This window comes from Streptococcus suis (assembly GCF_902702775.1).
Taxonomy (GTDB): Bacteria; Bacillota; Bacilli; order Lactobacillales; family Streptococcaceae; genus Streptococcus; species Streptococcus hashimotonensis.
The window spans coordinates 403700-461370 of record NZ_LR738724.1 but is presented as its reverse complement, the minus strand read 5'-3'; the positions used below and the strand labels follow the sequence as shown (position 1 = coordinate 461370).

The window sequence follows — 57671 nt, the reverse complement described above, 5'->3', positions numbered from 1 at the left end:
TGTAGTAGTATTGGCAACACGCATTTTAGGACGATCATTAGGCATTGAATAGGCATCTGCCTGTTCTTCAACTTCATTGACTTCGTCAACTTCAAAGTAATTAAATAAGTTCTTAAATGTATCTTTTAATGCCATATTTTCCTCCTCTCCATTATTCAAAGAATGCTGAGCCAATTCTCACATATGTAGCTCCGTGAGCAATGGCGCGTTCAAAGTCCCCACTCATTCCCATACTTAACTCTGTAAAGGGCATACGTGGCAAGTTCCTTGTAGCTAGTTCTTCTTGGATTTCCTGCATTTTAGAAAAAATCTCGTCTAATTCATCATCTGTAGCATCAATCGGTGCCATCGTCATCAATCCAACAAGTTCAATGTTCTCCAATAAACTAATTTCAGCAAGTGCCGCATCAATCTCAGATACTGCAAAGCCATGCTTACTCTCCTCACCGGAAACGTTGACTTGGAGGAAACACTTGACTATTTTAGTCGCACGTTTATCTATTTCCTGAGCTAGTTTGACAGAGTCTAGGGCGTGGAAATAATCAACAAATGGAATAATGTCCTTGACCTTTCTTCTCTGTAAAGTCCCTATCAAATGCCATGTCAATTGTTTGTCTGCTAGGGCATTATACTTTTCTAAGAACTGATTGACTCGATTTTCTCCAATATGAGTAATTCCAGTATTCACTAGCTGATTAGCAATAGAGCTGTCAACATATTTGGTGACAGCTATTACCTTTACTGATTCACTCGGACGACCTGCCTTCTCAGCAGCTTTTGCAACTGCTGAAAAGATAGCATCCTTATTCTTTTGAAAATTCATTTTAGTTTAGCGATTACGGAAGAATGGTGGTGTATCCAATTCATCCTCATCTTGATCCATTGTAAATTTTTCGACGGAAACAGTAGATGTTGGTTCTGCGTCAGTTGGACGAATCAAGTTTTCACGACGCAAATCCCACTCTCCGAAGGCAGAAGCTTTCGGCGCTTCAGTTTGTTGTACAGCTCCACGAGTTGGTGCTGACGCTACTGAATGATCAAAGCGTTGAGAAGGGCGTGGTGAAACAGCTTCCGTGCGATGGCGGACTGGTTTATCAGCAGTATCTTGACGAACACCTGTAGCCACAACAGTCACACGAATCTCATCTTTCATTGTTTCATCAATAGATGTCCCCAACCAAATGTTAACACCTTGACCCGCAGCCTGATTAACGATTTCTGAAGCATCTTCTGCTTCTGTCAGAGTCATGTCATAACCACCTGTAACATTGACAATGACATCCTCTGCACCATCAATTGTTGTTTCAAGAAGAGGAGAATAAATCGCTTTACGAGCCGCCTCAATCACTCGGTCCTCACCAGTACCGATACCGATACCCATCAAGGCGTTTCCTTTGTTCTCCATAACTGTCTTCACATCTGCAAAGTCCAAGTTAATCAAACCAGGATTTGTAATCAAGTCTGTAATTCCTTGAACACCTTGACGAAGAACATTATCAGCTTCGCTTAGTGCTTCTAAAAGCGGTGTTTTCTTATCAACAATTTCAAGAAGGTTGTTGTTTGAAATAATTAAAAGTGTATCTACTTGTTCGCGAAGACCTTCAATTCCCTCAATCGCAAAGTTTCCACGTTTATTTCCTTCAAAACCAAACGGACGAGTCACAACTGCGACAGTCAACGCACCCAAGTTTTTTGCAATACGTGCAATAACAGGAGCCGCACCAGTCCCTGAACCACCGCCCATACCAGCAGTGATGAAGACCATATCTGCACCAGTTAATACATTAGTCAATGCTTCTTCGCTTTCCTCAGCAGCTTTACGACCAACCTCAGGTTGACCTCCAGCACCCAAACCACGAGTCAATTTAGGACCTAGTTGGATAACTGTTTCAGCTTTAGAGCTACTTAGCGCTTGTACATCTGTGTTTGCTGCAATGAACTCAACCCCAGCAACACCTTCTTCAATCATACGGTTAATCGCGTTTCCGCCACCACCGCCGACACCGATTACTTTAATGACAGCACCATGACTAGCTGCTGCTTCAAATGAAAATGCCATAGTTTAAATCACCTTTTCTTTTCTCTTATTCAAACATGCTGCCAAACAAACCACGAATGCGATCTGTGATGTTTCCCTTAGCAGCTGGACGAACTTCTTCTTCTTCATCATGGTAAGTAGGAGCAACTTGTTCCTCTACCTGATCGACTGTGTTCAATTCGTTCACGATTTCTCTTTGAATTGGCTGACTAATTCGAGGACGAGCAACAGGAATTTCAACTGGCTTATGTCTCAAGGTAGTCTCGCCATTTACTGCATGTTGGGCAATATTTTCAACATCTTCTAACTCACCAACATACTCAACAAAGCTAATCACACTTGCAAATGCTGGATTGCGGATACCAATTTGATTTGGAACAAAAAGTTTAGTGTTAACACCAAACACTTCTTGGGCCAATTCTGTAATTCCTGGTAAGATAGCACCACCACCTACAAGAACAATGCCTCCTGGTAAATCTAGAGCACGTGTACGCTCCAAATCTTGTTTCACACGGTCAAAAATCTGACGCAAACGTGCCGCAATCACTTCTGAAAGGTAGCGCTCGGTCACTTCAACTGGAGCGTTTTCTCCAATCACTTCGACAGTGAACTTTTCCTTATCACTTGCATCTTGCGGATAGGCAATGCCGTAGTTGTATTTCAAGTTTTCAGCAATACTCTTTGATGTTGTCAATACTTTTGAAATATCGTTTGTGATATAATCTCCACCTTCTTGGTAGATGTTTGTGTATTGCAACTCTTGGCCACGCATAACAGCCACAGTCGTTTGACCACCACCAAGATCAATGACAGTCGCACCAAACTCACGTTCACCTTCATTCAATACAGAGCGAGTTAGTGCCAACGGAGAAATTACAATATTTTCAACTTGGACACCTGCACGCTCCACCGTTTTACGAAGATTGTGAAGAATGGTACGTGGTCCTGTGTACAGCATACCACGCATTTCCAAGCGAATTCCCATCATTCCACGAGGGTCCTTAATGCCTTGGAATCCATCGACAGTGAACTCTTCTGGAATAAATGAAATCACTTCGCGTTCCGGAGTCATACTCTTTGTCAATGCTGATTTTACAACATTCTCAACATCCAAGTCTGTAATTTCTTGTGAGTCTGTTGTAACAGGAATCATCCCTTGAGTCGGTTCAATCTGAAGAAGGTTGGCAGGTAATCCAACATTTACCTTTTCAATGCGGATACCTGACTTTTCTTCTGCCTGCTCGATTGCTTTTTTAATCGCTCCAGCAGCCACCTCAATATTTACAATAATTCCATCTTTGACGCCAGCACTTTTTACATTGCTGACCCCAATCACATTCATTTCGTTATCAATATATTCTGCAACCAAGACTTTAACGGAGCTTGTACCAATATCTAATCCCGTAAAAAAGCCGTTTCTAGCCATTCTATCAGTCCTCTCTTACTTCCAACTTTAACAAATCATCTTCCATTTTGAAAAATAGTATAATTAGTCATCATTCATTATACCATATTATATCGAATTATGGTGTTTTTAAAGGATTTTTTTATTACTTTTTCTTTACAAAATTATCTATTTTAGCTTGCATATCTATAAATACCAACTTCCATATCAATTGTCGTTGGAACTGTCACTTCTGCCGCTATTTTTGTATAGTAAGGCAACTTCTGACTAATCTCACTCAATGGAACTAAAACCGTGTTCCCATCTGCCATATTGAGTGTCAGCAAATCCGCGGTCACTTTACTTGGCGTTAAATTTATTGTCTGAATAGCAGAACGAATCCCTGTATCTATTTTCCCCAATTCAATGGCCAGTTCCTTGATTAATTCCTTGTCGGATAAATTAATCGTTGGGTAGCCTTCTGGCAAGGAATCCTGTGAAATCGACTCTCCACCAACCTCTCCACTAGACAATACTGGATACCACTGACTTTGTTGCTGAATGTAGCCTATTATAGCGTATTCTTTAATTTGAATCGTAAAGGTAGCTGGAAACTGGAACTTGATTGTTGCAGTCTCTACAGACGAACTATTCTTCTTAATATTCTTTGCGTAAGCATCTGCATGCAAAGCTATGGTTACAATGTAATCATCTGGAGAGATAAGGCTATAATTTTCTACTTGCTCAGCAGTTAGTCGCTCATTTCCAACGACCTCTATCTGTTTTTTCTTGCTGGTTGGAGAAATAAAATACAGAGCCAAGGCTGCCAATAACAAGCTCGCCACAAGAACTGGAACGGCTTTCCACACTACTTTGGAAGGAATATCAACTTTTAAAGTTTGAACCTCTTTCTCTGTTTCCTTTTTGGATTCCCGACTCTCTTGTCTTCTGTTTATTCCCTGAAAAAGGACTCTTTTACTCTTTCTAGCTTTTGGGCTCTTCTGTTCTGTCTGCCCTTCGTCAACTGCCTGAACATCTGCCTCATCTTTATGAGCAAGGTAGGCTTGGTGGCGTGCTTTCCATTGTTCGAAAAAGGCACTTTTTTCATCATCCGGAGCAGTCATCTCAGGTATGTCTACATCCGTAGAAAGTCCTTTTTCTTCGGCTAATACAGATTCTTTCTCCGCTGGTGAAATTTGTTCTGAATCCAATTCTACTTGGGATGCCTGCTCCACTTCTAGCACTGATTCTTCTACATTTGAATCTTTTTCCGTCATAGAACCTACCTTCCCATATCTTCTCTAAGCAAATTGTAAAAACTATCTACTGACTGAATTTCATTAGAATTTGCCATGTTTTGGATATAAAATTCCTTATTTTTCAATAGCTCATCAACTTCTACTAACAGACTGGCAAATGTCAATTGACTTTCATCAATCTGCTTAGAATATCCCTTTTTCTCTGCATAGAGAGCATTTTCAATCTGATCCCCTCGACTGGCCTGCCGTCCTAGTGGCACAATCAAATGGAGTTGTTGCATGGCAATCAACTCAAACAGAGTATTGGAACCACCACGGGTAATAACGACATCCGCTAAATCCATCAACGGTTGATAAAGTTCTGTCACATAGTCAACTCTATATAGGTTTTTATCTAATTGGTTGAGACTACTGTCCCCTGTCAAGTTGATAATATTGAATCGTTCGGTCAGAGCAGCACTATTCTGACTGATTAAATCATTAAAGACCTTAGCACCGCCCGAACCACCTACAAACAGTAAGGTCGGTAGACTTTTATCGAAGTGACTGAGAATTTCTGGCAACTGAATTGGTGTAACTTTGTCATTCGTTTGCCCCACTTTTGTAACCGCACCAACATGTTTTACTTTAGTCAAGCTGGCAGGTTGCTCAAAAGTACTATACATGGTTGTCGCAAATTTATAGGCTATTTTATTGGCCAGTCCCATTGTTAAGTCTGATTCATGGATAAAGACCGGAACCCGCAGCAAATTAGCCGCAATAACTGGCGGAACCGATACAAACCCACCTTTTGAAAAAAGAGCTTGCGGACGAATTTTTGCAATAATGGCCAAGGATTGAAGAACACCAAAACCAACTTTAAACACGTCCAACATATTTTGGAAAGAGAAATAGCGGCGCAATTTTCCAGTCGAAATAGAATGAAAATGGACATCTAAACCTGATTTCACAACCTGCTCATGTTCAATACCGTTCCCATCACCAATATAGTGGACTTCCCAGCCTTCTTCCAAAAATCGCGGAATCAAAAGGAGATTGAGCGTCACGTGCCCAACAGTCCCTCCGCCTGTAAAAACAATTTTTTTCATGATTATTTCAACTCCTCAAAGGTCTGTAAGAAGACGTCGCCACGCACTTCAAAATTGGCATACATATCCCAGCTTGCATTGGCTGGACTTAACAGGACAATATCTCCTTTTTCTGCAATGGCAAAGGCTTTTCTAGTCGCATCCGCAATTTCAAGAGCTTCTATCGTTTCCACTTCTGCCTTATCTGCTGCACGTTGAACACGGGGAGCTGATTGACCAAGGATCACCATTTTCTTTAGTCCGACCAAATCAGGGACTAATTCATCAAATTCATTGCCACGGTCCAAGCCTCCTGCAATTAAAATGACCTTGCTATTGTCAAACCCTGAAAGAGCTTTTTGAGTCGCCAAGATATTGGTAGACTTACTATCATTGTAGAAGGAAACGCCCTTGATCTCACCTACAAATTGCAGGCGGTGTTTGACTCCTCCAAAGGCAGACAAACTTTCCTGAATGGCTTGATTATCTACTCCCAACAATTTTGCAACCACAATTGTTGCCAAGGCATTTTCAACATTGTGTGAACCTGGAACACCAATTTGGTCCGCATCCATGATGTATTCACCCTTGAAATAGAGTTTTCCATCTGCCAAATAAGCTCCATCAACCACTTCCTGTGTTGAAAAGGGAACTACAGTTGCTTTGGTCTGTCCAGCCAATTCCTTGGCTTCTTTCTGGTTGAAATTGAGCACCACAAAATCCTCAGCCGTCATCTGACGCTGAATCATCCATTTTGCTGCTACATAGTCTTCAAAAGTCCCATGATAATCAATATGACTGGCAATAAGATTAGTCACAACAGCGATATGCGGGCGGAAAGATTCTGTCCCCATTAACTGGAAAGACGATAATTCCATGACCAAGGTATCCTCTGCAGTTGCAGTTTGAGCGACTGAAGATGCTGGGTAACCAATATTTCCACATAATTTTGCAGGTTTATTTCCTGCATTCAAGACTTCTGCAATCATGGTCGTTGTGGTTGTCTTGCCGTTCGAACCTGTAATCCCCACGATTGGAGCATCTGATACCAAGTAGGCCAATTCAACCTCTGTCCATACTGGAATTCCTTTTCCAATTGCTTTTTCAACCATCGGATTATCATAGCGAATTCCTGGATTTTTTACCATCAAAGCGAAATCTTCATCCAATAATTCCAAGGGATGGCTCCCGCAAATAACACGGATACCATCTTCCAACAAAGATTGAGCAGTCGGATTTTCTTCAAAAGGCTTTCCATCGTTAACAGTGACGATAGCACCCAATTTATCCAGGAGACGGGCTGCGGATTCCCCTGATTTAGCTAAACCTAGCACTAACACTTTCTTATTTTTTACAATATCAATCATCTTCATCTCAATTACCTTTACTTTCTAACACCTTATTTTACCCTTTACGAAGACCTTTTTCAAGCCAGAGGACAGAAAAACCGACGCAAAGCGTCGGTTAATTTCATCTATATCTATAAGGACCAGGTCGCTCTGTTCTCCTCTGCCTGTCTTTAGGTTCTTTATCGAGATAATAAATATCCCGCATCGCCCAAAAACCAATCAGAATCATTAGTAGACCAACCCAAATTTCCTTTGAAAATTGCATGATTCTTAAAAATCCAAGTACCAAGGCAATTGCTAATGCTACCAGTAAAAATACTGCCGCAATCAAATTCATAGTCCCCTTAATATTGCGAGGTGCAATAAAAATATAAAAAAGTACTAACATGATGGCGAGGATTAAATAAAACATGCTTCTTCTCCTAGAAATTATTCCTCAGTCGCTAATTTTTTCTTCTTCGCAGCCTTATCACGCTCTGCCTTGTTCAAGATTTGCTTACGAAGACGGATAGATTCTGGCGTTACTTCCATGTATTCATCATCATTCAAGAATTCTAGTGATTCTTCAAGAGTCAAGATACGTGGTGTCTTAATTACAGACGTTTGGTCTTTGGTAGCTGAACGAACGTTGGTCATTTGTTTTGCAGTTGTGATGTTAACTGTCAAGTCATTTTCACGCGAGTTTTCACCGATAATCATTCCTTCGTACACTTCCGTACCTGGGTTAACAAAGATGGTACCACGCTCTTCGATACGCATGATCGAGTATGTCGTTGCCTTACCTTGGTCGATAGAGACAAGGGCACCACGGTGACGACCACCGATCTCACCTTGAACAACAGGCAAGTATTGGTCGAAAGTATGGTTCATGATACCGTAACCACGAGTCATTGAAAGGAATTCTGTTGAATAACCAATCAGACCACGCGCAGGCACTAGGAAAACAAGACGAGTTTGACCATTACCTGTCGCAACCATATCCAACATATCACCCTTACGCTCAGATAGGGATTGGATAACAGAACCTTGGTATTCTTCTGGAGTATCGATTTGCACGCGCTCGAATGGCTCCATTTTCACGCCGTCGATTTCCTTGATGATAACTTCTGGACGTGATACTTGAAGCTCATAGCCTTCACGACGCATGGTTTCAATCAAGATAGACAAGTGCAATTCACCACGACCTGAAACAGTCCATTTATCTGGAGAGTCAGTAGGGTCAACACGGAGAGAAACGTCCGTTTGCAACTCAGCCAAAAGGCGCTCTTCAATCTTACGAGATGTCACCCATTTACCTTCACGACCTGCAAATGGTGAGTTGTTCACCAAGAAAGTCATTTGAAGAGTTGGCTCATCGATACGAAGAACTGGAAGTGCCTCAACTGCATCTGTCGGAGTCACAGTTTCACCAACGAAGATGTCTTCCATACCAGAAACGGCAATCAAGTCACCAGCTTTTGCTTCTTGGATTTCTTTACGCTCAAGACCGAAGAAACCAAAGAGTTTTGTAACGCGGAAGTTTTTCGTTGTGCCATCTAGTTTAGAAAGGGTAACTTGGTCACCAACTTTAACAGTACCACGGAAGACACGACCGATACCGATACGACCTACGAAGTCGTTGTAGTCCAAAAGGGATACTTGGAACTGCAAAGGCTCATCTGAGTTATCCACTGGTGCAGGGATATGCTCGATGATGGTGTCGAAAATTGGTGCCATTGTTTCTTCTTGGTCTGCTGGATTGTCAGACAAAGATGAAGTACCGTTGATAGCTGATGCGTAAACCACTGGGAATTCCAACTGGTCATCATCTGCACCCAATTCGATGAAGAGTTCAAGCACTTCATCTACAACTTCTTCTGGACGAGCAGATGGTTTGTCAATCTTGTTAACAACCACGATTGGAGTCAAGTTTTGCTCAAGGGCTTTTTTCAATACAAAACGAGTCTGTGGCATAGTCCCTTCGTAAGCATCCACGACAAGCACAACACCGTCAACCATTTTCATAATACGCTCAACCTCACCACCGAAGTCTGCGTGTCCTGGTGTGTCCATGATGTTGATACGAGTACCGTTATAAGCTACGGCAGTATTTTTTGCAAGGATGGTGATACCACGCTCTTTTTCGATGTCATTTGAGTCCATGGCACGCTCATCCAATTGCGTACGCTCATCAAGTGTTTGGGATTGTTTCAATAATTCATCAACGAGGGTTGTTTTTCCGTGGTCAACGTGGGCAATAATGGCTACGTTACGGATGTCTTCTCTAAGTTTTGTCATAATATCCTCTGTATATTTTAATTTAACTAAAAAAGTATATCATAGATTGGCGTAAAAATCACAGATAATCTTGTTGTAAATGTTTTCAGATAGCAGATTGAAAGCAGAAGAAAAGAGATTGAAGCCAATCTCTTATAAAATGTTCTCAAAATTATCGCGTACATCTTGCGGCCAAACACTGGACTGCACTTCACCGATATGTTTCTTACGAAGCAAGAACATGGCCAAACGGGATTGACCAATACCACCACCGATAGACAGCGGGAAGAGTCCATTCAAAAGGGCACGATGCCAATCAAATTCCAAACGGTCCTCGTCGCCTGTAATAGCAACCTGGCGCTTCAGCGCTTCTTCATCCACACGAATCCCCATTGAGGACAACTCAAATGCTGAACCAAGTGCTTCGTTCCAAACCAAGATGTCTCCATTGAGTCCTTTATAGCCTGCTTCTGATGGGCTTGTCCAGTCATCATAGTCTGGGGCGCGTCCATCATGTGGTTTACCGTCTGCCAGTTCACCACCAATACCGATTAGGAAAACTGCGCCGTATTCTTTGGCAACCACATTCTCACGCTCTTTTGGTGTAAAGTCTGGGAAATTTTTCACCAAGTCTTCTGTGTGAATAAAGGTAATCTTCTTCGGTAAGACAGATTCGATATCGTAGCGTGCTTCAACTGCAAGCTCAGTCAATCGAATGGCCTTATAGATTTGTTCAACCGTTTCCTTCAAATAAGCCAAGTTGCGACGACCATCAGGGATGACCTTCTCCCAGTCCCATTGATCCACGTATACTGAGTGAATGGGATCCAAGGAATCCTCGTCAGGACGAAGAGCCTTCATGTGAACAAAGAGCCCTTCTCCCTCATTAAAACCGAAACGAGCCAAGGTATGGCGCTTCCACTTAGCAAGTGAGTGAACCACTTCATAGGTCGCATCTGGAATCAACTTCACATTAACAGTAACCGCATTCTCCACACCGGACAAATTATCCTGCATACCATCCCCGACACGACTCAAAATCGGTCCTTGCACTTCTACGATTTCTAGCTTGTCTTTCAAATACTGTGTAAATGTATTTTTGACGAAAGAAATCTCCTCTTGCTGATGAATGAAGCTTTTCTTCATACCTTACCTCCTTAAATTTATACACCTTATTATACTCTTTTTTACCTACTTGTAAAGTCTTTTTATTAAATATTCTGATAATTTAATGGAGGTTTTTCACTTCGGATGTCAGTACTTCTATCACACCCTCTGTCAAGCGTCTCGGACCACGCACCGCCCTGACTCCCAAATCCATCATGCGCGCTCTCGGCAAAACATCATCGGAAAACTGAGCGAGCAATTCCACCTGCATCAGTTTCTTTTCTGTAGGAATGTCTGATTCACCCTGATTTTCTAAATTTGCTCCTAAGACACGGCAGACATAGCGAATAGCCTGTACAGGCGCCGTCACGTAGATGGCTACGATGTCCCCAGCTTGAATGGTTGATTTTTGCGGCCAATAGACTACCTTATTTTTCGCAAACTCGGTATCAATATCATAGACCTTTGGATTGGCTGGAATAACCCAGTAATCAGGCCCTTGCTCCGCCTTGTAGGATTTGGGACCTACCTGATAGCGACTTTTCTCAAGGAGGGCCAAAATCGCCTGGTCCTCCACAGTCTCATCCAGCAAGACCGACACCCAGGCCTTCTTTGACATATGGTAGGCAGGGTAGATGCCCGACTGACTCAGCAGCTCTGCTATTTCCCGACCGTCAACCTTGAGATTGACAATCTCCACCAGCTCCTGCGACCCACTCCCATCCAACTTATCTCTCGGAATCTGACTGACCAAGGCGTACCACTTGTTATTGGCGGGGTGGCGAAAGGCCCCATAGGTCGGCGACTTGGCAAAGGGATAATCAGGAAGGTCTCCCCACTTCTCCTTGATGAGCTGGGCTAGGCGGTTGCTTTGGACCTTGGAAAATGGCAGAGCAATACAACAAGCCTCCTCTACTCGATCCAAAATGGACTGATAAGTCTCACGCACCTGCCCCACAAAAGCCCCAGCTGGCGCAGTCACCAGATGGGCGGTATATACCTCCTCCATCTCACAATCCCAGACAAAGGACGCCAGCTGACCAGCCTCGTCAACCTCCACCACCGCCTCAAACTGCCCCTCCATGAACACCTCACGGTAGGTGTACCGATTGTCGGCAAAGATGAAACCGAAAGGGATGAGGGAGGGGAGGTTGGGTTGATAAAAATTGGTTTTGTTCATAGATGCCTTTCACTAAATAATTAATCCCACTCACCTAGTAATACCTCTTTCAAAAATTTTTTAGGAATCCAAAATGAGTGTTTTGTAATTCTTCTACCATCGGGTAATTTGTCAGTATCTGATAATTTACCCTTACCAACAAATTCATTAGGTCTAATTTCGTAGTAGGTATTTTGTGCATGAATTTTTGTAAATAAAATTGTATTGACTTTACTTTGAGGAAAGTTTGTCGAGACTTTATTACCATTTAGCTTCAATTCAACTCCATCTCGAATGATATTTCGTGTTTCATTCCAAACTCGTTGAACCTCAGGAACTAACCTGTCTGGAAATCCCCAAAATTTGATACTATCCAATACAAATAATTTATCCGATACTTCTTTAAAAATGACAAATAAAAACCGTTTATTGCAAATTTCCAAAAATGGATGCGATTCCTCCCAGACATCATTCCTAGCCAATTCTTCAAATTGATAAGTCTTAAACGGAGAGTCCTCTTTTGGTAGCCCATTTTTATCTACACGAATAACGCGTAAATTCATATTGGCTTTTTGAAATTCTTGTGTCTTTTCAAGGTCTCCAGTCAGCCCCAATATATTTCTAACCAGAGTGCTATTTTTACCTTTTGCTCTAGGATTCACGTCAAATCGACTATATAATTCTTCCTCAGAAAATCCTTTATAGGCTAAAATTTTGTCTGCAATAACCTGTGTAAATGATTTTTTCTCGCCTCTGGCAGTTGCTAATATACTTTCTTGATCAACTTGATTAAATATCTTGTGATTAATCAAGTAGGTCATGTAGCTTGATTTCAGCTCCCAAGCCCTTTGTTTTGCAAGAGTATCACTAAAAGGCTGGCTTCTAAAATCTTTTCCTTTCCCTGCACCTTTAGTACAGGTAGATAAATAGTTCCCATCTGATTCGGACAGTTCATGTGCTTTACCTTGCTTAATCTTTTCTACAATACGATTATAATCCTCAAGAATGACCTCCATGTCCTCTTCAAACCATTCATACAAAAAGACTTTTTCAATGATATAGTCTGACATGGTTTGACCTGGAATGAGGCCATTGTAGAACAGCAGGAGTATTTTAGAGCATTTTTGCCATAGATGAGTGGAGTAAAAGTCATCTAGATTTTCTTCCATATAGTTTAATATCGTTAAAACTAATCGCTCTTTTGCACTAATTGTTCCATTCTTGTTCACTTTAAAAGGCGTTACTTTTAATTCAACCCCGACTTTGTCAAAATCAGCAGCTGAGTCACTATTAGGTTGATAGCCATAAAAGTATTTTTCTATATAATTGCCATATTGCCCTTTTGACTTCATACTGATTTCTTTATCAACAATTTCTGAGATTGTACCATCTTGAAAATCTCGATAAGTTTTATAAGGCGAAACTTGGTATTCAGCAATAATTTCGCCAAGCGACCTATCTAGTAAATGTTGAGAATAATCAAGAATACTTTGAATATCTGTTTCATCATAATTGAATAAGTGTTTTTCCATATAAAATTTCCTACTAAATTCCTATAGCTCTATTATATCAAATAAAAATCCTTGATCGAAATTGTTTTTTACGATATAATAGAGAGTATTAAATAAACTTGAGGAGAAAAAATGAATATTCTCGAACTCTTTGCCGGTGTAGGCGGTTTTCGTATTGGTCTTGAAAATGCTGACAAAGATTACTTCCAAACAAAATGGGCAAATCAATGGGAGCCTGCTCGAAAATCACAGGATGCTTTTGAAGTTTATGATTTGCATTTCCCAGACAGTGAAAACATCAATATTAGTATCTCAGATATTTCTGACGAAAAGTTTGCTGAAATGAATCCCGAAATGATTGTTGGTGGTTTTCCTTGCCAAGACTATTCTGTTGCACGAAGCAAGAAGAACGAACAAGGGATTGAAGGAAAAAAAGGAGTTCTCTTTTGGGAAATTATCCGTGCTACTCGTATCACCAAACCTAAATATCTTATTTTAGAAAACGTTGACCGTCTTCTAAAAGCACCTTCTAAACAAAGAGGACGTGACTTTGCAATCATGTTGACAGCGTTTAACAATCTCGGCTACTCAGTTGAGTGGAGGGTTATCAATGCTGCTGAATACGGACGTAGTCAACGTCGCCGTCGTGTCTTCTTCTTTGTTTATCGAAATGACACGACTTTTGCAAAAAGACTTGACAAACAATTTGAAAATACTGAATCTGTATTTAACGAAAATCGCTACGATGACTATCTGTTCCATTCAGGATTATTTGCCACTCAGTTCCCAATCAAATCAACACCAATAAAAAATCGCCAAGTCTACTACGAACTGGCGAATGATATTGTTGAAGTGTCAGATAACTTCACAGGAACAGTTTGGAATACTGGCGTGATGAGACACGGAAAATACTATTCCGTCGATACTCAATGCGACTATAAAGGTCAACCAATCACTCTTGGAGAAATCCTACAGGATGAAAAAGATGTGCCTGAAAAATACTTTTTGAACGACCCAGCTAAGTTAGAAAAATTCCAATATCTACGAGGCCCTAAAAAAATCGAAAGAACTTCGGCAGATGGTCACACCTATACCTATTCCGAAGGTGGAATGTCGCCGACTGACGACCTAAACCTGCCTGGACGAACGATGTTGACTTCCGAAGGAACTGTCAATCGCTCTACTCACTTTATCAATGTGAACAATCGATACCGTTTGATTACACCTGTAGAGGCGGAACGATTACAGGACTTTCCTGACGATTGGACTAAGCAGAAAAAATTAGCAGATGGATCCATTGTAGATGTATCTGATAAAATGCGTATGTTCTTTATGGGCAATGCCCTCGTCACTGAAATCGTACGAAAAATTGGGGAATATATAAAAACACTCGACTAATATTAGTTGAGTGTTTTTTACAATACTAATTTTGTCTCATCATAAGTCAATCTTCAAAATAATATCTTTCAAAAATATCCCTCTTATCCTGTTTATCCTTCATTATTTTTGTATCAAACTTTATCTGATTCTCATCTATATTCAATACATAAGGTTTCATCCATTCAATTTCTTCAAAAGTAAAACCATATTTAAGTAACCAAATCTCTTTATCATCAATAGTACCATACTGAATTAGATTAATCATACTAATAGCTCTCTCATCTTCAGTTTTCTGAAAATACTTGTCGAATACCGCAGTAATGATATCAATTAATCTGAAACTGATTATTTTATCAAGGTAGTCATAAGTATCAAAAACAATTAAGTCATAACTTACTCCAACTGCCTTAGTTCCTTGAGGAAATAATGAGAATGCTTCTAAATTCTTATTTGGTATATCATTAAATGGCATCGTGAACTTAGTTTCTAATTTTTCCAGACTTTGAATTGCAGATTTTGTTCCTAGTTTACTTAACCAATCTCGCTCTTGTTTCTGACTAATATAAGCATACCTATAAAAACAAATTTCTTTAAAGGTCTTCCCATAAATTTTCCAAATCATAATTTGTATTGCTGAATTTATTACTGCCGATTCTCCTTTAGATAATTCTCGTCGTAAGAAAATACTATAAATCATTTGGAAACATTCCGAAATCACCCTACTATCAAATTCTTTCAACGGCTTAAGATTTCCATTAACAAAAATTATATCTAAAATTGCTTTAGCTAAGTTAAAACTGTCAATATTTTGCAAATTCTCCAACTGATTTAGAGTCAAATTATACTCATCAGAGTAGGTTCCTTCCAGCATCGAATTTTTAAAGTCTTCCAAATCACTAAGTTTTTCTGGCAATTCTTTTTCTAACAAGGAAACCGTCTGTAAGCTTACTTCTCCTTTCATGATAGTTCTAAATTTTGACATATCTCGCTTCTTAATGACTATTTCTCCATAATCAAATTTCTTTTCTACTGAGCTCCTTCCTGCTCTACCAATTAAATTTTTAATGGATAAAGTTTTCGAAGCTGGAAAAGTATTTAAAAATACCAAGTCAAATGGCATGTTTATACCTTGTTCCAAGGTAGAGGTCGCAAAACATATTTTACAAAAACCTAATCTAGTAAACTTCTCTATCAGCAACCTAACATCAAGCGGTAGGGAGCCATGGTGCATAACAATTCCACGCTTTAGAAAATGGATCAGTTCCGAATACCTATCATCTCCATTTATATCATTACCTCCCATCAAAAAAGAAATTTCATTTATTAGTTCCAAAGGAGCTGGGTCAGAAATTTCATGACAGAGTTCCGTATACTTTGAAAATTCATCTAATACGCTTTGACCAACAATACTTGTTTTCGTTGAATATATTAAAACACTCCCACCATTTATTAAAACTTTCTCTATCGGATCATAATCGCATTCGACTTTAGTCTTTCCCATTACAGATTTCTCTATGCCAAAATGAGAATAACTTCCATCTTCGTTTTGTGCATAATAAATCTGTCCAACATTTTTTAGTTTAAAGTTTTCAAATTTTGATGTCCTTTTTTCAAAATGATTTTTTTGAATTTGAGCTTCAGGATTACTAATAAATGGATGTGCAAAAATATACTTAACCGAAGGAAATGCTTTTTGACTCCTTCTGATGATACTATCAAAATATAGTCCGCGAGCACTTTCTTCATCACCTAACTGAGCTTCGTCAAAAAGAATAAATTCAATATCAAATAAGTTATGGATTTTGAATAAATCTTTACATCTTTCGGGAGTGAGAATAAAGATATTCCGTTCTGCATGTAGAACATTAATACGCTCCACAAAGGTGAGTAAGTTTATTGTTTTTTCTTTTAGAGTATTTTTCAAATTCATATAGTACTCGTTAATTAAGGCTCTTGACGGCACAACTATTACTATATCTTTACTTGACTGTTCAATTATCCTCCGAAATACATATGATTTCCCTGTGCTAGTTGGTGCAGAAAAACTGAAACATTTACTGCTTTCGATTCCCTCGATTATCTTAGCTTGGACAGGAGTGAAAAGTTCACCAAACCTTTCTTGAATATATTTCTGATACATTCCAAAAATAATTTCTGGTAATGACTCTGTTTCTAATTCTTTATAATGCAAGCCCATATACTTAATAACCATATGTTCTATCTCTTCAAACATTTCGGGTTGATATATTTTAAAATAACATAATATTTCTAAATCAGTCGTATTTATAGGTCCGTTTATATAGAGTGATTGCATCGTACTTTCAAGGATATTTTGAAGCTTTTCGCCTCTCTTTATATTTCTAATCACATTTTCCATACCTAACCTCTAAAATGTATTAATTGCAATATAGATTACTTCAATATGCTGAGAAAGTGTTTGAAAATATTTATTTTTAGTAATATTCGAAATCAAAGTATCATCATCAATTTTTGTACTAGAAAATCCACAAGCAAAAGCTCTACTACCTAATGCGGCATTATTTAAACTCTCTCTCGTAACAAAATCTCTAATATCTAATAAATCAGACCTATCTCTCTCTTCGGTGATAAATTTATCAACTTGTTTCATTGCTTTACCATAGGCATTCGTATCTTTTACATACTTAGCTTCTCCAAAAATAATATATTTTCCATTCATTTCAGAGAAGAAGTCAAATCCTGGATTTCCAGCAATCTTCTGCTTAATAAATTCTGCTAAAGGGATGTCAGAGTGTCCAAGTTCACTTATTATCGCCGAACGAGATAATTCAGATACAACTGTTTCTCCTATTTCAGTTGTGATTGTATCCTGTGAACCACTTTCAAGTCTGGTCTTTAAGTTTTCAACAGTACGAGTAGTTCTAGCCGAAAAACTCAACTTTATGTAATCTTCATCAAATCTATTAATCCACGATATATCTTGAAAATGCTCTATGATATCTCTTATTGTAATACTTATATCTTCCGGATCTATGCGCAAAAAGGTAATATGAGGATATCCGAGTGATGTTAGCCGTGTATTTGAGATAACCTTAACCATAAAACTCCTTAAGCTATTATAATATCCCCATTATACCACAAAACCCAGCCCTTTTAGGCTGGGAATCTGTTTATATTAGCTTATTTAACCAACTTCTTCATCTCTTCAATCCGCGCTACTGTCGCATCATATTTTGCTTGGTAGTCGGCTTGTTTTTCTTTTTCTTTTTCAACGACTTCTGGTTTGGCGTTGGCGACGAAGCGTTCGTTGCTGAGTTTTTTGCCGACCATGTCTAGTTCTTTTTGCCATTTGGCTAGTTCTTTGTCTAGTCGAGCCAACTCTTCTTCGACGTTGAGGAGGTCGGCTAGTGGCAAGAAGATTTCAGCACCGGTGATAACGGCTGACATGGCTAATTCTAGTGCAGCAATGCTTGAGCTGATTTCCAGATGTTCTGGATTTGTGAAGCGTCGAATGTAGTTTTCATTTGCCTTGAAGAAGGTTTCAAGCTCAGCATCCGCTGTCTTAATCAAGATGGTAATCGGCTTAGATGGCGCAACATTCACTTCTGCTCTACTATTTCGCACCGAACGAATCAAGTCCTTAAGGCTTTCCACTCCCTTGTGGGCTTCCGCATTTTCAAAGGCTGGGTTGACAACAGGGTAAGCTGCCACCACGATAGAGCCCTCTGCGTACTGAGCGTAGATTTCTTCCGTCACAAACGGCATGATTGGGTGGAGGAGGCGAAGGATTTGGTCCAGCGTGTAGAGAAGGACAGAGCGGGTCATGACTTTCTCAGCCTCGTTGTCGCTGTAGAGCACCTCCTTGGTCAGCTCGATATACCAGTTGGCGAACTCTTCCCAGATGAAGTTGTAGAGGATGTGACCAGCCACACCAAACTCGAATTTGTCGAAGTTTTCAGTGACCTTGGCAATGGTTTCGTTGAGGTTGTGGAGAATCCAGCGATCCGTCACATTACCAGCCTCACCAGCTGCGACTTTGGCGACATTCTCACGCGCCGCATCCAAGGTCAAACCTTCATTGTTCATGAGGATATAGCGGGAAATGTTCCAAATCTTGTTGATGAAGTTCCAAGACGCGTCCATCTTCTCATAAGAGAAGCGAACATCTTGACCAGGGGCAGAGCCGTTTGACAAGAACCAACGCAAAGCATCCGCACCGTATTTCTCAATAACATCCATTGGGTCAATCCCGTTTCCAAGCGACTTGGACATCTTGCGACCTTCTTCGTCACGGATCAAACCGTGGATCAGCACGTTCTTGAATGGCTGACGGCCTGTGAACTCAAGCGATTGGAAAATCATACGAGACACCCAGAAGAAGATGATGTCGTAGCCCGTTACCAAGGTTGAAGTTGGGAAGTAACGCTGGAAGTCCGCCGCATTTTCGTCAGGCCAGCCCATGGTTGAGAATGGCCAAAGGGCAGAGCTGAACCAGGTATCTAGGACATCCTCATCCTGTACCCAACCGTCACCTGCTGGAGCCTCTTCTCCGACGTACATTTCGCCAGATTCGTTATACCATGCTGGAATCTGATGGCCCCACCAAAGCTGACGCGAGATAACCCAGTCGTGTACATTTTCCATCCATTGTAGGAAGGTATCGTTGAAACGTGGTGGGTAAAATTCTACCTTATCAGCTGTGTCTTGGTTGGCAATGGCATTCTTAGCCAATTGGTCCATTTTGACAAACCATTGAGTTGACAAGCGTGGCTCGACTACCACACCTGTACGCTCAGAGTGACCAACTGAATGCACACGGTTTTCGATTTCCACAAGGGCACCCAGTTCTTGCAACTTCGCAACCGTTGCTTTACGGGCTTCAAAGCGGTCCATACCTGCAAATTCACCCGCCAACTCGTTCATGGTACCGTCGTCGTTCATAACGTTGACTTGTGGTAGATTGTGGCGTTGACCTACGAGGAAGTCATTTGGATCGTGGGCAGGTGTAATTTTCACAACCCCTGTACCAAATTCTGGGTCTGCGTGTTCATCCGCAACGATTGGAATTAACTTGTTAACGATTGGCAGGATAACGTTTTTGCCAATCAAGTCCTTGTAACGTGGGTCTTCTGGGTTAACCGCCACCGCAACGTCACCGAACATGGTTTCAGGACGAGTTGTCGCAACTTGAAGGGCACGAGAGCCGTCTTCCAACATGTAATTCATGTGGTAGAAGGCACCTTCTACGTCCTTGTGAATCACTTCAATATCTGAAAGGGCTGTGCGAGCCGCTGGGTCCCAGTTGATGATAAATTCGCCACGGTAGATCCAGCCTTTTTTGTAGAGTTCTACAAAGACCTTACGAACAGCTTTTGACAAGCCTTCATCAAGTGTGAAACGTTCACGTGAATAATCCACAGATAAACCTAGTTTACCCCATTGCTCCTTGATGGTTGTAGCATATTCATCTTTCCATTCCCAGACTTTATCGAGGAATTTTTCACGACCCAAGTCATAACGGGTCACACCTTGCTCACGCAAGCGTTCCTCAACCTTAGCCTGAGTGGCAATCCCCGCGTGGTCCATACCTGGAAGCCAGAGGGTGTCAAAGCCCTGCATCCGCTTCTGACGGATGATGATGTCTTGAAGGGTAGTATCCCAAGCGTGCCCCAGGTGCAACTTACCTGTTACGTTTGGAGGCGGAATGACGATCGAATAAGGCTTGGCCTCCGCATCGCCTGACGGCTTAAAGACATCTTGGTCCAACCAAGTCTGGTAACGACCAGCCTCAACCTCGGCTGGATTGTATTTTGGTGATAATTCTTTTGACATTATTTTTCTCCTTTAGTATTCTTTAAGAAAATTGGTTTATACTATCCTCAAGCTAGAAATAGCCCAATTCTTTTTCATATAATTTCCTAGAAATAGTCAGTCCTTTGGGCTGGCTATTTCGTTTGTTCTTGCTCAAGCTCTTCCATTTTTTGGATAATCAGTTGAGCTACGTCATTAGCAGAAAGATGGGTATTATTAATTTTGAGATAATGCTGAATGCCCTCTGGAATGCCTAATGAGGTATATTGACATGTATCAGCTGTAGAAAGAATCTCAGCCTCTGAAACTTCAATGTTTCGTTTCAAAGGTTTATGGGTCAGTCGATTTTCTGTCCGATTACGCCGCAGACGTTCATCTAAAGTAGTTTCCAATTCAACAAATAAAATTTCCTGACCACGATGATGAAAAATCGTCTGAACTGTTGTAAGAAATTGAACATCTATGGGATTTTTAAAATTAATCAGGGCAGTTCCAATCAGTGGGCGGCCTGAACTAGCAAACACATCATAAACAGCAAATGTAATACGTGTATTGAGATCGAACATATCCTCAGAAAATTCTGGGATAAATCGTAGGCTAAAATCAATCGAATCATGATTATGAAAGAGTGTCATCCCTGTCAATTTCGCAACTTCCTGCCCAACGGTCATCTTGCCAGAAGCTTGTGCTCCAATAATAATTAGATTCATACTGCCTCCCCCACCAACTCTATCTTTATCCCATCTGGGTCTTCTAGATAGAGGGCATAGTGGTTTGGTCCTCCTGCATGGGGATAGCGGTCGTCGTAGAGCAATTTGACTCGTCTGGTCAAAAATTCCTTCCGCCATTGGTCAATCTCATCAGGTGTGCCCGCATGAAAGGCTAGATGATTGAGACCTGTTCGGCACCGGTGATAACCTGCCTCTAGGAAGTCCTTTGGCGTTTGGACAAAGACCAGGTACTGCTCTGCTTTTTTATAAGACAGCCCGTCCTCCCACTCCTGATAGAGCGAGTAGCCCAGCTTGGTCAGAAGAAAATCGTAAAATGCACGTGAGGTTTCCAAGTCTGAAACATATATTTCAACATGATGTAGCATATCTTCTCCTTTCCAAATGAAAATCCCCGCCTAGACTTGCTAGACAGGGACGAAGTTATTCCGCGGTACCACCCTTGTTCAGATAAGTTATCTGCACTTTGCTTATTCGATTCACACCATCAGCAACCAGTTTTGACATTTGTGCGGATTTCTCAGTACCACCGCTTCCTGTGACAAATGGGGCTCAAAACACCTCTGAATGGCTTTATTGTAACAAATTGCACCTTGAAAAGCAAGGGATTTAAGCTTTCAACTCAATCCCTTTTTCTTTCAACTGCTTGATGGTTGCAGGACCGATGCCTTTAAGAGCCAAGAGCTCTTTTTCTGTATGGTTTGCAAAATCCGCCACAGATTGAATACCTGCTTCGTAGAAGGTTTCCAAACGTGCTGCCGCAATGCCTTCCAACTCAGGAAGTGCCAAAAAGTCTTCCAATGAAGTCGCTGAAGAAGTCACCTCTGCTACAACTTCTTTCACTTGTTCCACAGCATGCTCTACTACAGCCTCAGTCTTGTGAGCAACTGTCTCTACTACCTCTGCAGCTCTTTCAAGACCTACACGACCTGCACGTTTCAAGTCTGCTAATTGTTTTTTCAATTGTTTTTTTCGATTTACTTTTTTCTTTGCCATGTTAACTCCTTTCTCCTTAGAACCTGTACTCACAAGTAAAGTACCTATATAAGAAATAGTTTTTCACTAATCAAGGCCGTTTTTTGAGGAAATACTGACTGTATTTTGAAAAAACAACGATGAATAGCTGAAGAACTATCCTTAGATAGAAATGCTGAACTGTGAATATAGTTTCTTAATAATGCCTTTGACCAAACAACTCATCTGGTAAATCATGAAAACCTTTGCCAGCATGGTAGTTGGCAAATTTCCCTTGAATGAATCGATAGGCATCCAGCTTGCTCTCATAACGAATATAAGCATCCGCTGCACGCTCATCTTTGTCTTCTTCCAAGACACGACGACTTTCTTCAACCGCCATCTCGTTTACCATGACCTGAGTGTTGACCCAAGCTTCAAATTCTTTTAAAAATTCTTGTTCTTTTGTCATTATTTTCCTCTTTCGCCTGCTTCAATTGAAACACACCGGTTTATTATACCATATTTTCTAGAAAACACAAGAAAACCCTAACTGTAACACAGTTAGAGTCCCCATTTTTTTACCAAGTAAAACGATAGGTCGTTTTAGACAGAAATTCTTCTCCTTGTTCTAACAAAATCGAACCAAATCCATCGACATTGCACGCATTCGGCAAGGCCTGACACTCTAAACTAAAGACACCGTGGTAACAGGCCAAAGCTTCAACAGGAAAATTATATGTATAAATAACGACCGCAGGCTGGTTGGTTTTGACACTGAGTCCAATTTTCCCATCTGGACTCAAAACTTCTACCGGAATATCCACCTCTTCCAATACCCATGGGTGGTCATAGCCTTTTACCAACACATTTTGAGGATATTGGCTATCAAATCCCTGAGTAAAAGGCGCAAAATCTCTAAAATCAAACGGCGTCCCTGTCACATCTTCTAAGACACCCGTTGGCAGGTTATCCTCCCCAAGCGGAGCATAGTGATTGGCAGCAATTTTAATACGGTGCTCGGCAACTGACCGTTGAAAATCACCAGTCAAGTTGAAATAGATATGGTTGGTCGGATTAAAAATCGTATCCTTATCCGATACAGCCTGGTAGTCAACTGTCAATTCATTTTTATCCGTCAAACAATAAATAGCCTTGACCCTCACATCACCAGGAAAGCCATTAAAACCATCTTTTAGGACCATACCAAAGGTCACTTGATTTCTCTCATGGTCTAGCTCAACGTCCCAGTACTGCTCATTTGCCGTGTCAACCCCACCGTGTAGAGTCCTACCAGGTTCATTTTCTGTAAAATGATAGCTTGTTCCCTTTATCTCAGCTTGGGCACCTGAAATACGCCCCGCTACTGGGATAATTGTTGAACCAGGATACAAATCTGTCTTGCGGTAATCTTCATCCGACTTAGCCGCCAAACTGACATTTCGTAAACCGCCATTTTCTTCTACTGGCAGAAGCACTTCTACCACTCTAGCTCCAAAATCCGTCAAGGTTACCTGCATGCCATTCTTGTTTTCCAAGCAATACAGTTTTGCTTTTTCACCAAATGTTTTTACTTCAATCATTTCTTTTCCTCACAAGCCAAATGAGGGAGTCACTATTGTAACTCCCTCAGGATACTTAAAGCCTATCAACTATAGAACATTTTATAATTAACGAAAATCAAATCCGTCTGTAACAATCGGCTGAGTTAGCCTCACTCTCTTATTTCTAGGCTCAGGCTGAAACAGTCACTTCCCTGACTGTTTCACTCATCGTCATCTTCATCACTTGTTAATAGGCTATTGACATGAACTAGGTTGCTTGTACCAAATTCGACATAGTCTACAGCTTCGCCAAGCAAGACGCCGTTCAAGAAGCCGATAACCATTGGCATATTCATACCTGCATAGAGGTCAAACTGCCCACCTTCAATCAATTTTCGTGATACGACGTTGGCTGGTGTACCGCCCAACAAGTCTGCGAAGACAACAAAGTCATCTAGATTAGCAATTGTTTCTTCAAATTTTTTCTGGAAGTCTTCTGGACCTTCTTCTGGTAATAAAGCTACTGTATATATGTCCTCTTGAGGCCCCATAATCATTTCAGTAGATTTTTTCAACTCCTCGCAGAAGATACCATGACTTACTAATACTAAACTTCTAGTCATTATGCCATACCAAATGCGAAGTGACCGATTGCTGACAAGCAAAGAGCAAGCGCAATGATGATCAAGATAGCCTTGGTAGAGGTCATACCTTTACGACCGAGCAACCAGAATACAAAACCTGTAAAGACAGCTGGAACAAGGCGAGGGAAGATTGTGTTGAGCAAGTCTTGAATGTCAATCACTTTCTCACCTACAGTTGGAGCCCAAGTCACTTCAAAGTTAATCATAGTTGCAATCAAGGCACCCATCATGAAGACACCCATGACTGAAGCAGCATCAACAAGAGCTGTCAAGCGATCACGCATGGTTGTAATCAACTTAGTACCTTCTTTGTAGGCAACTTCCAACTGTTTCCAACGGAAGATGTCATAAACCACTGCTACTGCTACCCAAAGGAAGATACCCCAAGGCTGACCTTGAGCCGCCATAGTCGCTGCAACAGTACCCATGATAGCTGGTACCAATGAACCAAAGATTGAGTCACCAATTGGGGCAAATGGTCCCATCAAACCAGTTTTAATACCGTTAACTGCATCTTTAGAAGCCACACCGTCACTTTCTTCAAGTGCCAAGTCAATACCTGTGATGATGGTATGGAAAAATGGTGAAGTATTGAAGAACTGAGTATGCAATTTCATCATTTCCTTCAACTCAGGAGTACCATCTCCATACATTTTACGCAATTGTGGCAAAATCATGTAGAGGTAGCCAGATGCCTGCATCCGCTCATAGTTCCAACCAAGTTGGAAAGTGAACAAGCTACGTTTGTTGATTTGATTAAAATCTTCTTTTGTTAATTTGTAATTAGATTTCGTCATCTTCAATTTCCCCACTTTCTGAATTTGATGGAGCAACCACAGTTACTTTTTGGCTATTTTTGAAGTGAATCACTGAAAGGAATGCACCCACAATAGCGATACCAATCATTGACAAACCTTTGAAGTTATTGACAAAGCTTACGCCTGCATCTTCAGGAAGAGTGCCAACGATACCAGCAACTGCACCACCCAAAGCTGATACGTTACCGTAAAGAACAGTCAACATAGCTGTAAGAGCGAAACCTACCGCCAAGTAGTGAAGGTTACGTTTAAGTGGAAGATAGTGAAGCAAGATTGCAAAACCAAGACCTGGAAGCATACGAGCTGCAAGCGTCAAACCGTTGGCAATCCATTGGTATTGTTCAATAGTTTTAACCATTGCATCTACAAACTCACCACCAAAAGCAAGGGCAAGGAAAACTGGAAGTGCACGAGAAAGTGCCCAAGGAATTGCACCAAGCAGATAGTTGCGTTCGATACCAGCGTAGTCAAAGCGTTCAATCGCCGCATCTACACGGTGTGCAAAGAAAGTAGTTGAGAAACGACCAGCAATATCTGTATAAACAAGAAGTGCTGCTACTGGAACTGCGATAGTAGCTACTGCAAGTTCAGGGTCAATACCTTGTGATACAGAGAAGGCTGTCGCCAATACCGCACCAGATGTTGCATCAATACGTGACGCACCACCAAATGTACCTACACCAAGCACCATCAACTGCAAGCTGGCACCAATTGCCAAACCTGTTGTCATATCGCCCATGATTAAACCAGTGATAAACCCTGCAAAGACTGGTGAACCTGCTGACGATACAATTGTCAGCTCGTCACAAATCTGGTAAGCAGAGTAGAGCGTTAGAAGTAATATTTGCCACCATTGCATAATAGTGATCCTCCTTTAAATTTTTCAAAAATATCCGAATGTTATCTAACCTTATCCAATAATGGCATAAAGTCTTTTGGTGAATCGCCAGGTACCATTTGTGCAAATAATTTTACACCCTTAGCCGCCAAGGCATCAAAATCTGCAATATCCTTATCTACAACGTTAATAGAACGAGTTACAGAACGAGTTTCCGGAGTTTGAGACATATTCCCTACGTTCAACTCAGGGAGCTCAACCCCGTACTCTACCAAGCGAAGGAAGTTTTCTGGACGACGAGCAACAATCAAGAGACGTTGACTATCATACTTGCCCTCCTTAATATTATTAGCAGCCTTTTCAATCGGTAAAATCGATAATTTTACGCCTGGAGGACATGCTAATTTCAGTCCTTGTTTTTCAATGTCATTTTGAGCAACAGCATCATCGATAACCATGATACGACCGATGTTCAATTTCGTCGTCCATAAGTTAGCAACCTGACCGTGGATCAAACGACCATCAATACGCGTAGCAATAATTGCCATACAGTGTTCTCCTTTTCTTCATAAATCTTTTAGGCAGAAACCGATTAAAATTTCTACAAATCTTTTATAACGGGTCTTTGTGAAAAATGAATCTTCTCTCTATATTTTCCTTCTGTCTCGAAGACAATTATTTCATTCGCTCCTTTCTTTAAGTATCCTTTTGGAATATAGAGATAGAGGATTGGCCCTTTTTCCCAAAAACGTCCAATATTTACATTATTAACGAAAACAACTCCCTTACCAAAACCTGTCATGTCTAAGTAAGTATCCGCAAGTTCATCCAGTTCAAACTGATAACGATAGAAAGCAGCTTGACCTTCCTCCCAGCCCTTACTAAAATCCAAGTCCTCAACTGACTCAAGATGCAAAGGATAGGTTTCCCAATGACCAATAAAATGTAAATCAGCCATCGCACCTCGACCAAGCCCTTTAGACTGGGTAGGAGCCGTTAGTTTATGCCCATAATTGACACGTCCCATATTTTCTACCAAAATATCTAATTTTAGCTTGTCATCTTTAAAATCCAATTCAACATCGTCACCAATCTCAGTCTGATACTGAGTTGCAACGAATTTTCCATCTGCATAAATTTGGATACGGTCACGCGCATCAACTACTCGGAAACGTTCCGCTTCTGTCTTATCCCGCTCCAACTCTGTTCTATATAAAATATAACCTGTTGACTGATCAAGCTCTTCCATATTCTTAGGATAAAACCCTTTTACGCAATCGCTTACATTTTCTAGAGTAGCAAATAAACTCACCTTATCATGAAGCGACACATCTGAAAAAGCTTTTGCCTCTTTTACAAGCGGTTCTGCATACTCTAATTCAGGATAGACTTCTTTCAAACGTTGTTGCAAAAGATAAAACTTCTTAGTAGGATTTCCAGCTTCATCCAATATAGCATCATAATCATAAGAAGTTACCTGAGGCAAATCAATTTGACCACGAGCAGAGCAACCATTCATGAAACCAAAATTTGTTCCACCATGGAACATGTACAGATTCAAGGAGCCCAATTCGATACATTCCATAACCGAATCAACCATTTCCTCCGGCTCTCTACGAATAATTTCATCGCCCCAACGATTGAACCAACCATCCCAAAATTCCATACACATGAGTGGCCAATTCTTCTGATGTTCATTAAAGAATGCCGTCATATTTGCAAAATTCTCTCTAGCTTTAGAGCCAAAGTTTCCTGTTACAAATACATCGTCCTCTATCAGTGTTCCTGCACGTAATGTTGCTCGCCAAGAACCGTCCGAGGTAAACAAGGGAGCAGTTAGACCATGTTTACGCATCAAGCCAGCCACCGATCTTAGATACTCCTTCTCCTCACCATAAGAGCCATACTCATTTTCCACTTGGAACATAAGTACATTTCCACCCTGTGCGAGTTGGAGCTTGGCCAATTTAGGAATAAGAGAAGCGTAATATTCATCTAAGTGCTGCAAGTACACCGAATCACTCGAACGTACTCTAAGCTCTTCCTTCATCAACCAAGCAGGGAGGCCACCCCATTCCCACTCCGCACAAATATAAGGTGAAGGACGTACAATTGCATAAAGCCCTAATTCTTGAGCCAATTTCAAAAATCGCTCAATATTCAATATACCCTCGTAACAAAACTCACCCTTTCGAGGTTCATGCATATTCCAAGGGACATAGGTTTCAACCGTATTAAAACCAAGAGCCTTTAAGTTATACAAAGAATGGTACCAATCATCAGGATGGACACGAAAATAATGAATCGCGCCTGATAAAATCTTAAAGGGTTCACCGTCCAAATAAAATTGGTCTCCAATATAAAATTCTTTCATTTCTTCCTCCGATGCAACCGCTTACCTTTCTATTAATATACTAACACTTATTTGTGGTTATGTCCAGTACTTTTTTTAAAATTTTTTACTTTTTTTACAAACACCTCTATTTCCTTACTCCGAAAGGGATTACATCTATTTTTTTTATGGATTCCAGCTATATTTTTTGATTTTCATCAATTAATTTAGTATAATGAGCCATGGAAAGGAAGGAAATAAGTATGAAAGTACCTAAGTACCAGCTTATACAAAACGACTTACGCCAGCAAATTATCTCTGGCAAATTTGAAAATGGCGACAAATTTTACACAGAATCTGAATTAACAAAACTATTTAACGTTAGCTCTATCACCGTTATTCGTGCAGTAAACGAACTAGTTAAGGACGGCTACCTCGTTCGTCAACAAGGTAAAGGAACCTTTGTATCCCGTTCACGCAAAGGACGTCTTGTAGAATTTTCTGATATTGAGATTTTTCCGATGGATAAGGATAAGGTTACTGTTCTCTCGTGCGAAAAAGGCAATAAACCCGATATCCTTGAAAAACTAAATCTTGACAAGAATGAGTTTTACTATAAAATTGTACGCGTCCGCGCAGCAGAAGACACTCCATACATCTTCCACAATTCATATATCCCTCAACGATATATCCAGAATCCCGATGCTCCACTCGAGCACTATCAATCAATCTATCAACGCTTCAAACTGGACTACAATATCCACATGTCCGAGGAACCATTTGTAGAAACGAATGAAATTGTCAGCCCATGTCCAAAAGAGGTTGCCACTCATTTGAAGTTAAAAGCGACTGAACCAGCTGTACTACAAAACAAAACAACTACCAACAGTACTAGCGGTGAAGTGATGGAATATACTGAAACTTACAAACACTGGAAGTATTACAAATTTGAAATTACAGCCAACCATCGCTAAAAAAACGCAGACTAACGTCCGCGTTTTTTTCATACCCAATAACAATCAAAAGTAGCCTAAGAAACGAAACCGAAGATAGAACTGGATTTCATCAAGGCTCTTGACAACGAATAATTTTGATTTTCGAAGAGTATTAATTCTAATATCCCCGTTGATGGGTAATCTTGTAACGAAACTGGTCCGCTCTAGCAATACTAAACGTAAATTCGATAATTCTATTCTTATCATTATAGGTTTTTCTTACCAAATGAAGCACTGGACTATTGCTTGGAATTCCAAGTATCTTAGCTTCATTATCCAAAGCAATACTTGCATAGAACTCTTCTTCTGCCAAACGAATCACCTGATGATAATCCTCTGAAAAAATTTCATACAAGGGAGTTGACTTCATTTGCTGAGCAGCTAATCCAGGAAATAGCGAGGCAGGAACATATGTCCTTTCCAACATCATCGGAACCTCATCTGCAAGTCTCAAACGTTCAACTTCAAACACTTCCTCACCCTGACTAAGTTGTAGATGCTGCGCAATATAGTCCGACGCCTTAACCAATTCAAAGGATAAAATCGATGTCCTCGGTACTTTCCCAATTTTTTTCATTTGCTCAGTAAAACTATAGGCCTGAGACAAATCAACTGCAGTATCTGAAATCTCAGATACATAGGTTCCCTTACCATGCTTCTTATAGACTAAGCCACGTTTTTCCAATTCTTGCAAAGCCAAACGAACTGTAATACGACTGACACCATAAACCTGTGTCAACTCACGCTCTGAAAATAACTTGTCATTCGGAGCCATCCTCTCACGAATTGCAACTTCCAATTCATCAACCAACTGCAAATAGAGAGGTTTTTCAACAGTTTGACTAACCATAGACTCCTCCTTTCTAACCCACATAAGCTTACAAACCTATTTTACACCAAATTTCATATATTAACAATATCTCGGGTGATAAAATACCAGCTCTTCAAGCTAAAGCAAGGTCACCTCATCTGGCAAAGTAATGGTCTCTTTTCCCTGCTTGTCCATTACCAAGATTGTTGAGGGATAAAAAGGATCAAAACGACTACTTAGATCTACAGCCAGTACATTTTTATAACCTTCCTGCGAAAAGACCAGCGTAATCTTACCACGACGATTTTTGATAGAAAAACGGATTACACTTTTTAACGGAATAACCCCTTTTAAGTAGTGATCAATAACATACCAGAAACTATCAATCACTTCCCCAGGAAGCGAGGTCACAACTCCAAAACTTGCATAGCGCCCATTTGTTTGTTCAAAGGCCATAAGCCCCTCCTTTACAATAAGAAAAAAGCCTGTAAAACAGGATTTTCTTTTCTAACTTTATCTACTTCTCAGTTCTAAATAGCGTTTGTACCAGATATTAACGTAGGCTGGAGAGAATGGTCCGCGCTGGTTATTAATCCAATCAACCAGTATCTTGACATTTTCCTTCAAAATAAAATCAATATCATCCGAATACTTCATCGCCTTACGATGACGCTCATATTCATCCACATCCAGCAGTCTCTTTTCACCATCAGCAAAGACCTTAACATCGAGGTCATAATCAATGTATTTGAGTGCCTCATTATCGAGAACATATGGACTAGCAAGGTTACAATAATAGGAAACTCCGTTTTCACGAATCATTGCAATGATATTGAACCAGTATTTTTTATGAAAATAAACGATTGCTGGTTCTCTTGTTACCCAACGCCTACCATCATTTTCAGTCACTAAGGTATGATTATTGACTCCAATAATAGCATTTTCCGTTGTTTTTAATACCATGGTGTCACGCCAAGTGCGATGAATTTCACCGTCATGCTTATAACTTTGAATTGTAATAAAGTCGCCTTCCTTTGGTAATTTCACTTTGTTACCAACTTTCTACAATTACAATTTATCTTGACTATTATATCATATTTTTCTAACCTAGGCTAAATTTTTTCACAGATAATCACGAAGGACAGCCTGAATCCGATCAAAGTCATAACCCTTTCGAGCCAAAGCCTGTATCAACCTTTGCTTCAATTCGTAGCCTTCATATTTACGACTATATTTTCTATACTGCTTATCCAATTCCTTGGCGATTAAATCATCTTCATTTTCCTCATCAGCCACAAGTTCCAACTGACCCAGGCTTTGTTTGGCCGTCTCATAAGAAAACCCCTTCCCCATCAATCCCTGCACAACTTTATCTTGCAAAGCTCGAAGAGGTAATTTTCTTTGGTATCTACCCTCCAATTTCTCCCCAATCTTCCTAGCAAGCTCTGAAAAATCTTCCTCAGCCAGTCTTTTATCAATCAGCGGTTTAGGAATTCCTTTCTGCATCAACTTCTGCCGAATCATAGCTGGTCCCTTATCTCCATTTAGAGCATTCTGACGGACATAGCTATCAACATAATTCCCATCGTCCAGCCATTTTTCCTCTTCTAATACCGTCACTATCTTGACAATATTGTTTTCTTCAATTTCATATTTTTTTAGATAATCACTAACTTCTTTTTTGGTACGTTGCTTGAAGGAAAGGTAATAAAGTGCTAGATTTTTCCCATAAGAAAACTGAGCAAAATCGCGAAGCTCACGAAACTCCTGCTCCGTGATTTCCTTTCCCTTACTAAGCATGAAGCGAACAATTGTGTCTTCCGTAATATATAAACTATCCTGACCATCCACTTCAAGTAAATAAAGACGTTTCTTCTTTTCAATTTTTGTAATTCTCATTCTTTCATTATACAGGATTTTTCGGTAAAATAATAATATGAATCTACAAGTAAACCAACGAATCCCCTTAAAAATCAAACGAATGGGCATCAACGGAGAAGGCATCGGATTTTATCAAAAAACGCTAGTCTTTGTCCCTGGTGCCCTTAAGGGAGAAGAAATTTTTTGTCAAATTACCTCAGTCAAACGAAATTTCGTTGAAGCAAAATTGTTAAAAATCAACAAGGAATCAAAATTCCGTGTCAAGCCGGCCTGTGACATCTATCAAGCCTGTGGTGGTTGCCAAATCATGCACCTCCGCTATGATAAACAATTAGACTTCAAACAAGATCTCTTGCAGCAGGCCCTAAAAAAGTTCAAACCAGCTGGCTACGAAAACTACACTATTTATCCAACAATCGGTATGGATAAGCCTATCCACTATCGTGCCAAATTACAGTTCCAGACTCGATCTTTCAAAGATCAAGTCAAGGCCGGTCTCTATGCGGAAAATTCCCATCGCTTGATTGGAATTACGAATTGTTACGTCCAAGATGCCGAAACACAAGAGATTATCAACGGAATCGCAAAGCTACTCACCAAGCACCGTATTCCTATTTATAATGAGCGCAAGCAACATGGAATCCGCACGGTTATGGTCCGCAAGGCTCGAAAAACAGGTCAAGTTCAAGTGATTTTTATCACCTCTTGTCAGGTTAATCTTATTAAATTAATTGATGAACTCACCAGTCAATTTCCAAGTATAATCACTATTGCTCTAAACTGGAATAGACAGAAAACGAGTGATATTTATGGTGAAAAAACAGAAATTTTATGGGGCGAACAAGCTATCGATGAAGCTGTTTTAGATTACGAATTCTCGCTATCTCCACGGGCATTTTACCAACTAAATCCCCAACAAACAGAAATTCTATATGGCGAGGCCGTCAAGGCTTTGGATATTTCAGGAGATGAAGACTTGATTGATGCCTACTGTGGCGTGGGCACAATCGGCTTCGCCTTTGCTAAAAAGGTCAAATCTGTTCGAGGTATGGACATTATTCCAGAAGCCATCGAGGATGCTAAAGCAAACGCTAAGCGAATGGGACTATCCAATACCCACTATGAGGCAGGTAAAGCAGAAGAAATCATTCCAAAGTGGTACCAAGAAGGCTACAGGGCCGATGCCTTGGTAGTTGATCCTCCACGAACTGGACTCGATGAAAAGCTCCTCAAAACCATTTTGGATTACAAACCAGCTAAAATGGTTTACGTATCCTGCAACGTCTCCACCCTTGCAAGGGACCTTGTTGAACTAAGCAAAGCCTACAAGGTAGAATACATTCAATCTGTCGACATGTTTCCCCACACAGCACGGACCGAGGCGGTTGTTAAATTGTCCAAACGAGATATCAACCATCATATTGATCTTGAAATTAATGAAGACGACCTCAAAGATATTTCTGTCAAGAAGGAAGCCACTTATTCAGAAATCAAAGATTATGTCTTTAGAAAATTCGAATTAAAAGTATCTACTCTTAACATTGCTCAAGTTAAAAGGAAACTTGGGATAATTGAGCGAGAGAACTATAATCACTCTAAGAAAGAAAATCAAAGAGTTCCAAATTGTCCACCCAAAAAAGAACAAGCTATCATCGATGCGTTAAGTTGGTTTGGAATGATTGAGTAATTAAATAAATTAAAAAGTGCAGAATTGATCTGCACTTTTTAACGTTCATAATCATTTGTATTGCGATTTTTACTTATTTGTTTTTGGTGTAATTTTTTGTGTTTTTCGATGCGTTCAAATACTTTTTTCTTATCATTTTCAGTGAGATAGTTTTGAAAATCTTCGTATAGGTTCATTGCAGGCTGCACTTCCTTCAATAGCGAATCCATTTTTTTCTCCGCTTCTTTTTGTTCAGCAATGCGTACTGACCTCTCATGTTGAAGTTGTACTCTAGCTCTTTTCAATTCACCAGTCAATTGGCTAATTTTCTTTTTTAATCCTTTGACAATACTATTGTTAAAGACTTTATCAATAAAATCGTCTAAAATTTGTTTCATAGGTTTGGTATTTACTTGGTATAACATTTTTTCAAAAATTTTTAAAGGTACAACTGCAAATTTTTCTTTTTTTCCAATTAGTCCACGTTCCTCTACTTTAAAGTCCTTGGTAAATAGGTAATTCTTATCCTCTTTAATTCCAATATCCTTTAATAATTGTTCGTTGATAGCATTTATAGCTTTTTCTTGAGCTAATAGTAATTCTAGTTTATCAGCTTTAGCTTCAAACTTTTCATCTAACTTATTAACAGACTCTTGCTTTGAATGGATGACATTATCATATTGTTCAATTGATTGTGTTTTTCTATCAATCTCTTTTTCAAGTGTATTCAACTTCTCTTTCTTTTTTGCAAATTCTTTTTCTACTTTTGAGACCTCAGAAGTGATTTCAGCTTTAATCTCATTCAGTTTCTTTCCTTTTTCCTCCTCAAGTTCAGCCATCATTTCTTTATATTCACGCATGTCTTTAATCTTGTTCGTACCTACTTTTTTACGTTCGACTGCCATTTCTTTCAACATTGTCTCAAGGACTTTAATTTCGTTGTTGCGAAAAGCCATAAGTTGAAATTTTCCTTTTTCTGTAAATCCCTCTTGCTTCAATGCTTTTGAAAAGCTGGGCTGTTTAGAGAGACCATTTTTATAACCGTCTGCGATGGGAACTACATTTAAATGTAAATGCGGAGCACCTTTTTCATCCAGATGCACTACTGCATTATAAACACGGAAATGTGGATGACGTTTTTCGAAATCTTGTGCATATTTAGCTAAATATATCCCTATGTTGAGTTTATATCCTTCTGGTAATTCATCCCAATCCGCTTTTGATCCAATACCAATGATAAACTCTCTTTGTTGATCTAAGGTATCAAGTTTACCAACATGTTTATAATAATCCTTGATTTTTCGATCATTTCTTATCTGCTTTTCATTGTATTCCTGCAAAGAAGGTCCAAATTCCTTTTCATATAGCTCTCGAATATCTAATTGTTTAACTACAATATTTTGATGACTTTTATCTCTAAGAATATGTGAATGTTCTGGGCTCTTCCATTCTTTTTCTGTTAAATCTCTATTATTATGTCGAATGTTTGTCATTCTCGGATTTGTTTTAAATGAAATAGTTAATTTTGGCATCACGTATACTCCTTAAAAATTTTTCTTTAATACAGTATGCCTTAAAAACTCATTTTAAAAATTTGAGAATGAATTTATTGGGAACTATCCCTGAACCAAGTAATTAATTACTGATGTTTTATTCTTTAGGACTGAAATCTATGGAGACCAATCTCTTACTATTAGAATGAAATTGACACCTTAACGAGTCCATTATAGAAAAATGTATTGACTATTTAAGTAATCCATATTTAAGCGATTAATGGTTTTGTATAGTTGACCATTTTGGCTGTAATAATGGATTCATAAATTACTCCATGATTGAAAAACATTGGCTAATAAAGTAATCCATGTTTGTAAAATAAAAGGCCAAGTAAAGTAGTCCATAATTGTATAATATATGGCTGAATAAACTAGTCCATATTCTCTAAATTAATGGACTAATTAAAGAAGCCCATATTTTCAAAAATAGCGGACCAATAAAGTAATCCATTCTTTAACAGATAATGGTTTTATAAAGTTACCCATTATGACTTAAAAAATGGATAGATAAATGACCCCATTATTTTTGTAGAAAAGTGATTATTTAAGATTGGTATCTTAATTTCTAAATTATCAATATCTTAAAATTTTGTGTTATGATTGCTCGAATAGCGAACAACGGCGAGGCGCTCCGCTATTCCTCGCCAAATAAATTAGACTCAATGATTTTCATTAAAAAATTTGAGAAGCAAGTAACAGAGGTTTTTGTTACTTTTTGTCAAAAAGTAACGTTTTTGTAGTTTTGACAACCCTACGGTTCATCAAAACTACAAACACTCTGCCGAGGGCTATGGGTTGCACCCCTTTTTTGACCCTCACGGTTCAAAAAATTCACTGCTTTTTCGGCCCACAAAAGTGGCCTCGAAAAAATCGGCGCGAACTACGCACCGAAAAAATTGCTTCACGCAATTTTTGCTTGCCCATCTTTTGCTAACAAAATAATTTCAGCTGCGCTAAAATTATCAGCAAAAAATGGTCTTCGCCCGTCGCACGAATCAACGTGCGATTTGTCCGCGAACAGCGCAGACAAAAAAGAGAGAGCTTATAACTCCCTCCCATGCTTATTAACTAGGCTATTACTCTAGTTAATGTTTGCAATTAGACATATATTCATCATACGAGATTTCCAATGGCTCATAAATCGAAATAGTTTTAAGCTCAATCAACGGTCGTGGGACTGACCCCAAAAAAGTGAGAATTTAATAAAAACACCCTAGGGCTACCGTCTCCGGTATTCAACCGGAGACAGGTAGTCCAATTTTTGTTGGATTCTTTTTTCATTATAATATTTGATGTAATTTTCTACAATTTGAATTACAATATATTTCTGAAACTACACAATACAAATATTGACATGCAATTATTAATTGGTGGATTTTAAGTTGACATCTATAAAGTTTAATGTTAGAATACATTCAAAAATATATTTGAATGAGGTGTTTTATGATTCAAAATATTGTTACTTCAATAATCCTGTATTCTGGGACAGCCGTAGACTTACTTATTATCCTAATGTTATTTTTTGCCAAAAGAAAAAGCAGAAAAGACATCATTAACATCTATTTAGGACAATTTCTAGGCTCTGTTAGTCTAATATTGCTAAGTTTGCTTTTTGCATTTGTCTTAGATTATATTCCTAGTAAAGAGATTTTAGGTTTGCTCGGTTTGATTCCAATTTTCCTAGGCCTCAAAGTTTTGCTTTTAGGAGATTCTGATGGAGAAGCTATTGCCAAAGAAGGTTTGAGCAAAGATAATAAAAACCTGATTTTTCTAGTCGCTATGATTACTTTTGCAAGTTGTGGTGCTGACAATATTGGTGTCTTTGTCCCATATTTTACTACCTTAAATTTAGCGAATTTGATAGTGGCTTTACTGACCTTTCTAGTCATGATTTATCTCTTGGTTTTTTCTGCCCAAAAATTGTCACAAGTCCCTTCTGTTGGAGAAACTTTGGAAAAATATAGCAGATGGTTTATTGCCGTTGTCTATTTAGGATTGGGGATGTATATCCTGATTGAAAACAACAGCTTTGACATGCTATGGGCTGTGTTAGGCTAGGAGAAAAAAATTATGAAAAAAGATAGTATCTGTCAAGTGGATGTTATAAATCAACAAAATGTTACAACCGCAACGAACTACCTTGAAAAGGAAAAAGTCCAAAAATCACTTCGCATTTTATCAAAATTTACCGATAATAAACAGATAAATATCATCTTTTATCTCCTTGCCGTCGAAGAACTCTGTGTCTGCGATATAGCCTGTTTATTAAATCTCAGTATGGCATCTGCCTCCCACCATCTTCGTAAACTAGCCAATCAAAACATCTTGGACACTAGAAGAGAGGGGAAAATTATATATTATTTTATAAAAGATGAGGAAATCAGAGATTTTTTTAATCAACTAGGATAACAACTATTTTTACTACTTTTCCATGATTATAGGGAGATTATATATGAAATTTTTGATGAAAATTACTCACAAGAAATACCTACTCGTATCAAATGTTTAAGAAAAAAGTATAATTTAAAGCAAAGCGACCTACGATTTTATCAGCGTTTACAGACATTCAAGAGAAATCTCTTGGATGTCTTTTTTGGGCTAAAGCAAGGCTATGATTAGCCTTGGCAAATTTGCCTAACAGCTCCAAACCTGTCATCAAATGAAATCGATGAGTTATCAGAATGAGTCGTAGCCTTCATCTCACAGTATAGGTAGATGGCTAATTTCATTTTAAAACTTTCAGTTTTAAGGGACTGACCCCAAAAAGTGAGAATTTAATAAAAAGACTTGACATATTTCGTTTACAATAGTAAACTTATTTTGAACATATTCGTTTACATTCGTAAACGACAAGGAGGAAAGGAAAATGAGCACAATAGAACTTAATACTTCTATCACAGATGCTGAATGGGAAGTAATGCGTGTAGTTTGGGCAAATGATCGAGTAACTAGTAAAACAGTCATCTCTGTATTGAAAGAAAAAATGGACTGGACAGAATCCACTATCAAAACGATCTTAGGTCGATTAGTTGAAAAAGGCGTACTAAATACAGAGCAAGAAGGTAGAAAGTTTATTTACACTGCCAATATTGTAGAGAAAGAAGCCGTAAGGGATTATGCAGAAGATATTTTTAACCGTATTTGCAATAAGAAAGTTGGAAATGTAATAGGAAGCATCATTGAAAATCATGTCTTAAGCTTCGATGATATAGATCGACTAGAGAAAATATTAGAGATAAAAAAATCTTTCGCAGTAGAAGAAGTGGCTTGCAATTGTCCAGAAGGACAATGCGAGTGTCATTTACATCATCATTAACATAAGGAGGAATAAAAATGAGTAAGAATAAACATATGTTATTAGGTATTGGACTTACAGTCGTATTAACTGCAGTTGGATATATTACACTTTTAGAACCAATGATTAGTTATTTTAAAATAAACCAGAGTGCAGTTAATATAGATATTCAAACAAGTAAAACAAAAAGTACACTTCCTATACCACCACTATTAGAGGATAAAAATCCAGATCCTAATATTGCGGATTTTACTTTAGAACCTCAAGAAAGAGAAACTTCATTTTTACCAAATACCAAGACACGAACTATGGGTTACAACGGAAGTTTCTTAGGCCCTGTCATCAGAGTAAGTAAAGGTGAGCAAGTAAATGTGCACGTAAATAACAAGCTAAAAGAAGCAACTACAGTTCACTGGCATGGACTAGAGGTAGAAGGAGAAAAGGATGGGGGCCCTCATCAAGGAATTGAAGCAGGAACAACTTGGGAGCCTAGTTTTACAGTAAATCAACAGGCTGCAACATTGTGGTATCATCCGCACTTTGGAGGAAATACTGCTACCCAAGTTTATAAAGGTTTAGCAGGACTATTCTATGTGGATGATGAAGTATCAAAAAGCTTAAATATTCCTAAGGAATATGGAGTAAATGATATACCTTTAGTAATTCAAGATAGAAGCTTTGGCAAGGACGGCAGTTTTATTTATAATACAAATATGATGGATGGAGCAACAGGGGATACTATCATAGTTAACGGAGCTATTAAACCTAATTTAGAGGTTAATAGAGTCAAGATGAGATTTAGAATAGTTAATGGTGCTAATGCAAGTAACTTTAATTTGAAGTTAGATAATAGAGATGGATTCTATCAAATAGCATCTGATGGTGGATTTTTAGAAAAACCGGTTAGCCAGAGAAATATTATGTTATCACCTGGGGAAAGAGCAGAGATAATAGTGGACTTTTCAAAGTATGAAAAGGGAACGCAGCTATCACTTATGAGTAATAAGGAAGCCATTATGACCTTTAATGTTAAAGGCGATGGGAAAGATGATACTGAAGTACCTAGCACTTTAACGAATATAGAAAGAATGTCAGAAGCACAAGCTACTAAGATAAGAAGTTTTGAGCTTCAAGGTATGGGTCACATGGTATCAATAAACGGTAAAAAGTTTGATATGAATAGAATTGATGAAACAGTGAAGCTTGGAGATACAGAGATTTGGGAAATTACAAACCCAGGATCTATGATGCATGAAATGGGACACCCATTCCATATTCATGGCACCCAGGTTCAAATTCTATCAAGAAACGGTAATGCGCCTTCTCCAGAGGAGAGCGGATGGAAAGATACTGTATATATTGAGCCTAACGAAAAAGTAAGACTTATAGTTAAGTTTAATAAGAAGGGTAGTTATATGTACCACTGTCACATTCTTGAACATGAAGAAGCAGGTATGATGGGACAAATTAAAGTAGAATAATAAATAATATTGAAGATCATGTCTTAAGCTTCGATGATATAGATCGACTAGAAAAAATATTAGAGATAAAAAAATCTTTCGCAGTAGAAGAAGTGGATTGCAATTGTCCAGAAAGACAATGCGAGTGTCATTTATATCATCATTAAGAATAAGGAGGAATTTAAAATGAACAATAACAACAAACATTTATCCCACTGTCACCATAATCATGGCGACATGGATCATTCAAAACATGAGCACGTAAGCACGGAAGAACATGGAGACCATAAGAATCAACATCAAGAACATCATGCTGAGCATGATCACAGCGGGCACAGCGGGCACAGTGGGCATGAACACCATCATCACGGTAACTTTAAGGAACTTTTCTTAAAATCATTGCCACTAGGAATCATTATTATGCTCTTATCCCCTATGGCTGGGTTTGACCTACCATTCCAGTTTACTTTTCCATATTCTGATATTGTAGTAGCTATTTTATCTACTATATTAATTATTTATGGTGGACGTCCATTCTATCAAGGCGCAGTTGACGAATTTAAACAAAAAGAACCTGGAATGATGGCTCTAGTTTCTTTAGGTATAAGTGTTTCATATTTATACAGTATTTATGCTGTTATCATTACCTACGTAACGGGTGGACACGTGATGGACTTTTTCTTTGAATTTGCTTCATTATTATTAATCATGTTATTAGGTCACTGGATTGAGATGAAAGCTATTGGAGAAGCAGGAGACGCACAAGCAGCATTGGCTAAGTTGGTACCAAAAGATGCTCACGTTGTGTTAGAAGATGATTCAATTGAAATACGTCCAGTTGCTGACTTACAGGTAGGCGATTTAATTCGTGTTCAAGCCGGAGAAAATGTGCCAGCAGACGGAACTATCGAGCGTGGCGAATCACGTGTAAATGAAGCTCTTTTGACTGGAGAATCAAAAGCAGTTAAAAAAGGTCCTGGCGATGAAGTAATCGGAGGCTCAACAAATGGAGAAGGGGTTCTTTATATTAAAGTGAATGAGACAGGTGATCAATCCTTTATCTCTCAAGTACAGACTTTAATTAGCCAAGCTCAAAGTCAGCCTTCCAGGGCAGAAAATATTGCGCAAAAGGTTGCAGGGTGGCTCTTCTATATTGCTGTTATTGTCGCGCTAATTGCTTTTGTAGTGTGGATGATTATTGGAGATATCCCAACGGCAGTTATATTTACTATTACTACATTAGTTATTGCTTGTCCGCACGCATTGGGTCTGGCTATTCCATTGGTAACCGCCCGAAGCACAAGCTTAGGGGCTAGCCGTGGCTTACTAGTAAAAGACCGCCAAGCCTTAGAAATAGCTCAAGATGCAGATGTGATAATTTTAGATAAAACGGGTACTTTAACAACTGGTGAATTTAAAGTATTAGATGTAAAACTTCTTAATGACAAATATACAAAAGAGGAAATCATTGCCTTATTGGCAGGTATTGAAGGAGGATCTAGCCACCCAATTGCTCAATCAATTATAAGGTTCGCCGAGCAGCAAGATATACGTCCAGCATCTTTTGATTCGATTGATGTGATTTCCGGTTCTGGAGTAGAGGGTAAAGCAGGTGGGCACCGTTACCAATTAATCAGTCAAAAAGCCTATGGACGTAATCTTGATATGGATATTCCAAAAGGAGCAACTCTTAGTGTCTTAGTAGAAAACGATGATGCCATTGGTGCTGTAGCTTTAGGGGACGAATTAAAACCAACGAGTAAAGAGTTAATTAAAGCTCTTAAAAAGAACAATATTCAACCAATTATGGCAACAGGTGATAATGAAAAAGCGGCTCAAGGCGCGGCAGAAGTTTTAGGGATTGAGTATAGATCAAATCAATCTCCACAAGACAAATATGAGTTAGTTAAAACACTTAAAGATGAAGGAAAGAAAGTTATCATGGTAGGTGATGGTGTAAATGATGCTCCTTCTCTTGCCTTAGCAGATGTTGGTATAGCTGTAGGTGCTGGAACTCAAGTTGCATTGGATTCAGCTGATGTCATATTGACTCAATCCGATCCAGGAGATATTGAATCATTCATTGAATTAGCACACAAAACAACTCGTAAAATGAAACAAAACCTATTTTGGGGAGCTGGTTATAACTTTATAGCTATCCCTCTAGCTGCAGGAATTTTGGCTCCTATTGGTATCACATTAAGCCCTGCATTAGGAGGAATCCTAATGTCTGTGTCAACAGTCATCGTCGCCATTAATGCTATGTTATTAAGTTTAGATCCAAAAAATAACGGTTAACAGATCGAATGATTGAAACTCCTTAAAGTATCAAGATACAATAGTTTTACAGGAGAAAAAGAGATGTAAGTACTGGCTCTTTGTAAAATCGTGTTGGTAGAAGTAGACGATTTTTCTACCAACACGATTTTTAATTTATTATAGAACTGATTATTTTTAGGATATAAGTACCTGAAGCATAGAGATGAGTATGGCTATAGTCAAAATAAAGCAGTAACAGCCTTGAAATATATAAATCTATCATTCAAAGAATTGATTTATGAACAATACGATTACTATGTTAAAAAAAATAAGAAAGATCCTTTGGATCGGGCTATCGATTATATGCTGAAATTTCAGAGAACTGATGCAAATTTTGAGATTCCCAAGCTTCTTGCTGTTGTTGATTCTATTCAAAAATATGTTTTTAGCCAATCAAAAATGAAGTGCGGGGACTATAGCGTGTTTGCTTCTTTATTAGAAAATGAACAAGTTGATGAAAGATTACAATTCTTAATTGATTATGGGGTACCTTGTTCAGCAGTCAAGAAAGTAAAATTACCAGAGGAGTTAACTGGTTATCCTAATATTATCCAATATCTAAAGGATAATATTTCGCAAATAAGTTCAAAGCTAATTCCTTATGAAATGAAGTTGATGAATGAGGCAATTTTTTAAGTGGATAATAATTTTTAAAATGTTGACAAGAGTTGTGTTTAATCGTACTGTATATATACTTCTAGTACACATCTAACAATGTTTTAAAACTAAAATCTTCTTACCTTCTGTAAGAAGATTTTTGCATGGAATTAAAACTAATATCAAATTCATTAACGGTTTTTTTATAATTTCCAAAAAATGGCAGAATATAGTTGAGTTATAGAAGGAGTTTATCATGAACTTACATGATTTACATTTCTACAAGCAACTACTTCTGCCTTTTGTAATGAGGAATCAGAGTCAAATAATTTCACTTGGAGGTCATCTATGGATGAACTAGTGAGATTTTTGGAAGAAATGCTTCTGAAATATGGAGACAACATTGATTGCTCAAATTTACCAATCAAGGAAGAAAACCTGTATACTGATGAGTAGTTGCTTGTATTCTTTTCTAAAAAGAGTTAAAATACCCTTAAGATTATAAGGGTATTTTTTGGTCAAACTTTTCAAGGAGAAATTAAATGAAGCGAAAGAAAGCCTATATCTATACAAGGGTATCTACGACTATGCAGGTTGAAGGATTTTCATTAGATGCTCAAGAAGCAAAAATTCAGCAATATGCCAATGCTTTTGATATTGAGATTGTGAAAACCTATCAAGACGCTGGGAAATCTGGTAAAACCATGCTAGGACGAACGGAATTTATGAACATGATATCAGACATCGAAGCAGAGAAAGATAAGGTGGACTATGTACTTGTATTCAAATTATCACGTTTTGGTCGGAATGCTGCGGATACTTTAAAATCTCTAGCTATTATGGAATCTCATGGTGTAAATCTGATTTGCGTTGATGATGGACTGGATAGTTCAAAGGATTCAGGAAAGTTAGTTATTACGATCTTGTCGGCAGTTGCTGAAATGGAAAGAGAGAATATTATTTCTCAAGCTATGGAAGGTCGTAGACAAAAAGCGAGAGCTGGTCAATGGAATGGTGGATTTGCGCCTGTAGGATATTCCCTTGTTAATGGTCAATTACAAGTAAATCATGAAGAAGCTGAATCCGTAAAGATGATTTTTGATTTATTTGCCAACAGTGATATGGGCACTATAGCTATTGCCAAGCATTTAGCCAACCTAGATATAAAGAAACCAATTCGACACAATAGTACGCTTCCATATTTTTCATCAAGTGGCATTGCAAGAATCTTAGACAATCCAGTTTACAATGGAAAAATTGCTTTTGGACGGCGTGAAAGCACTCGAGATAAAATTTCTGGTGAAACGAAAGTCACGCAGTCTGAAAATTATATTCTAACAGACGGAATCCATGAAGCAATTATTGACGATGAGACTTGGAAAAAAGTGAGGAAAAAACGAGAAGCTAATGCCCATAAGTATAAACGTGAGAATCCAAACAAGGGCGATTCTATCTATATACTTTCAGGGTTGATAAAATGTCCATTATGCAATGCTGGGCTTTATGGAAATAAAAGTATCAAGCGAAATAAAAATAAGAAAGATGAATACTATAAAAACTATTACTACTATGCTTGTAAACATAGAAAACATGTAGATGGTCATAAGTGCACATTTAATAAACAGCTTAAAACAGGAAATTTAGACCATGAAGTATTATCAATCATTAGTAAGTTAGTTTCAAGACCTGATTTTGCACGAAAACTGCAAGAGAAAATAAATATTCAGGTTGATACAAGTAGGATAGACAGTGAAATTGAACAATATAAAAGTCTCTTTCGCCAATTAAGTGCAACTAAAATGAATTTAATCCAACAGATTGACTCCTTAAATTTTGAAGATCCTCATTTTCAGCAAAAGTCAATTGATTTAGATATGAGATTAAATACTATTTATGATAAATTAGCAGATGTAGAAATGCTAATTGAGACAAGTGAATCTAAACGAGAGGTAATCCTAAAAGATAAAATGACCGCTGATAATATTTATAAAATATTAGTTAACTTTGCATCATTTATGGACGTCATGGAAGATATCGACAAGAAGCGATTGTGTCAGATGTTGATTGAAAAAGTCGAAATTTATGATGACAAAAATAAAGCAGGACGTTGGGTAAAAGCCATTCATTTCAAGCTTCCAATCATTGAGGAAGACTTAGAAATTAGTTTGGACAATAGTACACCGGTTGAGGCGGTTGTTAAACTAAGCAAAAAATAAAAGGCACTATAAGACTATGACGGGTAAATCCACTATGGTCATATAGAGCCTTTTTGAGTGTAGAAAAAAAGTCCCATATGACCTATAATGAAAAGCAACGAAACTCACATTAGAAAGACTCATATGGAACAACTAAATCTTATCACAAATTTTCTCAGAATTAAAGACAAAAATATCACTATCACTGATGAATATGATATGGGAACTCACTTAGAACTCCACGGTCACTTGGATTACACAGCCCCTAAATGCCCTTCCTGCAAGGGACAAATGGCAAAATACGATTTCCAAAAAGCCTCCAAAATTCCCTATCTAGAAACAGCTGGCTATCCCTTACTTATCCGTCTTAGAAAGCGTCGTTTCAAGTGCAAAGAATGTGGGAAAATGGCTGTCGCTGAAACTCCTCTTGTCAAGAAGAACCACCAAATCTCCGTCGCTGTTAACCAGAAAATCGCCCAATTACTCATCGAAAATCAAGCAATGACACATATTGCACACAGGCTATCTATCTCAACATCATCAGTTATCAGAAAGCTCAATGAGTTCAAGTTTGAAACAGATTGGAACAAGCTTCCAGAAGTCATGTCCTGGGACGAGTATGCCTTCAAGAAGGGGAAGATGAGCTTTATCGCACAAGATTTCAACTCCTTAAACGTCATTGCTATTCTGGACGGAAGAACTCAAGCAACCATCCGAAACCACTTTCTACGCTATCCTAGAAAGGTTAGAAATCGGGTCAAAGTCATTACCATGGATATGTTTAGTCCCTACTACAAATTGGCTAAACCCTTCGCTCTCCAATTTCTAAGCTCAGGCTGAAACAGTCTATTCCCAGACTGTTTCACTCCCGAATGCAAAAATTGTACTCGACCGCTTTCATATCGTGCAACACCTTAGTCGTGCTATGAACCGTGTCCGTATTCAAATTATGAATCAATTCGACAGAAAATCGCAGGAATACCGTGCCTTGAAACGTTACTGGAAATTGATTCAACAGGATAGTCGTAAACTCAGCGATAAACGATTTTATCGCCCTATGTTTCGGATGCATTTAACCAACAAGGAAATTCTAGAAAAACTCCTATCCTACTCAGATGAACTCAGACAGCACTATGAACTCTATCAATTTCTATTGTTTCATTTCCAAGAGAAAAATTCAGATCGTTTCTTCAGTCTCATCGAACAGGAAATAGCCACTGTGAATCCTATTTTCCAGACGGTATTTAAGACATTTCTAAAGGATAAAGACAAGATTTTAAACGCCATGGAATTGCCTTATTCCAACGCCAAACTGGAAGCTACCAATAATCTCATCAAAGTCATTAAGAGAAATGCCTTTGGTTTCAGGAAGATGAAAACTAGAAAAACCGATTTTGATGCTTTGAACAGTGAAAAGGGCTGGGAATAGCCCTTTTCAGCTTATCTCCTGAAAATAGGAAAGAGCTAAAAAAGAGAGAACGAAGTTCGTCCTCTCTAGGTGTTAGCTTTTCATCTACCCACTACAGTTGACAAAGAGCCGAATAATCGGGAAGACAGGATTCGAACCTGCGACACCTTGGTCCCAAACCAAGTACTCTACCAAGCTGAGCTACTTCCCGATACTATTAAAAATAAAGCTCCCCTAACGTCTCCATTAAGCGAGTGATGCACCCTAGAGGATTCGAACCTCTAACCGCCTGATTCGTAGTCAGGTACTCTATCCAGTTGAGCTAAGGGTGCTAACTATTATAATCTTCATGCCGAGGACCGGAATCGAACCGGTACGATGTTGCCATCGCAGGATTTTAAGTCCTGTGCGTCTGCCAGTTCCGCCACCCCGGCCTCTCAAAGCGAACGACGGGATTCGAACCCGCGACCCCCACCTTGGCAAGGTGGTGTTCTACCACTGAACTACGTTCGCAATCTTTCCCAATGCCGGCTACATGACTTGAACACGCGACCCTCTGATTACAAATCAGATGCTCTACCAACTGAGCTAAGCCGGCCTATTTCTATTCTATGCGGGTTAAGGGACTTGAACCCCCACGCCCGAAAGCGCCAGATCCTAAATCTGGTGCGTCTGCCAATTCCGCCAAACCCGCATATGACTCGTGCTGGGCTCGAACCAGCGACCCATTGATTAAAAGTCAATTGCTCTACCAACTGAGCTAACGAGTCTTCTCTCTTTTCTAAGAGGACGTAAGCTACGCTTACTTCATACAAACTTCAAAATGTCTACTAGACATCTCGAACGGTCCCGACGGGAATCGAACCCGCGATCTTCGCCGTGACAGGGCGACGTGATAACCGCTACACTACGGGACCTATGGGAGTTAACGGGATCGAACCGCTGACCCTCTGCTTGTAAGGCAGATGCTCTCCCAGCTGAGCTAAACTCCCAATTTGCTAAGCGACTACCGTATCTAACAGGGGGCAACCCCCAACTACTTCAGGCGTTCTAGGGCTTAACTGCTGTGTTCGGCATGGGTACAGGTGTATCTCCTAGGCTATCGTCACTTAACTGTTGAGTCTTGTCAACTCAAAATTGAATATCTATATTCTAACAAGTTTTACCAACGCTGTCAATATTGACTCTAGTTTATTTTTTGGATAAGTCCTCGAGCGATTAGTATTGGTCCGCTACATGTGTCGCCACACTTCCACTTCCAACCTATCTACCTGATCATCTCTCAGGGCTCTTACTAACATAAAGTTATGGGAAATCTCATCTTGAGGTGGGTTTCACACTTAGATGCTTTCAGCGTTTATCCCGTCCCTACATAGCTACCCAGCGATGCCTTTGGCAAGACAACTGGTACACCAGCGGTAAGTCCACTCTGGTCCTCTCGTACTAGGAGCAGATCCTCTCAAATTTCCTACGCCCGCGACGGATAGGGACCGAACTGTCTCACGACGTTCTGAACCCAGCTCGCGTGCCGCTTTAATGGGCGAACAGCCCAACCCTTGGGACCGACTACAGCCCCAGGATGCGACGAGCCGACATCGAGGTGCCAAACCTCCCCGTCGATGTGAACTCTTGGGGGAGATAAGCCTGTTATCCCCAGGGTAGCTTTTATCCGTTGAGCGATGGCCCTTCCATACGGAACCACCGGATCACTAAGCCCGACTTTCGTCCCTGCTCGAGTTGTAGCTCTCGCAGTCAAGCTCCCTTATACCTTTACACTCTGCGAATGATTTCCAACCATTCTGAGGGAACCTTTGGGCGCCTCCGTTACCTTTTAGGAGGCGACCGCCCCAGTCAAACTGCCCGTCAGACACTGTCTCCGATAGGGATAACCTATCCGGGTTAGAGTAGCCATAACACAAGGGTAGTATCCCAACAGCGCCTCCGTCGAAACTGGCGTCCCGACTTCATAGGCTCCTACCTATCCTGTACATGTGGTACAGATACTCAATATCAAACTGCAGTAAAGCTCCATGGGGTCTTTCCGTCCTGTCGCGGGTAACCTGCATCTTCACAGGTACTAAAATTTCACCGAGTCTCTCGTTGAGACAGTGCCCAAATCATTACGCCTTTCGTGCGGGTCGGAACTTACCCGACAAGGAATTTCGCTACCTTAGGACCGTTATAGTTACGGCCGCCGTTTACTGGGGCTTCAATTCAGATCTTCGCTTACGCTAAACCCTCCTCTTAACCTTCCAGCACCGGGCAGGCGTCACCCCCTATACATCATCTTACGATTTAGCAGAGAGCTGTGTTTTTGATAAACAGTTGCTTGGGCCTATTCACTGCGGCTGACCTTAAGTCAGCACCCCTTCTCCCGAAGTTACGGGGTCATTTTGCCGAGTTCCTTAACGAGAGTTCTCTCGCTCACCTGAGGCTACTCGCCTCGACTACCTGTGTCGGTTTGCGGTACGGGTAGAGTATGATACATCGCTAGAAGCTTTTCTCGGCAGTGTGACGTCACTAACTTCGCTACTTAACTTCGCTCCCCATCACAGCTCAATGTTATAGATACAAGCATTTGACTCATATCACACCTCACTGCTTAGACGGGCACTTCCAATCGCCCGCTTTAGTTAGCCTACTGCGTCCCTCCATCACTTCATACTCTAGTACAGGAATATCAACCTGTTGTCCATCGGATACACCCTTCGGTCTCTCCTTAGGTCCCGACTAACCCAGGGCGGACGAGCCTTCCCCTGGAAACCTTAGTCTTACGGTGGATGGGATTCTCACCCATCTTTCGCTACTCATACCGGCATTCTCACTTCTATGCGTTCCAGCACTCCTCACGGTATACCTTCTTCACACATAGAACGCTCTCCTACCATAACACCTAAGTGTTATCCACAGCTTCGGTAAATTGTTTTAGCCCCGGTACATTTTCGGCGCAGGGTCACTCGACTAGTGAGCTATTACGCACTCTTTGAATGAATAGCTGCTTCTAAGCTAACATCCTAGTTGTCTGTGCAACCCCACATCCTTTTCCACTTAACAATTATTTTGGGACCTTAGCTGGTGGTCTGGGCTGTTTCCCTTTCGACTACGGATCTTAGCACTCGCAGTCTGACTGCCGACCATAAATCATTGGCATTCGGAGTTTATCTGAAATCAGTAAACCGAGATGGCCCCCTCATCCAAACAGTGCTCTACCTCCAAGATTCTCAAATGTCGACGCTAGCCCTAAAGCTATTTCGGAGAGAACCAGCTATCTCCAAGTTCGTTTGGAATTTCTCCGCTACCCACAAGTCATCCAAGCACTTTTCAACGTGCCCTGGTTCGGTCCTCCAGTGCGTCTTACCGCACCTTCAACCTGCTCATGGGTAGGTCACATGGTTTCGGGTCTACGACATAATACTAATCCGCCCTATTAAGACTCGGTTTCCCTACGGCTCCGTCTCTTCAACTTAACCTCGCATCATATCGTAACTCGCCGGTTCATTCTACAAAAGGCACGCTCTCACCCATTAACGGGCTCGAACTTGTTGTAGGCACACGGTTTCAGGTTCTATTTCACTCCCCTTCCGGGGTACTTTTCACCTTTCCCTCACGGTACTGGTTCACTATCGGTCACTAGAGAGTATTTAGGGTTGGGAGATGGTCCTCCCGGATTCCGACGAGATTTCGCGTGTCTCGCCGTACTCAGGATACTGCTAGGTATAAAGAATATTTCAAATACGAGGCTATTACTCTCTTTGGCCTACCTTCCCAGGTAGTTCTTCTATACTCTTTAAGTCCACTTTGCAGTCCTACAACCCCGAGGAGTAAACTCCTCGGTTTGCCCTCCTGCCGTTTCGCTCGCCGCTACTAAGGCAATCGCTTTTGCTTTCTCTTCCTGCAGCTACTTAGATGTTTCAGTTCACTGCGTCTTCCTCTTCACTACCTTAACAGTAGTGAGTGACAGGCATTACCTGCCGGGTTCCCCCATTCGGACATCCCTGGATCATTGCTTACTTACAGCTCCCCAAGGCATTTCGTCGTTAGTCACGTCCTTCATCGGCTTCTAGTGCCAAGGCATCCACCGTGCGCCCTTATTAACTTAACCTTATTAACCTAATTTTTTCAAAAATTAGAAAACTCATTAAATATTTACAGCGTTTTCGGTTTATTTTCTTGTTACTATTTCTATACGTACTGTTACATACGTTTAGGAATGTTTGATAGATATTCAATTTTCAATGGACAAAATCTTAACAACTTCCGTTGTTAATGGAGCCTAGCGGGATCGAACCGCTGACCTCCTGCGTGCAAAGCAGGCGCTCTCCCAGCTGAGCTAAGGCCCCACAAGACCTCTCAAAATTAAAGAAGACTAACGTACAGGTTTCCATTTCCTTAGAAAGGAGGTGATCCAGCCGCACCTTCCGATACGGCTACCTTGTTACGACTTCACCCCAATCATCTATCCCACCTTAGGCGGCTGGCTCCTAAAAGGTTACCTCACCGATTTCGGGTGTTACAAACTCTCGTGGTGTGACGGGCGGTGTGTACAAGGCCCGGGAACGTATTCACCGCGGCGTGCTGATCCGCGATTACTAGCGATTCCGACTTCATGTAGGCGAGTTGCAGCCTACAATCCGAACTGAGACTGGCTTTAAGAGATTAGCTTGCCGTCACCGACTTGCGACTCGTTGTACCAGCCATTGTAGCACGTGTGTAGCCCAGGTCATAAGGGGCATGATGATTTGACGTCATCCCCACCTTCCTCCGGTTTATTACCGGCAGTCTCGCTAGAGTGCCCAACTGAATGATGGCAACTAACAATAGGGGTTGCGCTCGTTGCGGGACTTAACCCAACATCTCACGACACGAGCTGACGACAACCATGCACCACCTGTCACCAGTGTTCCGAAGAAAAATCCTATCTCTAGGACGGTCACTGGGATGTCAAGACCTGGTAAGGTTCTTCGCGTTGCTTCGAATTAAACCACATGCTCCACCGCTTGTGCGGGCCCCCGTCAATTCCTTTGAGTTTCAACCTTGCGGTCGTACTCCCCAGGCGGAGTGCTTAATGCGTTAGCTGCGGCACTGAGTCCCGGAAAGGACCCAACACCTAGCACTCATCGTTTACGGCGTGGACTACCAGGGTATCTAATCCTGTTCGCTCCCCACGCTTTCGAGCCTCAGCGTCAGTTACAGACCAGAGAGCCGCTTTCGCCACCGGTGTTCCTCCATATATCTACGCATTTCACCGCTACACATGGAATTCCACTCTCCCCTTCTGCACTCAAGTTTGACAGTTTCCAAAGCGTACTATGGTTAAGCCACAGCCTTTTACTTCAGACTTATCAAACCGCCTGCGCTCGCTTTACGCCCAATAAATCCGGACAACGCTCGGGACCTACGTATTACCGCGGCTGCTGGCACGTAGTTAGCCGTCCCTTTCTGGTAAGATACCGTCACTGTGTGAACTTTCCACTCTCACACACGTTCTTCTCTTACAACAGAGCTTTACGATCCGAAAACCTTCTTCACTCACGCGGCGTTGCTCGGTCAGGGTTGCCCCCATTGCCGAAGATTCCCTACTGCTGCCTCCCGTAGGAGTCTGGGCCGTGTCTCAGTCCCAGTGTGGCCGATCACCCTCTCAGGTCGGCTATGTATCGATGCCTTGGTGAGCCGTTACCTCACCAACTAGCTAATACAACGCAGGTCCATCTCATAGTGAAGCAATTGCTCCTTTCAAGCATCTACCATGCGGTAAATACTGTTATGCGGTATTAGCTATCGTTTCCAATAGTTATCCCCCGCTATGAGGCAGGTTACCTACGCGTTACTCACCCGTTCGCAACTCATCCGTCTAGTGCAAGCACCAGACCTCAGCGTTCTACTTGCATGTATTAGGCACGCCGCCAGCGTTCGTCCTGAGCCAGGATCAAACTCTCATAAAAAGTTTTGATTCAAACTCAAGCTATCACTAGCTTTCCGTTTTATTGTTTTGTTTTGTCATTGACGATTTATCCTTAGATAAATCACCCTGCACGTTTGGTTCGTCTTCTTTAATTTTCAAAGGTCTTGTTCGTTGTCGCGCTCTCGCGACAACTATCTAAGTTTATCATTTCTTAGAAACTTTGTCAACACTTTTTTGAAACTTTTTTTCGTTTCGCTGTTGACTAGTTCTTCAAGAGACAACTCAATTATTCTATCATCTTCTACTGAACTTGTCAACACTTTTTTCGAAACTTTTTTTCATTCCGCTACTGACTAGTCCCTCAAGAGACAACTCAATTATTATATCACGACTTATACACATTGTCAACTGGTTTTTTGAAAATGATAAAACAGCTGCAAAAACTGCAACTGTTTTATTATCTTTATTGACGTACCTCTAGAAGACCCAAATCTCCATCTTCACGTCTATACAATACATTTGTTGTACCGTCATTAGCATCTGTATAGATAAAGAAATCATGTCCGAGCAACTCCAATTGGAGGACTGCTTCTTCCATATCCATTGGTTTCAAGTCTACTTGCTTAGTACGAACCACTTTCACTTCCTCACCTGTTTGCTCAACAAGTTCATCTGTAAAGACTTGACCAGTTGCCACTTTTTGACGATGTTTTCGTTCAATCTTGGTTTTGTTACGACGAATTTGGCGTTCAATCTTATCTACTACAAGATCGATAGAGCCATACATTTCTTGTGAAATATCTTCTGCGCGAAGTGTAACTGCTCCAACTGGAATTGTTACTTCTACTTTTGCGCGCTTGTCACGGTAAACTTTTAGATTTACTTTAGCATTCAACTCTTGTTCTTCATTGAAATATTTCTCAATCTTAGCCACTTTCTCTTCTACATAGGTGCGAAGTGCATCTGTAACTTCAAGGTTTTCTCCACGAATACTGAATTTAATCATATTTAGTACCTCTTTCTTGGCTTTTGCCTTTCTTCACTATTATTATACCACATTATAGGAATATTGCAACCGTTTTCTTATCGTGTTAGTGAAAATGTTTTGATTTCTTTCCTACCAATTTTCATGAAAAGTTCTACAGCAAGTTGGATTGTGGCTCCTGTTGTGTATATATCGTCGAATAATAATATTTTTTCTGGCACTTCTTTTTCATCTAATAGATAGAACATCTGTTTTGCTTCTAGTCTCTCTGCTCGATTTTTAGACGATTGTTTTTGGCTTTCATACTTTCCAAGAAGGGACTGATAGGGAATATTTGTAGCATCCAAAAGTCCTTCCACTTGATTAAACCCACGTTCTGATAGTCGTTTTTGACTAATTGGTATGGGAACAACTGTGTAGTCAGGAAATTGGCTTAACGCTATTCTAAGCTTTTTAGCAAAAATATTTCTTAAAACATAGTCTCCTTGAAATTTGTAGCGACTAAAATAATGTGCCATCGCTTGATTATATTGGTACAAAGCTGTGTGGACAACTATTTTCCCTTGATTCTGCCAGTACTGACAATCCTTGCAACTTTCCGATTCTCCATTTTTATAACAATGTGGACAGTGTTGCTCTGCTATTTCCTCAAAAGTCAAAAAACATTCTTCACAGGTGCCCGATTTTTCTTTACTAAAGAAGATGAGATCTGAAAATCTTGTTTTATTTTTCATAGCTTGACCGCACAATAGACAATTAGACATAGCCAGCCTCCTTGTTCATCTGTTTAATTTCAGCGATTGCCTTTTCAATGGCTCCTGTACTTCCTTCATGATAAAACTGGAGTAACCCAGTCGGACGTTCCATACTCCTGCCGACCCGGCCCGCAATCTGAACAAGACTTGACGCTGTGTAGAGGTAATGATTGGCTTGAACAACAAAGACGTCTACACATGGGAAGGTTACCCCACGTTCAAGAATAGTAGTCGAGATTAAGACTGTGATTTCTCTCTTGCGAAACCCCTCAACGATTTCAAGGCGATTTTCTGTTTGACTGGATACAAAACCAATTGTTTCTTCTGGGAATGTTTTTTTCATTATCTTGGTAAATTCTTGACCTTTGGAGATTTCTGGGACAAAAATGAGTAAGGGAAAGCCCGACTTTCTCTGTTCTTCAATCGCTTTTTTCAACTTTGGAACTAGTCTATTTTTCTTTAGGGTATCATCGAATTTACTAAACCAGACTTTTTGCGGGACAACAAGCGGATTGCCATGAAATCGCCTTGGCAAACTAAGACGGTTTAATTTGCCCGTTCTGACTTTTTTATCCAATTCATCTGTTGAAGTCGCCGTCAGAAAAACTTGAACACCGGTTTCCTTGACCGCATTGTCTGCTGCTCGATAGAGCATGGGATTATCTACATAGGGAAAGGCGTCTACTTCATCAATCAAAACCAAATCAAAGGCCTGATAAAATTTTAATAACTGATGTGTGGTTGCTACAACTAATGGAGTTCGGAAATAGGGTTCAGACTCTCCATGTAGTAAACTAATTGGAACTGAAAAGTCATTTTGCAGACGTTTATAGAGTTCGATACAAACATCGATTCGAGGACTGGCTAGGCAAACCGCTCCGCCTTTATCAATCACTGAGGCAACGGTGTGGTAAATCATTTCTGTCTTACCTGCTCCTGTTACTGCATGAACCAATGTCGCACGATTATTTTCCACGTTTGCAACTAGTCCATCTGAAATTCTTTGTTGCCAATCAGTTAGTTGACCTTTCCACTTTAAACACTTAGTGATTGGAAAATCTTTCTGAGGAAAATGATAGAGTTTTTCGTCTGACCGTACTCTGCCTAGAAGCAGGCAGGCTCGACAATAATAAGCATCGTTTGGCAATTTGTTTTCTTCTTCAAAAGTTGTTCCACAGCGAAAGCAGTTATTCTTTTTTGTAATACTTGGCACTTTTTCTGCTATTTCTCTTTCTTTTGCTGCCAATTGGTATTTGGTAAATAATCTTCCATAATAATTTTCTAGTTCTTTCATCACTTATTTATTCGGAATTTCTTGTCAGTTTTAAAAAAAATTAGTACAATTTGGTTATGAAAGAATTTAAAACAATTAGAGAAGATGGTATTGTTGAAGAAGAAATTAAAAAGTCACGATTTATCTGCTTTATGAAACGAGTGACCAGCGAGGAGGAAGCTCGCGACTTTATCAACAAGATCAAGAAAGAACATTACAAGGCTACTCATAACTGCTCTGCTTTTGTCCTTGGAGAAAATATGGAAATCAAGCGTTCCTCAGATGATGGGGAGCCGTCTGGTACTGCTGGTGTGCCAATGCTGACGGTTTTAGAAAATCACGAACTGACTAATGTCGCAACAGTGGTTACCCGCTATTTTGGAGGTATCAAACTAGGGGCAGGCGGACTTATTCGTGCTTACGCTGGAGCAGTGGCTAATGCAGTCAAGGAGATCGGTGTTGTGGAAGTCAAGGAGCAGGAAGGTATTTCCATTAGTATGTCCTACGCCCAATACCAAGAGTTTGCCAATTGGCGAGCTGAGCAAGGTCTGGAAGAATTTGATACCCAGTTTACTACTGAAGTTTCAACCATGATTTTTGTAGATAAAGAATTCCTTGAACAAACATTAGCAAGTCTCACTGATTTTTACCACGGAAAAGTATCCGCAAGAAAAACCAACTCTCGAATCGTTGAGGTACCTGTCTATTAAAAAAAGCTATCGGCGAGATAGTTTTTTTATATTATCCTTTTTTGACTTTCTACTATATAATGTATAATAACATTATTTGGAGGTGCCATATGGCTATTTATCAAAACATTACTCAATTAGTTGGAAAAACACCTGTTATTAAACTCAATAATATCGTTCCAGAGGGAGCAGCGGAAGTCTATGTGAAATTAGAGGCCTTTAACCCAGGATCTTCTGTAAAAGACCGGATCGCCTTGGCTATGATTGAAGATGCTGAAAAGGCTGGTACAATCAAACCTGGAGATACTATTGTTGAGCCAACAAGTGGTAACACTGGTATCGGTCTTGCTTGGGTTGGAGCAGCAAAAGGTTATAAGGTGATTATCGTCATGCCTGAAACCATGAGTGTTGAGCGTCGTAAGATTATCCAAGCTTATGGAGCTGAACTTGTCTTGACTCCTGGTAGCGAAGGGATGAAGGGGGCTATCGCCAAAGCAAAAGAGATTGCTGAAGAAAAAAATGGCTGGGTTCCTTTCCAGTTTGCTAATCCATCCAATCCAAAAGTTCACGAAGATACAACAGGACAGGAAATTTTGGAAGACTTTGGAACAACTGGTTTAGATGCCTTTGTATCTGGCGTTGGTACTGGTGGTACCGTTTCAGGTGTTTCGCATGTTTTGAAGACAGCAAATCCAGATATTGCTATCTATGCTGTCGAAGCTGATGAATCAGCTGTCTTATCTGGTGAAGCACCTGGTCCGCACAAGATCCAAGGTATTTCGGCAGGTTTTATTCCAGATACTTTGGACACTAGCGCCTATGATGGCATTATTCGTGTCAAATCCGATGATGCCTTAGCTACAGGTCGTGCTATCGGTGGAAAAGAAGGATTCTTAGTTGGTATTTCTTCAGGTGCAGCAATTCACGCTGCTATCGAAGTCGCTAAGGAGTTGGGAACTGGAAAAAAAGTGTTAGCAATCTTGCCTGATAACGGAGAACGTTACTTGTCAACAGCTCTTTACGAGTTTAATGATTAAAAAGAAAGAAGGTTAGGAATGCATCCTATACCTTCTTTTCTTTGTGTTCTTTGAGATAGCCTTTAGCTTCCTCAATCCATTTCGGAAGTTGTTTTGCTAAAGGGGAAAAACCAATTTTATTCCGTTCATTTGTAAAACGATGATGACGCGGAATTTTTTGTTGTTCTTCTTCTAAGGTCCGGATTGATAAACTAGCCTTTTCAGTATATTCATCAAAGTCAACTACCTGTACCAAAACCTCTTGCCCCAATTTTAAATGATCATAAATATTATCAACAAAGCCTGTTTTGATTTCCGAGATATGGATTAGGCCCGTCGTCCCATTCTCTAATTGTACAAAGGCTCCATACGGCTGAATGCCCGTTACCGTCCCCTTGAGTTTATCTCCGATTTTCATCTTAATCCTCTATTTCGATGGTCTCAATTACAACATCTTCATGTGGACGATCTGCTGAATCTGTTGCAACCGCTGCGATAGCATCCAAGACGACGAAGGATTCTTCATCAACTAGATGACCAAACACTGTGTGGCGTTGGTCTAGATGTGGTGTCCCGCCATTTTTGACATAGGCTTCTGCAACTTCTTTAGGCCAACCGCCTCGTTCTAATTCTTTCGCATTGTATGGGAAGTTTTGGTTTTGAACGATAAAGAATTGGCTTCCATTTGTATTTGGTCCTGCATTGGCCATTGA

General features: G+C 40.0%; 46 protein-coding genes, 10 tRNA genes, 3 rRNA genes and 4 pseudogenes (2 of these 63 running past the window's edge). 14 read left to right on the top strand and 49 right to left on the bottom strand.

Going from position 1 to position 57671, the window contains the following annotated elements:
- The 12 genes from GPW69_RS02395 to GPW69_RS02340 all read right to left on the bottom strand — a co-directional run.
- On the bottom strand, positions 1-135 hold the start of the coding sequence (locus tag GPW69_RS02395; protein ID WP_024406976.1) for a cell division protein SepF. Its footprint begins 432 nt before the window's first position; the window shows 135 of its 567 coding nt (coding positions 1-135); it begins with the start codon at positions 133-135; its stop codon lies beyond the left edge, outside the window.
- 16 nt (positions 136-151) lie between these two features.
- Positions 152-823 carry a YggS family pyridoxal phosphate-dependent enzyme gene (locus GPW69_RS02390; protein WP_074391570.1) on the bottom strand — a complete coding sequence of 224 codons (672 nt, stop codon included), beginning with the start codon at positions 821-823 and terminating at the stop codon, positions 152-154.
- Between the two features lie 6 nt (positions 824-829).
- Positions 830-2059, bottom strand: a complete 1230-nt coding sequence (gene ftsZ, locus GPW69_RS02385) for a cell division protein FtsZ (protein WP_029171401.1) — start codon at positions 2057-2059, stop codon at positions 830-832.
- A 25-nt stretch (positions 2060-2084) separates the two neighbouring features.
- Positions 2085-3464 carry a cell division protein FtsA gene (ftsA, locus tag GPW69_RS02380; protein WP_024395232.1) on the bottom strand — a complete coding sequence of 460 codons (1380 nt, stop codon included), beginning with the start codon at positions 3462-3464 and terminating at the stop codon, positions 2085-2087.
- 152 nt (positions 3465-3616) lie between these two features.
- Positions 3617-4699, bottom strand: coding sequence for a cell division protein FtsQ/DivIB (locus GPW69_RS02375; RefSeq protein ID WP_074391571.1), 1083 nt, complete (start codon positions 4697-4699; stop codon positions 3617-3619).
- A gap of 5 nt (positions 4700-4704) precedes the next feature.
- Entirely contained in the window at positions 4705-5769 is a 1065-nt protein-coding gene (locus GPW69_RS02370; protein ID WP_032500041.1) for a UDP-N-acetylglucosamine--N-acetylmuramyl-(pentapeptide) pyrophosphoryl-undecaprenol N-acetylglucosamine transferase, read from the bottom strand.
- Between the two features lie 2 nt (positions 5770-5771).
- A complete protein-coding gene (gene murD, locus GPW69_RS02365) occupies positions 5772-7121 on the bottom strand; it encodes a UDP-N-acetylmuramoyl-L-alanine--D-glutamate ligase (RefSeq protein ID WP_074391572.1) in 1350 nt (449 codons plus the stop codon).
- A gap of 97 nt (positions 7122-7218) precedes the next feature.
- Positions 7219-7509 (bottom strand): DUF3165 family protein, encoded by a 291-nt coding sequence (locus tag GPW69_RS02360; RefSeq protein ID WP_024399526.1) that lies wholly within the window; start codon positions 7507-7509, stop codon positions 7219-7221.
- 17 nt (positions 7510-7526) lie between these two features.
- A complete protein-coding gene (gene typA, locus GPW69_RS02355) occupies positions 7527-9374 on the bottom strand; it encodes a translational GTPase TypA (RefSeq protein WP_009909450.1) in 1848 nt (615 codons plus the stop codon).
- 132 nt (positions 9375-9506) lie between these two features.
- Positions 9507-10499, bottom strand: coding sequence for an aspartate--ammonia ligase (gene asnA, locus GPW69_RS02350; protein ID WP_044678118.1), 993 nt, complete (start codon positions 10497-10499; stop codon positions 9507-9509).
- Positions 10500-10581: 82 nt separating this feature from the next.
- Entirely contained in the window at positions 10582-11640 is a 1059-nt protein-coding gene (locus tag GPW69_RS02345; RefSeq protein WP_074391573.1) for an MmcQ/YjbR family DNA-binding protein, read from the bottom strand.
- Between the two features lie 20 nt (positions 11641-11660).
- On the bottom strand, positions 11661-13151 hold the full coding sequence (locus GPW69_RS02340) for a Sau3AI family type II restriction endonuclease (protein WP_024389431.1): 1491 nt from the start codon (positions 13149-13151) through the stop codon (positions 11661-11663).
- A 111-nt stretch (positions 13152-13262) separates the two neighbouring features.
- Between GPW69_RS02340 and dcm the strand changes: the two genes are divergently transcribed.
- The gene (dcm, locus tag GPW69_RS02335) at positions 13263-14528 is read left to right on the top strand and encodes a DNA (cytosine-5-)-methyltransferase (RefSeq protein WP_024389432.1); all 1266 of its coding nucleotides are present in this window, start codon (positions 13263-13265) and stop codon (positions 14526-14528) included.
- Between the two features lie 46 nt (positions 14529-14574).
- On the opposite strand, the gene GPW69_RS02330 is transcribed toward dcm, so the two are convergent.
- The 13 genes from GPW69_RS02330 to GPW69_RS02270 all read right to left on the bottom strand — a co-directional run bounded on the left by GPW69_RS02330 (position 14575) and on the right by GPW69_RS02270 (position 28200).
- Positions 14575-16887, bottom strand: a complete 2313-nt coding sequence (locus GPW69_RS02330; protein WP_074391574.1) for a DEAD/DEAH box helicase — start codon at positions 16885-16887, stop codon at positions 14575-14577.
- Positions 16888-16896: 9 nt separating this feature from the next.
- Positions 16897-17589 (bottom strand): hypothetical protein, encoded by a 693-nt coding sequence (locus tag GPW69_RS02325; protein ID WP_024389434.1) that lies wholly within the window; start codon positions 17587-17589, stop codon positions 16897-16899.
- Between the two features lie 80 nt (positions 17590-17669).
- Entirely contained in the window at positions 17670-20321 is a 2652-nt protein-coding gene (locus GPW69_RS02320; protein WP_074391575.1) for a valine--tRNA ligase, read from the bottom strand.
- A 113-nt stretch (positions 20322-20434) separates the two neighbouring features.
- Positions 20435-21010, bottom strand: coding sequence for a shikimate kinase (locus tag GPW69_RS02315; RefSeq protein WP_074391576.1), 576 nt, complete (start codon positions 21008-21010; stop codon positions 20435-20437).
- On the bottom strand, positions 21007-21396 hold the full coding sequence (locus GPW69_RS02310) for a VOC family protein (RefSeq protein WP_074391577.1): 390 nt from the start codon (positions 21394-21396) through the stop codon (positions 21007-21009). The genes GPW69_RS02315 and GPW69_RS02310 overlap by 4 nt, the downstream gene beginning before the upstream one ends.
- 241 nt (positions 21397-21637) lie before the next feature.
- Entirely contained in the window at positions 21638-22024 is a 387-nt protein-coding gene (locus GPW69_RS02305; RefSeq protein WP_074391578.1) for a helix-hairpin-helix domain-containing protein, read from the bottom strand.
- A gap of 175 nt (positions 22025-22199) precedes the next feature.
- On the bottom strand, positions 22200-22454 hold the full coding sequence (locus GPW69_RS02300) for a DUF1912 family protein (protein ID WP_002943432.1): 255 nt from the start codon (positions 22452-22454) through the stop codon (positions 22200-22202).
- Between the two features lie 109 nt (positions 22455-22563).
- On the bottom strand, positions 22564-23565 hold the full coding sequence (locus tag GPW69_RS02295; RefSeq protein WP_074391579.1) for an aldose epimerase family protein: 1002 nt from the start codon (positions 23563-23565) through the stop codon (positions 22564-22566).
- A gap of 182 nt (positions 23566-23747) precedes the next feature.
- Positions 23748-24149 (bottom strand): PTS sugar transporter subunit IIA, encoded by a 402-nt coding sequence (locus tag GPW69_RS02290; RefSeq protein ID WP_044758659.1) that lies wholly within the window; start codon positions 24147-24149, stop codon positions 23748-23750.
- Complete coding sequence (locus GPW69_RS02285) at positions 24149-24967, bottom strand: PTS system mannose/fructose/sorbose family transporter subunit IID (protein WP_024384351.1); 819 nt, start codon at positions 24965-24967, stop codon at positions 24149-24151. The genes GPW69_RS02290 and GPW69_RS02285 overlap by 1 nt, the downstream gene beginning before the upstream one ends.
- The gene (locus tag GPW69_RS02280; RefSeq protein ID WP_024384350.1) at positions 24954-25850 is read right to left on the bottom strand and encodes a PTS mannose/fructose/sorbose/N-acetylgalactosamine transporter subunit IIC; all 897 of its coding nucleotides are present in this window, start codon (positions 25848-25850) and stop codon (positions 24954-24956) included. Before GPW69_RS02280 ends, GPW69_RS02285 begins: the two co-directional genes overlap by 14 nt.
- 38 nt (positions 25851-25888) lie before the next feature.
- Entirely contained in the window at positions 25889-26374 is a 486-nt protein-coding gene (locus GPW69_RS02275; RefSeq protein ID WP_004194095.1) for a PTS system mannose/fructose/N-acetylgalactosamine-transporter subunit IIB, read from the bottom strand.
- Between the two features lie 53 nt (positions 26375-26427).
- On the bottom strand, positions 26428-28200 hold the full coding sequence (locus tag GPW69_RS02270; RefSeq protein WP_074391580.1) for a glycoside hydrolase family 35 protein: 1773 nt from the start codon (positions 28198-28200) through the stop codon (positions 26428-26430).
- A gap of 221 nt (positions 28201-28421) precedes the next feature.
- On the opposite strand from GPW69_RS02270, the gene GPW69_RS02265 reads away from it, so the two are divergent.
- The gene (locus tag GPW69_RS02265) at positions 28422-29132 is read left to right on the top strand and encodes a GntR family transcriptional regulator (RefSeq protein ID WP_015646515.1); all 711 of its coding nucleotides are present in this window, start codon (positions 28422-28424) and stop codon (positions 29130-29132) included.
- Between the two features lie 139 nt (positions 29133-29271).
- Here the strand turns inward: GPW69_RS02265 and GPW69_RS02260 are convergent, their stop codons facing one another.
- The 4 genes from GPW69_RS02260 to recX form a co-directional block, all read right to left on the bottom strand.
- Positions 29272-30003: a GntR family transcriptional regulator gene (locus GPW69_RS02260; protein ID WP_074391581.1), complete on the bottom strand. Its 732-nt coding sequence runs from the start codon at positions 30001-30003 to the stop codon at positions 29272-29274.
- Positions 30004-30102: 99 nt separating this feature from the next.
- On the bottom strand, positions 30103-30420 hold the full coding sequence (locus tag GPW69_RS02255) for a DUF960 domain-containing protein (RefSeq protein WP_004194104.1): 318 nt from the start codon (positions 30418-30420) through the stop codon (positions 30103-30105).
- Positions 30421-30477: 57 nt separating this feature from the next.
- Positions 30478-31011, bottom strand: coding sequence for a nucleoside tri-diphosphate phosphatase (gene ntdP / locus GPW69_RS02250; protein ID WP_004194106.1), 534 nt, complete (start codon positions 31009-31011; stop codon positions 30478-30480).
- Between the two features lie 75 nt (positions 31012-31086).
- Positions 31087-31863: a recombination regulator RecX gene (recX, locus tag GPW69_RS02245; RefSeq protein WP_074391582.1), complete on the bottom strand. Its 777-nt coding sequence runs from the start codon at positions 31861-31863 to the stop codon at positions 31087-31089.
- Between the two features lie 37 nt (positions 31864-31900).
- Here recX and rlmD point away from each other — a divergent pair.
- Positions 31901-33250, top strand: a pseudogene (gene rlmD, locus GPW69_RS02240) (23S rRNA (uracil(1939)-C(5))-methyltransferase RlmD); the annotation flags it as partial.
- Between the two features lie 320 nt (positions 33251-33570).
- Here the strand turns inward: rlmD and GPW69_RS10680 are convergent.
- Positions 33571-35043 (bottom strand): plasmid recombination protein, encoded by a 1473-nt coding sequence (locus tag GPW69_RS10680; RefSeq protein ID WP_024378623.1) that lies wholly within the window; start codon positions 35041-35043, stop codon positions 33571-33573.
- 1240 nt (positions 35044-36283) lie between these two features.
- Positions 36284-36397: pseudogene (locus GPW69_RS02230) on the bottom strand (IS3 family transposase); the annotation flags it as partial.
- A 110-nt stretch (positions 36398-36507) separates the two neighbouring features.
- Between GPW69_RS02230 and GPW69_RS02225 the strand changes: the two are divergent.
- From GPW69_RS02225 to GPW69_RS02180, 9 genes and pseudogenes are all read left to right on the top strand, one after another.
- Positions 36508-37122, top strand: coding sequence for a CadD family cadmium resistance transporter (locus GPW69_RS02225; protein ID WP_024389446.1), 615 nt, complete (start codon positions 36508-36510; stop codon positions 37120-37122).
- A gap of 12 nt (positions 37123-37134) precedes the next feature.
- A complete protein-coding gene (cadX, locus tag GPW69_RS02220; protein ID WP_000711078.1) occupies positions 37135-37473 on the top strand; it encodes a Cd(II)/Zn(II)-sensing metalloregulatory transcriptional regulator CadX in 339 nt (112 codons plus the stop codon).
- 457 nt (positions 37474-37930) lie between these two features.
- On the top strand, positions 37931-38380 hold the full coding sequence (locus tag GPW69_RS02210; RefSeq protein WP_018381135.1) for a CopY/TcrY family copper transport repressor: 450 nt from the start codon (positions 37931-37933) through the stop codon (positions 38378-38380).
- A 17-nt stretch (positions 38381-38397) separates the two neighbouring features.
- Positions 38398-39840 carry a multicopper oxidase family protein gene (locus tag GPW69_RS02205; RefSeq protein WP_029177190.1) on the top strand — a complete coding sequence of 481 codons (1443 nt, stop codon included), beginning with the start codon at positions 38398-38400 and terminating at the stop codon, positions 39838-39840.
- An 8-nt stretch (positions 39841-39848) separates the two neighbouring features.
- Positions 39849-39986 (top strand): annotated as a pseudogene (locus tag GPW69_RS02200) (CopY/TcrY family copper transport repressor); the annotation flags it as partial.
- Between the two features lie 19 nt (positions 39987-40005).
- Positions 40006-42117 (top strand): heavy metal translocating P-type ATPase, encoded by a 2112-nt coding sequence (locus tag GPW69_RS02195; protein WP_074391584.1) that lies wholly within the window; start codon positions 40006-40008, stop codon positions 42115-42117.
- A 252-nt stretch (positions 42118-42369) separates the two neighbouring features.
- Positions 42370-42774 carry a hypothetical protein gene (locus tag GPW69_RS02190; RefSeq protein ID WP_044680342.1) on the top strand — a complete coding sequence of 135 codons (405 nt, stop codon included), beginning with the start codon at positions 42370-42372 and terminating at the stop codon, positions 42772-42774.
- Between the two features lie 503 nt (positions 42775-43277).
- On the top strand, positions 43278-44951 hold the full coding sequence (locus GPW69_RS02185; RefSeq protein ID WP_024410661.1) for a recombinase family protein: 1674 nt from the start codon (positions 43278-43280) through the stop codon (positions 44949-44951).
- A gap of 123 nt (positions 44952-45074) precedes the next feature.
- Positions 45075-46359: pseudogene (locus tag GPW69_RS02180) on the top strand (transposase).
- Between the two features lie 116 nt (positions 46360-46475).
- Here the strand turns inward: GPW69_RS02180 and GPW69_RS02175 are convergent.
- From GPW69_RS02175 to GPW69_RS02100, 16 genes are all read right to left on the bottom strand, one after another.
- Positions 46476-46549, bottom strand: a tRNA-Pro gene (locus GPW69_RS02175).
- Between the two features lie 47 nt (positions 46550-46596).
- Positions 46597-46670: transfer RNA gene (locus GPW69_RS02170), tRNA-Arg, on the bottom strand.
- An 18-nt stretch (positions 46671-46688) separates the two neighbouring features.
- A tRNA-Leu gene (locus tag GPW69_RS02165) sits at positions 46689-46772 on the bottom strand.
- Between the two features lie 7 nt (positions 46773-46779).
- Positions 46780-46851: transfer RNA gene (locus GPW69_RS02160), tRNA-Gly, on the bottom strand.
- Between the two features lie 12 nt (positions 46852-46863).
- A tRNA-Thr gene (locus GPW69_RS02155) sits at positions 46864-46936 on the bottom strand.
- Positions 46937-46950: 14 nt separating this feature from the next.
- Positions 46951-47032 (bottom strand) — tRNA-Leu (locus GPW69_RS02150).
- Between the two features lie 3 nt (positions 47033-47035).
- Positions 47036-47108: transfer RNA gene (locus GPW69_RS02145), tRNA-Lys, on the bottom strand.
- A 74-nt stretch (positions 47109-47182) separates the two neighbouring features.
- Positions 47183-47255 (bottom strand) — tRNA-Asp (locus GPW69_RS02140).
- Between the two features lie 2 nt (positions 47256-47257).
- Positions 47258-47330: transfer RNA gene (locus tag GPW69_RS02135), tRNA-Val, on the bottom strand.
- A gap of 5 nt (positions 47331-47335) precedes the next feature.
- Positions 47336-47451 (bottom strand): 5S ribosomal RNA (gene rrf / locus GPW69_RS02130).
- Positions 47452-47536: 85 nt separating this feature from the next.
- Positions 47537-50440 (bottom strand): 23S ribosomal RNA (locus GPW69_RS02125).
- Between the two features lie 165 nt (positions 50441-50605).
- Positions 50606-50678, bottom strand: a tRNA-Ala gene (locus GPW69_RS02120).
- Positions 50679-50731: 53 nt separating this feature from the next.
- Positions 50732-52280 (bottom strand): 16S ribosomal RNA (locus tag GPW69_RS02115).
- The 16S, 23S and 5S rRNA genes sit together here with 10 tRNA genes alongside, the layout of an rRNA operon.
- Before the next feature lie 423 nt (positions 52281-52703).
- Positions 52704-53246 carry a ribosome hibernation-promoting factor, HPF/YfiA family gene (hpf, locus tag GPW69_RS02110; protein WP_014637536.1) on the bottom strand — a complete coding sequence of 181 codons (543 nt, stop codon included), beginning with the start codon at positions 53244-53246 and terminating at the stop codon, positions 52704-52706.
- Positions 53247-53323: 77 nt separating this feature from the next.
- Entirely contained in the window at positions 53324-53989 is a 666-nt protein-coding gene (locus GPW69_RS02105; protein WP_074391010.1) for a ComF family protein, read from the bottom strand.
- Complete coding sequence (locus GPW69_RS02100) at positions 53982-55274, bottom strand: DEAD/DEAH box helicase (protein WP_074391009.1); 1293 nt, start codon at positions 55272-55274, stop codon at positions 53982-53984. Before GPW69_RS02100 ends, GPW69_RS02105 begins: the two co-directional genes overlap by 8 nt.
- A 56-nt stretch (positions 55275-55330) precedes the next feature.
- On the opposite strand from GPW69_RS02100, the gene GPW69_RS02095 reads away from it, so the two are divergent.
- Together GPW69_RS02095 and cysK are read left to right on the top strand one after the other, a co-directional pair.
- A complete protein-coding gene (locus GPW69_RS02095) occupies positions 55331-55963 on the top strand; it encodes a YigZ family protein (protein WP_044769501.1) in 633 nt (210 codons plus the stop codon).
- 89 nt (positions 55964-56052) lie between these two features.
- Positions 56053-56979: a cysteine synthase A gene (cysK, locus tag GPW69_RS02090; RefSeq protein ID WP_002937015.1), complete on the top strand. Its 927-nt coding sequence runs from the start codon at positions 56053-56055 to the stop codon at positions 56977-56979.
- A 25-nt stretch (positions 56980-57004) separates the two neighbouring features.
- Here cysK and GPW69_RS02085 read toward each other — a convergent pair whose 3' ends face one another.
- Positions 57005-57376: a S1 RNA-binding domain-containing protein gene (locus GPW69_RS02085; RefSeq protein WP_002937017.1), complete on the bottom strand. Its 372-nt coding sequence runs from the start codon at positions 57374-57376 to the stop codon at positions 57005-57007.
- Between the two features lies 1 nt (position 57377).
- Positions 57378-57671, bottom strand: the final stretch of a protein-coding gene (locus GPW69_RS02080) for a bifunctional Cof-type HAD-IIB family hydrolase/peptidylprolyl isomerase (protein ID WP_024377222.1). 1107 nt of this gene lie beyond the right edge of the window; only the last 294 of its 1401 coding nucleotides appear in the window; the start codon falls outside the window, past its right edge — the gene reads right to left on this strand; its stop codon occupies positions 57378-57380.

What these genes read in the sequence shown, in the direction of transcription:
- GPW69_RS02270 (WP_074391580.1), bottom strand. Translation starts at nt 28,200, where the DNA reads ATGAAAGAATTTTATATTGGAGACCAATTTTATTTGGACGGTGAACCC.
- GPW69_RS02325 (WP_024389434.1), bottom strand. Translation starts at nt 17,589, where the DNA reads ATGGTTAAGGTTATCTCAAATACACGGCTAACATCACTCGGATATCCT.
- GPW69_RS02360 (WP_024399526.1), bottom strand. Translation starts at nt 7,509, where the DNA reads ATGTTTTATTTAATCCTCGCCATCATGTTAGTACTTTTTTATATTTTT.
- GPW69_RS02305 (WP_074391578.1), bottom strand. Translation starts at nt 22,024, where the DNA reads ATGGCAAAGAAAAAAGTAAATCGAAAAAAACAATTGAAAAAACAATTA.
- GPW69_RS02210 (WP_018381135.1), top strand. Translation starts at nt 37,931, where the DNA reads ATGAGCACAATAGAACTTAATACTTCTATCACAGATGCTGAATGGGAA.
- hpf (WP_014637536.1), bottom strand. Translation starts at nt 53,246, where the DNA reads ATGATTAAATTCAGTATTCGTGGAGAAAACCTTGAAGTTACAGATGCA.
- typA (WP_009909450.1), bottom strand. Translation starts at nt 9,374, where the DNA reads ATGACAAAACTTAGAGAAGACATCCGTAACGTAGCCATTATTGCCCAC.
- recX (WP_074391582.1), bottom strand. Translation starts at nt 31,863, where the DNA reads ATGAGAATTACAAAAATTGAAAAGAAGAAACGTCTTTATTTACTTGAA.
- dcm (WP_024389432.1), top strand. Translation starts at nt 13,263, where the DNA reads ATGAATATTCTCGAACTCTTTGCCGGTGTAGGCGGTTTTCGTATTGGT.
- GPW69_RS02370 (WP_032500041.1), bottom strand. Translation starts at nt 5,769, where the DNA reads ATGAAAAAAATTGTTTTTACAGGCGGAGGGACTGTTGGGCACGTGACG.
- GPW69_RS02265 (WP_015646515.1), top strand. Translation starts at nt 28,422, where the DNA reads ATGAAAGTACCTAAGTACCAGCTTATACAAAACGACTTACGCCAGCAA.
- GPW69_RS02390 (WP_074391570.1), bottom strand. Translation starts at nt 823, where the DNA reads ATGAATTTTCAAAAGAATAAGGATGCTATCTTTTCAGCAGTTGCAAAA.
- GPW69_RS02260 (WP_074391581.1), bottom strand. Translation starts at nt 30,003, where the DNA reads ATGGTTAGTCAAACTGTTGAAAAACCTCTCTATTTGCAGTTGGTTGAT.
- GPW69_RS02100 (WP_074391009.1), bottom strand. Translation starts at nt 55,274, where the DNA reads ATGAAAGAACTAGAAAATTATTATGGAAGATTATTTACCAAATACCAA.
- cadX (WP_000711078.1), top strand. Translation starts at nt 37,135, where the DNA reads ATGAAAAAAGATAGTATCTGTCAAGTGGATGTTATAAATCAACAAAAT.
- GPW69_RS02275 (WP_004194095.1), bottom strand. Translation starts at nt 26,374, where the DNA reads ATGGCAATTATTGCTACGCGTATTGATGGTCGTTTGATCCACGGTCAG.
- GPW69_RS02295 (WP_074391579.1), bottom strand. Translation starts at nt 23,565, where the DNA reads ATGATTGAAGTAAAAACATTTGGTGAAAAAGCAAAACTGTATTGCTTG.
- GPW69_RS02290 (WP_044758659.1), bottom strand. Translation starts at nt 24,149, where the DNA reads ATGACTAGAAGTTTAGTATTAGTAAGTCATGGTATCTTCTGCGAGGAG.
- GPW69_RS02255 (WP_004194104.1), bottom strand. Translation starts at nt 30,420, where the DNA reads ATGGCCTTTGAACAAACAAATGGGCGCTATGCAAGTTTTGGAGTTGTG.
- GPW69_RS02085 (WP_002937017.1), bottom strand. Translation starts at nt 57,376, where the DNA reads ATGAAAATCGGAGATAAACTCAAGGGGACGGTAACGGGCATTCAGCCG.
- GPW69_RS10680 (WP_024378623.1), bottom strand. Translation starts at nt 35,043, where the DNA reads ATGCCAAAATTAACTATTTCATTTAAAACAAATCCGAGAATGACAAAC.
- GPW69_RS02225 (WP_024389446.1), top strand. Translation starts at nt 36,508, where the DNA reads ATGATTCAAAATATTGTTACTTCAATAATCCTGTATTCTGGGACAGCC.
- GPW69_RS02195 (WP_074391584.1), top strand. Translation starts at nt 40,006, where the DNA reads ATGAACAATAACAACAAACATTTATCCCACTGTCACCATAATCATGGC.
- GPW69_RS02320 (WP_074391575.1), bottom strand. Translation starts at nt 20,321, where the DNA reads ATGTCAAAAGAATTATCACCAAAATACAATCCAGCCGAGGTTGAGGCT.
- GPW69_RS02310 (WP_074391577.1), bottom strand. Translation starts at nt 21,396, where the DNA reads ATGCTACATCATGTTGAAATATATGTTTCAGACTTGGAAACCTCACGT.
- GPW69_RS02330 (WP_074391574.1), bottom strand. Translation starts at nt 16,887, where the DNA reads ATGGAAAATGTGATTAGAAATATAAAGAGAGGCGAAAAGCTTCAAAAT.
- GPW69_RS02300 (WP_002943432.1), bottom strand. Translation starts at nt 22,454, where the DNA reads ATGACAAAAGAACAAGAATTTTTAAAAGAATTTGAAGCTTGGGTCAAC.
- murD (WP_074391572.1), bottom strand. Translation starts at nt 7,121, where the DNA reads ATGAAGATGATTGATATTGTAAAAAATAAGAAAGTGTTAGTGCTAGGT.
- GPW69_RS02315 (WP_074391576.1), bottom strand. Translation starts at nt 21,010, where the DNA reads ATGAATCTAATTATTATTGGAGCACAAGCTTCTGGCAAGATGACCGTT.
- GPW69_RS02285 (WP_024384351.1), bottom strand. Translation starts at nt 24,967, where the DNA reads ATGACGAAATCTAATTACAAATTAACAAAAGAAGATTTTAATCAAATC.
- GPW69_RS02105 (WP_074391010.1), bottom strand. Translation starts at nt 53,989, where the DNA reads ATGTCTAATTGTCTATTGTGCGGTCAAGCTATGAAAAATAAAACAAGA.
- GPW69_RS02375 (WP_074391571.1), bottom strand. Translation starts at nt 4,699, where the DNA reads ATGACGGAAAAAGATTCAAATGTAGAAGAATCAGTGCTAGAAGTGGAG.
- GPW69_RS02095 (WP_044769501.1), top strand. Translation starts at nt 55,331, where the DNA reads ATGAAAGAATTTAAAACAATTAGAGAAGATGGTATTGTTGAAGAAGAA.
- asnA (WP_044678118.1), bottom strand. Translation starts at nt 10,499, where the DNA reads ATGAAGAAAAGCTTCATTCATCAGCAAGAGGAGATTTCTTTCGTCAAA.
- ftsZ (WP_029171401.1), bottom strand. Translation starts at nt 2,059, where the DNA reads ATGGCATTTTCATTTGAAGCAGCAGCTAGTCATGGTGCTGTCATTAAA.
- GPW69_RS02345 (WP_074391573.1), bottom strand. Translation starts at nt 11,640, where the DNA reads ATGAACAAAACCAATTTTTATCAACCCAACCTCCCCTCCCTCATCCCT.
- GPW69_RS02340 (WP_024389431.1), bottom strand. Translation starts at nt 13,151, where the DNA reads ATGGAAAAACACTTATTCAATTATGATGAAACAGATATTCAAAGTATT.
- ftsA (WP_024395232.1), bottom strand. Translation starts at nt 3,464, where the DNA reads ATGGCTAGAAACGGCTTTTTTACGGGATTAGATATTGGTACAAGCTCC.
- GPW69_RS02185 (WP_024410661.1), top strand. Translation starts at nt 43,278, where the DNA reads ATGAAGCGAAAGAAAGCCTATATCTATACAAGGGTATCTACGACTATG.
- GPW69_RS02205 (WP_029177190.1), top strand. Translation starts at nt 38,398, where the DNA reads ATGAGTAAGAATAAACATATGTTATTAGGTATTGGACTTACAGTCGTA.
- cysK (WP_002937015.1), top strand. Translation starts at nt 56,053, where the DNA reads ATGGCTATTTATCAAAACATTACTCAATTAGTTGGAAAAACACCTGTT.